This is a genomic window from Mycobacterium sp. NGS54 (assembly GCF_059812465.1).
Map to the genome: position 1 here is coordinate 845949 of NZ_JCALCS010000001.1, position 53163 is coordinate 899111.

General features: G+C 68.6%; 65 protein-coding genes (2 of these 65 running past the window's edge). 13 read left to right on the forward strand and 52 right to left on the reverse strand.

The window, feature by feature from the left end:
* Both AC5Y5E_RS04170 and AC5Y5E_RS04175 read right to left on the reverse strand, forming a co-directional pair.
* Nucleotides 1–308 carry the start of a zinc-dependent alcohol dehydrogenase gene (locus AC5Y5E_RS04170; RefSeq protein ID WP_499901683.1) on the reverse strand. Its footprint begins 907 nt before the window's first position, so 308 of the gene's 1215 nt are visible here — the first part of the coding sequence; the start codon lies at nt 306–308; the stop codon falls past the left edge of the window.
* Nucleotides 305–1081 carry an SDR family NAD(P)-dependent oxidoreductase gene (locus AC5Y5E_RS04175; protein WP_499901684.1) on the reverse strand — a complete coding sequence of 259 codons (777 nt, stop codon included), beginning with the start codon at nt 1079–1081 and terminating at the stop codon, nt 305–307. The genes AC5Y5E_RS04170 and AC5Y5E_RS04175 overlap by 4 nt, the downstream gene beginning before the upstream one ends.
* A gap of 97 nt (nt 1082–1178) precedes the next feature.
* Here AC5Y5E_RS04175 and AC5Y5E_RS04180 point away from each other — a divergent pair, with 97 nt between their 5' ends.
* From AC5Y5E_RS04180 to AC5Y5E_RS04190, 3 genes are read left to right on the forward strand one after another with little or no spacing between them, the layout of a single operon-like run.
* Complete coding sequence (locus AC5Y5E_RS04180) at nt 1179–2123, forward strand: class I SAM-dependent methyltransferase (RefSeq protein ID WP_499901685.1); 945 nt, start codon at nt 1179–1181, stop codon at nt 2121–2123.
* Entirely contained in the window at nt 2116–3024 is a 909-nt protein-coding gene (locus AC5Y5E_RS04185) for a class I SAM-dependent methyltransferase (RefSeq protein ID WP_499901686.1), read from the forward strand. Before AC5Y5E_RS04180 ends, AC5Y5E_RS04185 begins: the two co-directional genes overlap by 8 nt.
* 10 nt (nt 3025–3034) lie before the next feature.
* The gene (locus AC5Y5E_RS04190) at nt 3035–3949 is read left to right on the forward strand and encodes a class I SAM-dependent methyltransferase (protein ID WP_499901687.1); all 915 of its coding nucleotides are present in this window, start codon (nt 3035–3037) and stop codon (nt 3947–3949) included.
* Here AC5Y5E_RS04190 and sppA read toward each other — a convergent pair.
* Entirely contained in the window at nt 3946–5709 is a 1764-nt protein-coding gene (gene sppA / locus AC5Y5E_RS04195; RefSeq protein ID WP_499901688.1) for a signal peptide peptidase SppA, read from the reverse strand. The genes AC5Y5E_RS04190 and sppA overlap by 4 nt on opposite strands.
* 38 nt (nt 5710–5747) lie before the next feature.
* Here sppA and AC5Y5E_RS04200 point away from each other — a divergent pair, with 38 nt between their 5' ends.
* Nucleotides 5748–6677, forward strand: coding sequence for an LLM class flavin-dependent oxidoreductase (locus AC5Y5E_RS04200; protein WP_499901689.1), 930 nt, complete (start codon nt 5748–5750; stop codon nt 6675–6677).
* On the opposite strand, the gene rplO is transcribed toward AC5Y5E_RS04200, so the two are convergent.
* The 10 genes from rplO to rplN are packed head-to-tail and all read right to left on the reverse strand — an operon-like array spanning nt 6678 to nt 10835.
* Complete coding sequence (gene rplO / locus AC5Y5E_RS04205) at nt 6678–7118, reverse strand: 50S ribosomal protein L15 (RefSeq protein WP_067006245.1); 441 nt, start codon at nt 7116–7118, stop codon at nt 6678–6680.
* Nucleotides 7115–7297, reverse strand: coding sequence for a 50S ribosomal protein L30 (gene rpmD / locus AC5Y5E_RS04210; RefSeq protein WP_067006248.1), 183 nt, complete (start codon nt 7295–7297; stop codon nt 7115–7117). Before rpmD ends, rplO begins: the two co-directional genes overlap by 4 nt.
* Nucleotides 7294–7992 (reverse strand): 30S ribosomal protein S5, encoded by a 699-nt coding sequence (gene rpsE / locus AC5Y5E_RS04215; RefSeq protein WP_499901690.1) that lies wholly within the window; start codon nt 7990–7992, stop codon nt 7294–7296. Before rpsE ends, rpmD begins: the two co-directional genes overlap by 4 nt.
* Nucleotides 7993–8014: 22 nt before the next feature.
* A complete protein-coding gene (gene rplR / locus AC5Y5E_RS04220; RefSeq protein ID WP_499901876.1) occupies nt 8015–8383 on the reverse strand; it encodes a 50S ribosomal protein L18 in 369 nt (122 codons plus the stop codon).
* A gap of 41 nt (nt 8384–8424) precedes the next feature.
* Entirely contained in the window at nt 8425–8964 is a 540-nt protein-coding gene (gene rplF, locus AC5Y5E_RS04225; RefSeq protein ID WP_499901691.1) for a 50S ribosomal protein L6, read from the reverse strand.
* Nucleotides 8965–8975: 11 nt separating this feature from the next.
* Complete coding sequence (rpsH, locus tag AC5Y5E_RS04230; RefSeq protein WP_499901692.1) at nt 8976–9374, reverse strand: 30S ribosomal protein S8; 399 nt, start codon at nt 9372–9374, stop codon at nt 8976–8978.
* Nucleotides 9375–9393: 19 nt separating this feature from the next.
* A complete protein-coding gene (locus tag AC5Y5E_RS04235) occupies nt 9394–9579 on the reverse strand; it encodes a type Z 30S ribosomal protein S14 (protein ID WP_003873499.1) in 186 nt (61 codons plus the stop codon).
* Between the two features lie 4 nt (nt 9580–9583).
* Nucleotides 9584–10147, reverse strand: a complete 564-nt coding sequence (gene rplE / locus AC5Y5E_RS04240) for a 50S ribosomal protein L5 (RefSeq protein ID WP_499901693.1) — start codon at nt 10145–10147, stop codon at nt 9584–9586.
* Nucleotide 10148: 1 nt separating this feature from the next.
* The gene (rplX, locus tag AC5Y5E_RS04245) at nt 10149–10466 is read right to left on the reverse strand and encodes a 50S ribosomal protein L24 (RefSeq protein WP_085097010.1); all 318 of its coding nucleotides are present in this window, start codon (nt 10464–10466) and stop codon (nt 10149–10151) included.
* Nucleotides 10467–10835, reverse strand: coding sequence for a 50S ribosomal protein L14 (gene rplN / locus AC5Y5E_RS04250; protein ID WP_003403649.1), 369 nt, complete (start codon nt 10833–10835; stop codon nt 10467–10469).
* Between the two features lie 173 nt (nt 10836–11008).
* Here rplN and AC5Y5E_RS04255 point away from each other — a divergent pair, with 173 nt between their 5' ends.
* Nucleotides 11009–11284 carry a hypothetical protein gene (locus AC5Y5E_RS04255; protein WP_499901694.1) on the forward strand — a complete coding sequence of 92 codons (276 nt, stop codon included), beginning with the start codon at nt 11009–11011 and terminating at the stop codon, nt 11282–11284.
* Here AC5Y5E_RS04255 and AC5Y5E_RS04260 read toward each other — a convergent pair.
* The 6 genes from AC5Y5E_RS04260 to AC5Y5E_RS04285 form a co-directional block, all read right to left on the reverse strand.
* Nucleotides 11281–12792 carry an HNH endonuclease signature motif containing protein gene (locus AC5Y5E_RS04260; RefSeq protein ID WP_499901695.1) on the reverse strand — a complete coding sequence of 504 codons (1512 nt, stop codon included), beginning with the start codon at nt 12790–12792 and terminating at the stop codon, nt 11281–11283. The genes AC5Y5E_RS04255 and AC5Y5E_RS04260 overlap by 4 nt on opposite strands.
* Nucleotides 12793–12847: 55 nt before the next feature.
* A complete protein-coding gene (locus tag AC5Y5E_RS04265) occupies nt 12848–13324 on the reverse strand; it encodes an Rv1419 family lectin (protein ID WP_499901696.1) in 477 nt (158 codons plus the stop codon).
* Nucleotides 13325–13439: 115 nt separating this feature from the next.
* On the reverse strand, nt 13440–14270 hold the full coding sequence (locus AC5Y5E_RS04270) for a DUF4436 domain-containing protein (RefSeq protein WP_499901877.1): 831 nt from the start codon (nt 14268–14270) through the stop codon (nt 13440–13442).
* A 243-nt stretch (nt 14271–14513) separates the two neighbouring features.
* A complete protein-coding gene (locus tag AC5Y5E_RS04275; protein ID WP_499901878.1) occupies nt 14514–15473 on the reverse strand; it encodes a DUF4436 domain-containing protein in 960 nt (319 codons plus the stop codon).
* A 194-nt stretch (nt 15474–15667) separates the two neighbouring features.
* Nucleotides 15668–16558 (reverse strand): formylglycine-generating enzyme family protein, encoded by an 891-nt coding sequence (locus AC5Y5E_RS04280; protein WP_499901697.1) that lies wholly within the window; start codon nt 16556–16558, stop codon nt 15668–15670.
* A 21-nt stretch (nt 16559–16579) separates the two neighbouring features.
* Nucleotides 16580–17521: a DUF4436 domain-containing protein gene (locus tag AC5Y5E_RS04285; protein WP_499901698.1), complete on the reverse strand. Its 942-nt coding sequence runs from the start codon at nt 17519–17521 to the stop codon at nt 16580–16582.
* Between the two features lie 258 nt (nt 17522–17779).
* On the opposite strand from AC5Y5E_RS04285, the gene pstS reads away from it, so the two are divergent.
* The gene (pstS, locus tag AC5Y5E_RS04290; RefSeq protein ID WP_499901879.1) at nt 17780–18907 is read left to right on the forward strand and encodes a phosphate ABC transporter substrate-binding protein PstS; all 1128 of its coding nucleotides are present in this window, start codon (nt 17780–17782) and stop codon (nt 18905–18907) included.
* Between the two features lie 4 nt (nt 18908–18911).
* Here the strand turns inward: pstS and AC5Y5E_RS04295 are convergent, their stop codons facing one another.
* The 4 genes from AC5Y5E_RS04295 to AC5Y5E_RS04310 are packed head-to-tail and all read right to left on the reverse strand — an operon-like array spanning nt 18912 to nt 23596.
* On the reverse strand, nt 18912–19838 hold the full coding sequence (locus tag AC5Y5E_RS04295) for a DUF4436 domain-containing protein (protein ID WP_499901699.1): 927 nt from the start codon (nt 19836–19838) through the stop codon (nt 18912–18914).
* A 54-nt stretch (nt 19839–19892) separates the two neighbouring features.
* Nucleotides 19893–20546, reverse strand: coding sequence for a hypothetical protein (locus AC5Y5E_RS04300; protein ID WP_499901700.1), 654 nt, complete (start codon nt 20544–20546; stop codon nt 19893–19895).
* Nucleotides 20527–22878, reverse strand: a complete 2352-nt coding sequence (locus tag AC5Y5E_RS04305; protein WP_499901701.1) for an arylsulfatase — start codon at nt 22876–22878, stop codon at nt 20527–20529. Before AC5Y5E_RS04305 ends, AC5Y5E_RS04300 begins: the two co-directional genes overlap by 20 nt.
* 49 nt (nt 22879–22927) lie before the next feature.
* Nucleotides 22928–23596 carry a DUF2306 domain-containing protein gene (locus tag AC5Y5E_RS04310; RefSeq protein ID WP_499901702.1) on the reverse strand — a complete coding sequence of 223 codons (669 nt, stop codon included), beginning with the start codon at nt 23594–23596 and terminating at the stop codon, nt 22928–22930.
* A gap of 48 nt (nt 23597–23644) precedes the next feature.
* On the opposite strand from AC5Y5E_RS04310, the gene AC5Y5E_RS04315 reads away from it, so the two are divergent.
* Nucleotides 23645–24343: a TetR/AcrR family transcriptional regulator gene (locus AC5Y5E_RS04315; RefSeq protein WP_499901703.1), complete on the forward strand. Its 699-nt coding sequence runs from the start codon at nt 23645–23647 to the stop codon at nt 24341–24343.
* Between the two features lie 17 nt (nt 24344–24360).
* Here AC5Y5E_RS04315 and rpsQ read toward each other — a convergent pair whose 3' ends face one another.
* The 12 genes from rpsQ to AC5Y5E_RS04375 form a co-directional block, all read right to left on the reverse strand.
* The gene (gene rpsQ, locus AC5Y5E_RS04320) at nt 24361–24726 is read right to left on the reverse strand and encodes a 30S ribosomal protein S17 (protein ID WP_499901704.1); all 366 of its coding nucleotides are present in this window, start codon (nt 24724–24726) and stop codon (nt 24361–24363) included.
* Nucleotides 24726–24971, reverse strand: a complete 246-nt coding sequence (gene rpmC, locus AC5Y5E_RS04325) for a 50S ribosomal protein L29 (protein ID WP_499901705.1) — start codon at nt 24969–24971, stop codon at nt 24726–24728. The genes rpsQ and rpmC overlap by 1 nt, the downstream gene beginning before the upstream one ends.
* A complete protein-coding gene (gene rplP / locus AC5Y5E_RS04330; RefSeq protein WP_499901706.1) occupies nt 24971–25387 on the reverse strand; it encodes a 50S ribosomal protein L16 in 417 nt (138 codons plus the stop codon). Before rplP ends, rpmC begins: the two co-directional genes overlap by 1 nt.
* 3 nt (nt 25388–25390) lie before the next feature.
* On the reverse strand, nt 25391–26224 hold the full coding sequence (gene rpsC / locus AC5Y5E_RS04335) for a 30S ribosomal protein S3 (protein ID WP_499879145.1): 834 nt from the start codon (nt 26222–26224) through the stop codon (nt 25391–25393).
* A complete protein-coding gene (rplV, locus tag AC5Y5E_RS04340) occupies nt 26224–26757 on the reverse strand; it encodes a 50S ribosomal protein L22 (RefSeq protein ID WP_499901707.1) in 534 nt (177 codons plus the stop codon). Before rplV ends, rpsC begins: the two co-directional genes overlap by 1 nt.
* On the reverse strand, nt 26754–27035 hold the full coding sequence (gene rpsS / locus AC5Y5E_RS04345) for a 30S ribosomal protein S19 (RefSeq protein ID WP_025738376.1): 282 nt from the start codon (nt 27033–27035) through the stop codon (nt 26754–26756). Before rpsS ends, rplV begins: the two co-directional genes overlap by 4 nt.
* A gap of 12 nt (nt 27036–27047) precedes the next feature.
* Nucleotides 27048–27890 (reverse strand): 50S ribosomal protein L2, encoded by an 843-nt coding sequence (rplB, locus tag AC5Y5E_RS04350; protein ID WP_085190746.1) that lies wholly within the window; start codon nt 27888–27890, stop codon nt 27048–27050.
* Nucleotides 27891–27919: 29 nt separating this feature from the next.
* The gene (gene rplW / locus AC5Y5E_RS04355) at nt 27920–28222 is read right to left on the reverse strand and encodes a 50S ribosomal protein L23 (protein WP_067012931.1); all 303 of its coding nucleotides are present in this window, start codon (nt 28220–28222) and stop codon (nt 27920–27922) included.
* The gene (gene rplD / locus AC5Y5E_RS04360; RefSeq protein ID WP_499901708.1) at nt 28222–28875 is read right to left on the reverse strand and encodes a 50S ribosomal protein L4; all 654 of its coding nucleotides are present in this window, start codon (nt 28873–28875) and stop codon (nt 28222–28224) included. The genes rplW and rplD overlap by 1 nt, the downstream gene beginning before the upstream one ends.
* Nucleotides 28875–29528: a 50S ribosomal protein L3 gene (rplC, locus tag AC5Y5E_RS04365; RefSeq protein WP_067012928.1), complete on the reverse strand. Its 654-nt coding sequence runs from the start codon at nt 29526–29528 to the stop codon at nt 28875–28877. Before rplC ends, rplD begins: the two co-directional genes overlap by 1 nt.
* A gap of 14 nt (nt 29529–29542) precedes the next feature.
* Nucleotides 29543–29848 carry a 30S ribosomal protein S10 gene (gene rpsJ, locus AC5Y5E_RS04370; RefSeq protein ID WP_003873519.1) on the reverse strand — a complete coding sequence of 102 codons (306 nt, stop codon included), beginning with the start codon at nt 29846–29848 and terminating at the stop codon, nt 29543–29545.
* A gap of 332 nt (nt 29849–30180) precedes the next feature.
* Nucleotides 30181–30744, reverse strand: a complete 564-nt coding sequence (locus AC5Y5E_RS04375; protein ID WP_499901709.1) for a TetR/AcrR family transcriptional regulator — start codon at nt 30742–30744, stop codon at nt 30181–30183.
* 195 nt (nt 30745–30939) lie between these two features.
* On the opposite strand from AC5Y5E_RS04375, the gene AC5Y5E_RS04380 reads away from it, so the two are divergent.
* The 3 genes from AC5Y5E_RS04380 (at nt 30940) to AC5Y5E_RS04390 (ending at nt 34549) form a co-directional block, all read left to right on the forward strand.
* Nucleotides 30940–32646 carry an MFS transporter gene (locus tag AC5Y5E_RS04380; protein WP_499901710.1) on the forward strand — a complete coding sequence of 569 codons (1707 nt, stop codon included), beginning with the start codon at nt 30940–30942 and terminating at the stop codon, nt 32644–32646.
* Nucleotides 32634–33488, forward strand: a complete 855-nt coding sequence (locus AC5Y5E_RS04385; protein ID WP_499901711.1) for a PE family protein — start codon at nt 32634–32636, stop codon at nt 33486–33488. The genes AC5Y5E_RS04380 and AC5Y5E_RS04385 overlap by 13 nt, the downstream gene beginning before the upstream one ends.
* 107 nt (nt 33489–33595) lie before the next feature.
* Entirely contained in the window at nt 33596–34549 is a 954-nt protein-coding gene (locus AC5Y5E_RS04390; protein ID WP_499901712.1) for a PE family protein, read from the forward strand.
* Between the two features lie 7 nt (nt 34550–34556).
* Here AC5Y5E_RS04390 and mftG read toward each other — a convergent pair whose 3' ends face one another.
* From mftG to mftA, 7 genes are all read right to left on the reverse strand, one after another.
* Entirely contained in the window at nt 34557–35978 is a 1422-nt protein-coding gene (mftG, locus tag AC5Y5E_RS04395) for a mycofactocin dehydrogenase MftG (RefSeq protein WP_499901713.1), read from the reverse strand.
* 5 nt (nt 35979–35983) lie between these two features.
* Nucleotides 35984–37396 carry a mycofactocin biosynthesis glycosyltransferase MftF gene (gene mftF / locus AC5Y5E_RS04400; protein WP_499901714.1) on the reverse strand — a complete coding sequence of 471 codons (1413 nt, stop codon included), beginning with the start codon at nt 37394–37396 and terminating at the stop codon, nt 35984–35986.
* Nucleotides 37393–38124: a mycofactocin biosynthesis peptidyl-dipeptidase MftE gene (gene mftE / locus AC5Y5E_RS04405; RefSeq protein WP_499901715.1), complete on the reverse strand. Its 732-nt coding sequence runs from the start codon at nt 38122–38124 to the stop codon at nt 37393–37395. Before mftE ends, mftF begins: the two co-directional genes overlap by 4 nt.
* A gap of 205 nt (nt 38125–38329) precedes the next feature.
* Nucleotides 38330–39511: a pre-mycofactocin synthase MftD gene (gene mftD, locus AC5Y5E_RS04410; protein WP_499901716.1), complete on the reverse strand. Its 1182-nt coding sequence runs from the start codon at nt 39509–39511 to the stop codon at nt 38330–38332.
* A 2-nt stretch (nt 39512–39513) separates the two neighbouring features.
* Nucleotides 39514–40680, reverse strand: coding sequence for a mycofactocin radical SAM maturase (gene mftC / locus AC5Y5E_RS04415; RefSeq protein WP_499901717.1), 1167 nt, complete (start codon nt 40678–40680; stop codon nt 39514–39516).
* Nucleotides 40677–40949, reverse strand: coding sequence for a mycofactocin biosynthesis chaperone MftB (gene mftB, locus AC5Y5E_RS04420; RefSeq protein ID WP_499879134.1), 273 nt, complete (start codon nt 40947–40949; stop codon nt 40677–40679). The genes mftC and mftB overlap by 4 nt, the downstream gene beginning before the upstream one ends.
* A gap of 5 nt (nt 40950–40954) precedes the next feature.
* Nucleotides 40955–41044, reverse strand: coding sequence for a mycofactocin precursor MftA (gene mftA / locus AC5Y5E_RS04425; protein WP_499901718.1), 90 nt, complete (start codon nt 41042–41044; stop codon nt 40955–40957).
* 91 nt (nt 41045–41135) lie between these two features.
* Between mftA and mftR the strand changes: the two genes are divergently transcribed.
* Both mftR and AC5Y5E_RS04435 read left to right on the forward strand, forming a co-directional pair.
* The gene (gene mftR, locus AC5Y5E_RS04430; protein ID WP_499901719.1) at nt 41136–41729 is read left to right on the forward strand and encodes a mycofactocin system transcriptional regulator MftR; all 594 of its coding nucleotides are present in this window, start codon (nt 41136–41138) and stop codon (nt 41727–41729) included.
* A complete protein-coding gene (locus AC5Y5E_RS04435; RefSeq protein ID WP_499901720.1) occupies nt 41726–42793 on the forward strand; it encodes a DUF2332 domain-containing protein in 1068 nt (355 codons plus the stop codon). The genes mftR and AC5Y5E_RS04435 overlap by 4 nt, the downstream gene beginning before the upstream one ends.
* On the opposite strand, the gene AC5Y5E_RS04440 is transcribed toward AC5Y5E_RS04435, so the two are convergent.
* The 10 genes from AC5Y5E_RS04440 to AC5Y5E_RS04485 all read right to left on the reverse strand — a co-directional run bounded on the left by AC5Y5E_RS04440 (nt 42790) and on the right by AC5Y5E_RS04485 (nt 52991).
* Entirely contained in the window at nt 42790–43773 is a 984-nt protein-coding gene (locus AC5Y5E_RS04440) for a D-2-hydroxyacid dehydrogenase family protein (protein ID WP_499901721.1), read from the reverse strand. The two genes, AC5Y5E_RS04435 and AC5Y5E_RS04440, sit on opposite strands and share 4 nt — an antisense overlap.
* A gap of 20 nt (nt 43774–43793) precedes the next feature.
* Complete coding sequence (locus AC5Y5E_RS04445) at nt 43794–44966, reverse strand: NAD(P)/FAD-dependent oxidoreductase (RefSeq protein WP_499901722.1); 1173 nt, start codon at nt 44964–44966, stop codon at nt 43794–43796.
* A gap of 25 nt (nt 44967–44991) precedes the next feature.
* Complete coding sequence (locus AC5Y5E_RS04450) at nt 44992–45819, reverse strand: mycofactocin-coupled SDR family oxidoreductase (RefSeq protein WP_499901723.1); 828 nt, start codon at nt 45817–45819, stop codon at nt 44992–44994.
* 49 nt (nt 45820–45868) lie between these two features.
* Complete coding sequence (locus AC5Y5E_RS04455; protein ID WP_499901724.1) at nt 45869–46699, reverse strand: SHOCT domain-containing protein; 831 nt, start codon at nt 46697–46699, stop codon at nt 45869–45871.
* Nucleotides 46700–46778: 79 nt separating this feature from the next.
* Nucleotides 46779–47576 carry a PE family protein gene (locus AC5Y5E_RS04460; RefSeq protein ID WP_499901725.1) on the reverse strand — a complete coding sequence of 266 codons (798 nt, stop codon included), beginning with the start codon at nt 47574–47576 and terminating at the stop codon, nt 46779–46781.
* A 182-nt stretch (nt 47577–47758) separates the two neighbouring features.
* Nucleotides 47759–48949 carry an elongation factor Tu gene (gene tuf / locus AC5Y5E_RS04465; protein WP_499879125.1) on the reverse strand — a complete coding sequence of 397 codons (1191 nt, stop codon included), beginning with the start codon at nt 48947–48949 and terminating at the stop codon, nt 47759–47761.
* Between the two features lie 114 nt (nt 48950–49063).
* Nucleotides 49064–51169 (reverse strand): elongation factor G, encoded by a 2106-nt coding sequence (gene fusA / locus AC5Y5E_RS04470; RefSeq protein ID WP_499901726.1) that lies wholly within the window; start codon nt 51167–51169, stop codon nt 49064–49066.
* A gap of 71 nt (nt 51170–51240) precedes the next feature.
* Nucleotides 51241–51711 (reverse strand): 30S ribosomal protein S7, encoded by a 471-nt coding sequence (gene rpsG, locus AC5Y5E_RS04475; protein WP_067012878.1) that lies wholly within the window; start codon nt 51709–51711, stop codon nt 51241–51243.
* Entirely contained in the window at nt 51711–52085 is a 375-nt protein-coding gene (gene rpsL / locus AC5Y5E_RS04480) for a 30S ribosomal protein S12 (protein WP_003879423.1), read from the reverse strand. Before rpsL ends, rpsG begins: the two co-directional genes overlap by 1 nt.
* 252 nt (nt 52086–52337) lie before the next feature.
* Nucleotides 52338–52991, reverse strand: a complete 654-nt coding sequence (locus tag AC5Y5E_RS04485) for a TetR/AcrR family transcriptional regulator (protein WP_499901727.1) — start codon at nt 52989–52991, stop codon at nt 52338–52340.
* Between the two features lie 116 nt (nt 52992–53107).
* Between AC5Y5E_RS04485 and AC5Y5E_RS04490 the strand changes: the two genes are divergently transcribed.
* Nucleotides 53108–53163 carry the 5' end (the start) of a DUF3060 domain-containing protein gene (locus tag AC5Y5E_RS04490; RefSeq protein ID WP_499901728.1) on the forward strand. Its footprint extends 319 nt past the window's final position, so only the first 56 of its 375 coding nucleotides appear in the window; it begins with the start codon at nt 53108–53110; its stop codon lies off the right edge, out of view.

Here is a 53163-nt window from a genome sequence, read left to right on the forward strand (position 1 = left end):
TTGCCGACCTCCAGCCCGCGCGCCGCGGGTCCCATCGCCACCACGTCGGCGACCACCTCGTGCCCCATGACTTGCGGAAAGGAACAGAACGCGGACATCGCGTTGTCGGCGTCGGCTTCGCCGAAGTCCATCAGGATCTGCTTGGAGTCCGACCCGCAGATGCCGGTCAGCCGCGGCCGGGTCAACACCCAATCCTCGTGCGGGAGTTGCGGATCCGCGACTTCCCGCAGTGCGACCGGGCTGTGGGTCAGTGCGTCGTCGGGTCCCGGCGAAGGCTCCGGCGGCACGCCGTACACCAGCGCCCTCATCGCGGCGCCATCCCGGCCGAGCCGGCGATGAACGCGTCGAGGTCGGCGTTCTTGGCGTCCACGACCGCTTTCATGTCCGGAACGTAGTGCTCGAACGCGTCGCCGCCCAGCGCCTCGACGATGCCCGCGGCCACCTCGTCGGCGGGCACCTTTGGCCCCTGATAGAGGGGTTCCTCGCTGCCCGGATGGTCCCAGATCTCGGTGTCGACCGGTCCCGGCTCGATCAGCTTCACGGCGACCCCGCTGCCGTGCAGGTCGACGGCCATCGCCTCGCTCCAGCCGCAGAGCGCGAACTTGCTTGCACAGTAAGCTGTTTCATGGATGATGCCGAGGCGGCCGCCGACGCTGGACACGTTGACGATCAGACCGGAGCCGCGTTCCAGCATCCGCGGCAGCAGGGCCAGCGTGAGGCGCATCGGCGCGAAGAAGTTGATCCGCATGACGTCCTCGACCTCGTCGGGCTCAAGGGCCGCGACCGGGCGGCGTTTCGGGATCGCGGCGTTGTTGATGAGCACGTCGACGCCGCCGAGCGCGTCCCACGCCCGCGCCGCCAGCTCCCGCAGCGCCGCGGTGTCCGCCAGGTCGGCCACCCACATCGCCGATCCCGGCGAGGTCTGCCGGCAGTCCGCCAGCACCTCAGCCAGGCGATCCCGGCGCCGGGCGACCAGCCCCACCACCGCCCCTCGTCCCGCCAATTGCCGGGCCAGAGCCGCCCCCAGGCCCGACGAGGCACCCGTGATCAGCACCCGTTTTCCCGCGGCGGCGTACGTCATCCGTCAAGGTTGCCGCGAATTGCGGGAAGCGTACAGTGGTTGAAGCTTGTTATATCGGCTAAATATTAGCTTTACTACTTCCGAATAGGGGCTGTACATGACTTCCACCAGGTATGAGGGCGACACCTGGGACCTGGCCTCCAGCGTGGGGATGACCGCGACGATGGTCGCGGCCGCCCGCGCCGTGGCGAGCCGCGCCGATCGTCCGCTGATCGACGACCCGTTCGCCGAGCCGCTGGTCCGGGCCGTCGGCGTGGACCTGCTCACCCGGCTGGCGACCGGCGAACTGAACCCGAGCGACCTGAACGACGTACACGACGGCACCGACGGGTCCGCTGGGGCGATGTCGCGGATGGCCGACAACATGGCCGTCCGCACCAAGTTCTTCGACGAGTTCTTCCTGGGCGCGACGCAGGCCGGCGTCAAGCAGGTGGTGATCCTGGCCTCGGGGCTGGACTCCCGCGCTTACCGGTTGGACTGGCCCGCCGGGACCGTGGTCTACGAGGTCGACCAGCCGCAGGTCATCGAGTTCAAGTCCCGCACGCTGGCCGAGCTCGGCGCCGCCCCGACGGCCTATCGGCGGGTGGTGGCCGTGGACCTGCGCGACGACTGGCCCGCCGCCTTGCGCGCCGCCGGATTCGACCCGACCCGGCCGACCGCGTGGAGCGCCGAGGGCCTGCTCGGCTACCTGCCCCCGGACGCGCAGGACCGCCTGCTGGACACCATCACCGAACTCAGCGCGCCGGGCAGCCGGCTGGCGACCGAAAGCGCGCCGAACCGCGAGCCCGGGGACGAGGACAAGCTGAGGGAACGCATGCAGCGCATCTCCGAACGCTGGCGCGCGCACGGTTTCGAGCTGGACATGGCCGGGCTGGTCTACTTCGGCGAGCGCAACGAGGCGGCCGCCTACCTGAGGGAGCGTGGTTGGGCGCTGGAAGGCATCAGCATCCGAGACCTATTCGCGGCCAACGACCTTCCGCCCCTAGAGGGTGACGACACGCGCATGGGCGACGTGCTCTACGTGAGCGGCACCCATGAGTGAGGGCCGCACCGAGGGCGACAGCTGGGGGCCGGCGTCCAGTGTGGGGGCGACGGCCACCATGGTCGCGGCGTCTCGCGCCGTGGCATCGCAGGGACCCGATCCGCTGCTCGACGACCCGTTCGCCGATCCCCTGGTCCGCGCCGTCGGGCTGGACCCCTTCATCCGCATCATCGATGGTGAGCTCGATTTCGACGACGACGCGCTGTTCAACCGGAAGGCCCGGCGCGAACAGATCACGGTGCGCACCAGGTTCTTCGACGATTTCTTCACCGGCGCCACCGCCGATGGAGTGCGGCAGGCGGTGATCCTGGCCTCCGGACTGGACACCAGGGCCTACCGGTTGCCCTGGCCGGCCGGGACGGTGGTCTACGAGATCGACCAGCCCCAGGTCATCGCGTTCAAGACGGGCACGCTGGCCGGCGTCGGCGCGGCCCCCACCGCCGAGCACCGCACGATCGCGATCGACCTGCGCGACGACTGGCCGGCCGCGTTGCGCCAGGGCGGCTTTGACGTCACGGCGCCGACGGCGTGGAGCGCCGAGGGCCTGCTGCCCTACCTGCCGCCCGACGCCCAGGATCGGCTGTTCGACCACATCACGGCGCTGTCCGCGCCGGGCAGCCGGCTGGCCACCGAACACGTCCCCAACCCGAACGCGTTTACCGACGAGCGCCTGCAGCACATCTCCGAGCGCTGGCGGCGCCTCGGTCTCAACCTCGACCCGGCCGACCTGTTCTACCGGGGCGAGCGCAACGTCGTCGTCGACTACCTGACCACCCACGGCTGGGACGTGACCGCACATCCCGCCCGGGACCTCTACGCCCGCAACGGATTTGAGTTCCCCGAGGACGAGATGACGGCCGCCTTCGGTGAGCTCAGCTACGTGGCCGCGACCCTAAAGTAGGGTTTCGCCCATGCCACGCGCTCATGACGACAACTGGGACCTGGCCTCCAGCGTGGGAGTGACCGCGACGATGGTCGCGGCGGGCCGCGCCATGGCGACCAGGGACCCCCGAGGCCTGATCAACGACCCGTTCGCCGAGCCGCTGGTGCGCGCGGTCGGGGTGGACCTGTTCACCAAGATGCTGGACGGCGAGCTCGACCTCGACGCGTTCGAGAACGCATCGCCGGCGCGCATGCAGGCGATGGCCGACGGAATGGCGGTGCGCACCAAGTATTTCGATGATTACTTCATCGACGCCGTCGGCGCCGGCGTGCGCCAGGCGGTCATCTTGGCATCCGGCCTGGACTCGCGCGCCTACCGGCTGCCGTGGCCGGACGGCACGGTGGTCTACGAACTCGACCAGCCGCAGGTGATCGAGTTCAAGACGACCACGCTGGCCGGCATCGGCGCCGAACCCACCGCCACCCGGCGCACCATCGCCGTCGACCTGCGGCAGGACTGGCCGGCCGCGCTGCGCGCCGCCGGACTGGACACGACGGCGCCGACCGCGTGGCTGGCCGAGGGACTGCTGATCTACCTGCCGCCGGAGGCCCAGGACCTGCTGTTCGACAACATCACCGCGCTCAGCGCGCCCGGCAGCACCGTCGCGACCGAATTCGTGCCCGGCATCATCGATTTCGACCCCAGCCGCGTCCAGGACATGGCCGGCGTATTCCGGGAGCACGGCGTGGACATCGACATGGCGTCGCTGGTCTACACCGGGGAACGCAATCACGTCGTCGACTACCTGCGGTCCAAGGGGTGGGACGCCGAGGGCGTGCCGCGAACGGAACTGTTCCGGCGCAACGACATCGAGGTGCCGCCCCCGGAGCAGGACGATCCGCTCGGCGAGATCATCTTCATCAGCGGCAGGCTGGCCGGCTAGAGTCGCGACTTGCCCAGCCACAGCGCGCTGGCCCCGCCCAGGGTCTGCTCGACATTGTCGAGAATCCCGGCGATCGAGCGACCCAACAGGGCCCCCAGCGACGCGGCGGCCGGTTGCGACGAGGCCCGCGGGCGCACCAGGTCCATCAGCGACGACCCCGGATAGCTGACGAGGCGCACCTCGGCGTCCTCGTCCAGGCCCGCCAGAACCTTGGCCCGGCGCAGCGCGGCCCGGAAGCCGCCCAGCTCGTCGACCAGGCCGCGTTCCAGCGCGTCGGCGCCGGTCCAGACCCGGCCCCGCGCAACGGCTTCCACGGCTTCGGCGCTCAAGTCGCGGCCCCCGGCGACCCGTTCGACGAAGTCGCGGTAGAGGAGCTCGGCCTCGGCCTCACGATGCCGGCGCTGTTCCGGCGTGAACGGCGCGTCGACCGACCAGGCGTCCGCATTCGCGTTGGTGCGCACCGTGTCCGACGCAACCCCCAGGCGATCCTTGAGATCGCGCACCACCAGCTTGCCGGTGATCACGCCGATCGAGCCGGTGATCGTGCCCGGGCTGGCCAGGATCGCGTCGGCGCCCATCGCGACGTAGTAGCCGCCGGACGCCGCGACCGCACCCATCGACGCCACCACCGGCTTGCCGCGCTCGCGCGCCCGTGCCACCTCGCGCCAGATCGTTTCCGACGCGATGACCGCACCCCCCGGGCTGTCCACCCGCAGCACGATCGCGGACACCGAATCGTCGGCGGCGGCCTCGCGCAGCGCCGCCGCGATGGTGTCGGCGCCGGAGGTCGACGTGCCCAGCGGCAGGAACTGCGGGCCACCGCGTCCGGTGACGATCGTGCCGTCGACGGTGACCACGGCCAGCGTCGGCTTGGGCCGGCGGCCAGGGACGGACGGCACGGGCGGGCTCAGTCGTGGCCGGGAAGCGCCGGCGTAGCGCGCCAGGTAGAGCCGGGGCGGCGTGTTCTCATCCGAAACATCCTGCACACCAACCAGTTCCGCGATCCGCGCGTAGGCTTCGTCGCGGAATCCGATCCGGTCGACGAGGCCCGAGGCCACCGCGTCGTCGCGCAGGAGCGGGCCGCGGTCGGCCAGCTCGTCGAGCGCCGCCGGCTCGACCTTGCGGGACTCCGCGACCGCCCGCCACACCTGTTCCTGCAGGCTCTGCAGCATCCGCGTGACGGCCTCGCGGTGGGCCTCGGTGAAGCCGCCCTCGGTCAAAAGGTTTGCCGCCGACTTGTATTCGCCCGTCGCGATGATCTGGGCCTCGATCCCCGCCTTGTCGAGCGCGTCGCGCAGGAACATGGCGTTGCTCGCGAATCCGATCAGGCCGACGCTTCCCGAGGACTGCATCCACACCTCGCTGAACGCCGAAGCGAGGTAGTAGGACAGCGTGCCCGGGTAGGTCTCGGCCCAGGCCAGCGACGGCTTGACGGCGCTGAAAGCCGCGATCGCCTCCCGCAGTTCCTGGACCGCGGCCGGCGGCGCCGCCGCGAGCTGCACGCGCGCGATGAGCCCGGCAACCCGCGGGTCCTCGGCCGCGCGGTGGATCGCCGCGACGGTGTCGCGCAGCGACAGCGCTCGGCCGCCCCCGGTGATCATCGCCACCGGATCGAAGCCGGTGGTCTCCGGCGGCGCCGAGCGCAGGTCGAATTCGAGCACGCAGCCGTCGGGCACGCCGTGGTGGCGCGCCGTGTCGACGCGGCCGGCCAGGGCGCGCACGTCATCGAGACCCGGGACAGAAGGCAGAAAACCGAACATATTCGCAGCCTACCGATCGGCCGCCGTACGGTGGTCGGGTGAGGTTTTCCATCGCGATCCCCCAGTTCGACTATGACGGCTTCGACGCCTCAGGCCTTCGCACCTACCTCGCCCGCGCCGAGGAGCTCGGGTTCGAGGCCGGCTGGGTGCTCGAGCAGATCATCGGCGAGGCGCCGCTGCTGGCGCCGTTGGAGCTGCTGGCGTATTGCGCCGCGTGCACCGAGCGGCTGCGCCTCGGGGTCGCCGTCCTGGTGACGTCCCTGCACGACCCGCTGCAGCTGGCCTCGTCGACCACCGCGGTCGACCGGCTGAGCCACGGGCGGCTGGACCTCGGCGTCGGGGCCGGCGGCGGCTTTCGCCGATTCGACGCCTTCGGGGTCGAAAAGGCAACGTATATCTCGTATTTCACCGAGGGCCTGGAGCTGATGAAGGCAGCCTGGTCCGACGAGCCCCGGGTGACGTTTCACGGCCGGTTCCGCGAGGTCGACGACGTGCCGATCCAGCCCAAGCCGCTGCAGCGCCCGCATCCGCCGATCTGGTTCGGCGGGCTGGCCCCCAAGGCGCTGGCCAGGGCGGTGCGCCACGGTGATTCGTTTCTGGGCGCGGGTTCGTCGACCACCGAGGCGTTCGCCGGGGCCGTCACCGTGGTGCGCCGCGAGCTCGCCGAACAGCGGAAAGACCCCGCGCACTTCACGATTGGCAAACGGGTCTACCTGACGGTCGACGACGACGCGGGGCGGGCGCGCGAACGCGTCCTCGAAGGGCTTCACCGCATCTACGGCGATTCCATTCCCGGCGGCGAAAACGTGCCGGTGTCGGGCACGCCCGACGACGTGGCGCGCGGGCTGCGCGAGGTGATCGACGCGGGGGCCGAATACCTGCTGCTCAACCCCGTCGGCGCCGACGTCGGCGAGAACCGCGAACAGATGGAACGCCTTGCCGCGGGGGTCATTCCGCAGCTGAGCTGACTACAGCTCGGTGACCGAGCCGCCCGCCGCGGTGATCTTCTCGCGCGCGCTGCCGCTGAACTTGTGCGCGGACAGGTCGACCTTGACGGTCAGCTTGCCGTCGCCGAGGACCTTGACCAGCGAGTTGCGGCGAACCGCGCCCTTGGCCACCAGCTCGTCTACGCCGACGGAACCGCCCTGCGGGAACAGCCGGTTGATGTCGCCGACGTTGACGATCTCGTACTCGGTGCGGAACCGGTTCCGGAATCCCTTGAGCTTGGGCAGCCGCATGTGAATCGGCATCTGGCCACCCTCGAAGGTCGCCGGCACGTTCTTGCGGGCCTTGGTGCCCTTGGTGCCTCGGCCGGCCGACTTGCCCTTGGAGCCCTCGCCGCGACCGACCCGGGTGCGCGCTTTCTTCGACCCGGGTGCGGGTTTCAGGTCGTGCAGTTTGATGGTCACTTGGCCTCCTCCACCTGCACCAGGTGGCGCACCACCGCGATCAGGCCGCGGGTCTGTGCGTTGTCCTCACGGACCACCGAATGGCGGATCCGACGCAGGCCCAGGGTCCGCAGGCTCTCGCGCTGCTTCCAGCGGGCACCGATGGTGCTGCGCACCTGGGTGATCTTGAGCTGACTCATGGTTGCGCTCCCGAAATCTGAGCCTCACGCGCCGCCGCCGCACTGGCCAGTGCGTCGCTTTCCCGGCGCGCCTTCAACATCCCGGCCGGGGCGACGTCCTCGATCGGCAGTCCGCGGCGAGCGGCCACCTCCTCGGGACGCTGCAGGAGCTTGAGCGCGGCGACGGTTGCGTGCACCACGTTGATCGCGTTGTCGCTGCCCAGCGACTTGGCCAGGATGTCGTGCACCCCAGCGCATTCCAGCACCGCGCGGGCGGCACCGCCGGCGATGACACCGGTACCCGGGCTGGCGGGACGCAGCAGCACGACGCCCGCGGCGGCCTCACCCTGCACCGGGTGCGTGATGGTGCCGCCGATCAGCGGCACCCGGAAGAAGCCCTTGCGTGCCTCCTCCACGCCCTTGGCGATCGCGGCCGGCACCTCCTTGGCCTTGCCGTAGCCGACGCCGACCATGCCGTTGCCGTCACCGACGATGACCAAAGCGGTGAAGCTGAATCGCCGTCCACCCTTGACCACCTTGGAGACGCGGTTGATGGCGACGACCCGCTCCAGGTAGTTGCTCTTCTCGCCGTCGCGATCACGACCGCCCCGGCCGCCGCCGTCGCGCCGGCCGCGGCCGTCGCGGCCGTCACCGCGCGAGTCGCGGCTGTCGCGGCTGTCTGGGCCGCTGTGCCCGCCGGCCGACTGTTCCGCCATTATGCGGTCCTTCCAGTTGTCATCAGAAACTCAATCCGTTCTCGCGTGCGGCATCCGCCAGCGCCGCGATCCGTCCGCCGTAGGTGTAGCCGCCGCGGTCGAAGACCACGGTGTCGATGCCGGCCGCCTTGGCGCGCTCGGCGATCAACTGACCCACCCGCACACTGCGCGCCTTCTTGTCGCCGTCCAGGCCGCGCACGTCGGACTCGATCGACGACGCCGCGGCCAGCGTGGTGCCGTTCTCGTCGTTGACCAGTTGCACGTGAATGTGCCGGGCGGAGCGGTGCACCACCAGCCGCGGACGCTGTGGGGTGCCCGCCAGCTTCTTGCGCAGCCGCGCGTGCCTGCGCAGCCGGGAGACCCGCCTGGTCGCGGATACGTTCTGCCCCACCGGCTTTCCGGCGGTGGCGGCGGTCTTTGCTTGCGCCATGACTACTTACCTGTCTTTCCGACCTTGCGGCGGATCTGCTCGCCCTCGTAGCGCACGCCCTTGCCCTTGTAGGGGTCGGGACGGCGCAGGCGGCGGATGTTGGCCGAGATCTGACCGACCTTCTGCTTGTCGATCCCGGTGACCGTGAACTTCGTCGGTGACTGGACCGCGAACGTGATGCCCTCGGGAGCCTCGATCACCACCGGATGGCTGTAGCCCAGCGCGAACTCGAGGTTGGAGCCCTTGAGCTGCACGCGGTAGCCGACCCCGAAGATCTCCATCTTCACGGTGTAGCCCTCCGTCACGCCGGTGACCAGATTGGACACCAACGTGCGCGACAGCCCGTGCAGCGAGCGGTTGCGCCGCTCGTCGTTGGGCCGGGTGACCAGGATCGCGCCGTCGTCGTTGCGCGCCACCATGATCGGTTCGGCCACCGTCAGATTCAGGGTGCCCTTGGGGCCCTTCACCGAGACGTTCTGGCCCTCGATCGTTACGTCGACTCCGGTGGGGACCGGAACCGGCTGCTTACCAATGCGCGACATGTCTTAACCCCTCACCACACGTACGCGAGGACTTCGCCGCCCACGCCCTGTCTGGCCGCCTGGCGGTCGGTGAGCAGACCCGACGAGGTCGAGATGATCGCCACGCCCAGTCCGCCGAGCACGCGCGGCAGGTTGGTGGATTTCGCGTACACGCGCAAGCCCGGCTTAGACACGCGGCGCAAACCGGCGATGCTGCGCTCCCGGCTCGGCCCGTACTTGAGCTGGACGACCAGCGACTTTCCGACCCGAGCGTCTTCGGTATGGAAGTCGTTGATGTAGCCCTCGCTCTTGAGGATCTGGGCGATGTTGGCCTTGATCTTGGAGTGCGGCAACGTCACCTCGTCGTGATACGCCGAATTGGCGTTACGCAGACGCGTCAGGAAGTCTGCGATCGGGTCCGTCATCGTCATAGTTCAGTCCTATGTCCCGTCACCAGCTGCTCTTCTGCACGCCGGGCAGCTCACCCGCGTGCGCCATCTCTCGCAGGCAGATCCTGCATAGCCCGAACTTGCGGAACACCGCGCGCGGGCGTCCGCACTTGTTGCAGCGGGTGTAGCCGCGCACCGCGAACTTCGGCTTGCGCGCGGCCTTGTTAACCAGTGCCTTCTTAGCCATCTAGTCAGTTCTCCTTGAACGGAAAGCCGAGGGCCCGCAACAGCGCTCGTCCTTCGTCGTCGGTCGTCGCCGAGGTGACGACGTTGATGTCCATGCCGCGGACCCGGTCGATCTTGTCCACGTCGATCTCGTGGAACACCGACTGCTCGGCCAGTCCGAACGTGTAGTTGCCGACGCCGTCGAACTGCTTGGGCGAAAGCCCGCGGAAGTCACGGATACGCGGCAGCGCGATCGAGGTGAGCCGGTCGAGGAACTCCCACATGCGGTCCCCGCGCAGCGTCACCCGCGCGCCGATCGGCATGCCCTCGCGCAACTTGAACTGCGCGATGGACTTTCGCGCCTTGCGGATCTCCGGCTTCTGGCCGGTGATCAGCGCCAGGTCGTTCACCGCACCGTTGATCAGCTTGGCGTCACGTGCCGCCTCGCCGACCCCCATGTTGACGACGACCTTGGTGATGGTCGGGATCTGCATGACGTTGCCGTAGCCGAACTGCTTGTGCAACGCATCCCGAATCTCGTTGCGGTAGCGCTCTTTGAGGCGCGGCTGAACCTTCTCTGCAGTGGTCATGCTAGATGTCCTTGCCGTTGCGCTTGGAAATGCGGACGCGCTTGCCGGTTTCCTCGTCGACCCGGTAGCCGATTCGGGTGGGCTTGCCGTCCGAGTCGACCACCATCACGTTGGACACGTGGATGGGGGCCTCCTGCGTGACGATGCCGCCGGAGCGGGCGCCGCGCTGGTTGGTGGAAACCGCGGTGTGCTTCTTGATCCGGTTGACGCCCTCGACCAGCACGCGGTTGCGTTCCGGGTACGCCTGCAACACCTTGCCCTTGGCACCCTTGTCCTTGCCCGCGATGACGAGGACGGTGTCGCCCTTGTGGACCTTCATCTACAACACCTCCGGGGCCAGCGAGATGATCTTCATGAATCGCTTCTCGCGCAGTTCGCGGCCGACCGGCCCGAAGATGCGCGTCCCGCGCGGGTCGTTGTCGGGCTTGATGATCACCGCGGCGTTCTCGTCGAACTTGATGTAGCTGCCGTCGGGACGCCGGCGCTCCTTGACCGTGCGCACCACGACGGCCTTGACGACGTCCCCGCGCTTGACGTTGCCGCCGGGGATGGCGTCCTTGACCGTGGCGACGATGACGTCACCGATGCCGGCGTAGCGTCGCGACGATCCGCCGAGCACCCGGATGCACAAGATCTCCTTGGCGCCGGTGTTGTCGGCAACCTTCAGCCGCGATTCCTGCTGAATCACTCGATCTCCTGACCTGGTTACGTTTGCACAGCAGGAAATCACCTGACATGCGCGGTCTTTGTCACCGAAGGGCACGCGGGGCCGATTCGCACCGGCCGAGGTCTGCCCAAGGCAACCCCTAGAGTCTAGGGGACGACCAGCTCAGAGCCAAATCTGCGGATGTCGGCGAGGTGATGGACGCCTTCGTGCATCGCCTGGCGGACCAGCCAGCGCGCGGTGCGCCGTTCGCCCGGCAACCGGGAGCCAACCCGATCCCAGTCTTCTGTGCGCCTGACCTCGTCGCGGAAGCCGGCGGTGCCGGCCACCAGCTCGTCGAGCGTGGCCTCGATGTCGCAGTCGTTGTACCGGAAGCGGCGGGCCGCACCCGCCGGACCTCGGGCGCGATTGCGCCGACCGCGTCGGCGGCAAGCGGCGGTAGCGACGCGGGCATGGGGAAATCCTGCACCTAGAACGGCGGGGGCTGGTCGTCGGCCTCGGTCGGGGGCGGCAGGGCGAAGTAGTCTCGGCGCAACGGTTTTCGGGCGAGTCGGGCTTGGCGGTTGTGGCGGCGTTCGCTGGCGATGCGGGCGGCCCGCTCTTGGGCGCGGGTGCGGCGACGCTTGGGCATCTTCGCGGTGCGTTCCCCGCAGCCTGGGGTGTTGGGAATATCGGGGACCGACAAGTCGGCGGTTGGCGCACACAAGGTGGGGAAGAGCAGGGCGCTGCCGGGGGTCGTGATGTAGGTGTGCCCGTCGGGGAGCCGCCAGATCACCGTGCCATCGGCGAGTTGTTGATCGCGCCAGCCGCAGAAGGTTTTGAGTAAATGATGAAGCCGGCACAGACATTTCAGGTTCGACGCGTGGGTGGCGCCGCCTTCGGCGTGGGGGACGGTGTGGTCGAGGTCGCAGCCGATCGCGGGCCGGTCACACCCCGGGGCGCGGCAGGTGAGGTCCCGGCACCGCACAAAGTCGGCCAGCGCGGCGGACGGCACGTAGCCGTTCTCCGGTGGCGCGTCGGCGGGGTGGACCAGCGGCTGCAGTTTGGCCGAGGCCGCCAACTCTTGAAGGAGTTCGGGGGTGATGAGCCCGTCGGCGGCCAGCTCGGAGCCCGGGGTGTTGCCGGTGCCGTCGAGGGTGGCCCGCTCGGCGATCACATGAATCACCACCGGGGCAGCGGCGGGGCGCTTCCCGGCCGCGCAGTCGGTGCGCGCGCAGCGGCACCCGAGCCGGTCGGCCCCGGCGGCCAGCGCCCCAAGGGCATCGGCGCGGCGCTGCTCGCGGCTACGCGGGTCGTGGAGGCACACCGTGGCGGCCAGCGCGTCTAAGCGCTGATCTAATGCGTGGGCATCGGGACCTAGCAGGCTGCCGCTCAACTCGGCCAGCCCGTCGAAGACCTCGCCGATCCAGACGCTCCGATCGGTCTGGCGTTCCTTGCGCCGGCGCACCGCATCGGCATCGGCGCGCGCGACGATCTTGTCCACCTGGGCGGCCAGCCGGCCCCGCGTCATCGACGGCCAGCGACCCACGTTGGCCGCCAGCTGGGCATCCACCGCCGCCAGGATGTCGGGATCGGCGATCAAATCGGTGCGAAACACGATGGTCTGAAACAGGCGGAAGTCCAGGTGGCCGGCCAAAAACACCTCGCCCACCCGCGGCAGGCGCTCGCCCAGCGCCCGCGCATAGCGCAGCCGGCTGGCCGCCAGGCCCTGGCTGATCCGCAACGCCGCGGCGACCTCGGCCGTGACGGCCTCCATGGTGTCGATGGCCCAGTCCTCGCTCTCCGAGCACCGGGACAATCGATACCTGAACAACTCATGGATGGCCATCAGCTGCGCGGCCGCCTCCCGGTTCTCGGCCCGCGAGGCGGCGCAGATCCGATCGACCATCACCGCGGACTCCGCCGTTGTCGACGGATAGCGCCGCTCGATCATCTCGTCGAACCGGGCAATCACCTCGGCGCGAGCCGCTTCATCGAACATGTGTTCGAGTATGCCACTGGCCTACGACAAGAGCCTCAGCGCAAATAGGAATTTGTCACGAGATGACGTCCCACGCCTGGCCTGGATCGCCGTTGCAGTATCGGGTGGAGACCCAAGTCCCAGGGCCCGGTCCGCCGAGGACACTGAGGCATAACCACCCCGGATCAGTCGTGACCGGGCCATTGGGGTCGAGATTCCAATTTTGGTTCCACATACCGATACAGGGCCCGAGGTGCGCGAACGCACTGTCGCCCGCCGGATTTACCAGGCACCCTCCGGGAAAAGCCACGTTCTGCAGCTGCCGGCCATTGAGGTACCAGCGCTGGGAGTCCGAACCGTTGCAAGGGTTGATCACCACCGCGGCGTAGTAGTTCCCGGTCGGGGCGTCCAGACAAAAATCGCCTAGCCGGCTTCTCAACCGGACCGGGCCGTCGGCGGCCGCCGCGCCGGCGAACAGCACCGCGACGCACAGCAGTGCACTGACCACGCCGAGGGCTCGGCCGACACCGCCCATCAACCGCGACTCACGCATCGTCAGCTCGCCTTCCCGGTCTCGTTAACCCCCGCCACCCATACCACCATGGAGGCCCCTCGGGTTCACCGGAAATGACCGCCGTCGCGTCGGCGTGTTGCTCGTCGCGCGAGCCTCAGCTCGAATGTCGATACCAGGCGATGATGTACAGCACCAGCGCAGTGGCCAGCGCGATCAGCACCCAGATCACCACGGCCTGGTCGATCCACGAACCCGCGGGCGGCGTCCCGGGCAGGATGTTGCGCAGCGGCACGACGGCGAACAGCATCGCCGCATACCAGGTGGAAAACGGCGGCAGGAATTGCCTGCGGCCGGTCAGCATCTGAATGGCCACGAACAGCGCCAGCGTCGGCAGCGTGATGAGGACCAGGCAGATGCCGAGGTCGAACACCAGCGGTCCCTTGGCCCTGCGCAGCGTGATGACGACGTTGTCCGGGCGATCGGGGTCTTTCGGGTTGCGCACGACCCGGCTGGCCGCGATGTCCCAGCCGTCCAGCTTTCCGGTCACCTCCACCCGACCGGGTTTCAATACGCGGTTTTCGCCGGACCCGATGAGGACGTCGGACTGGACGGTGTCGGTCCTGTACGAGTCGAACGGCCAGTCGCTGGGGTCACCGTGTGCCTCGATGGTGGTGGCGACCTGCGCCGGCAGCTTCCCCACCGGGTACTGCAGGTCTCCCAGGTCGTTCTGCGGAAAGATGCGCACGGAAGTGTCGGTGTTCAAGACGTTCAGGCGCTTGTTGATCATCGAATCATCCGGCATCACAAGCACCTTCACGTCGAGCCGGTTCGCCACGGTGTGCAGCTGCTCGAAACGCATCAAGACCACCGTGCCGTCGGCGGTGTTCAGCTCCGGGGCGGGAAGCGGGCCCGGTGCGGTGGCCAGCCAGTGATACCCGAGCAGCGACAGGATGTAGACGACGACAACGCCCAGGATGATCGAGATGTCGAGGACGAGGTGCCGTCGTCGCGGCTTACGCGCGGGCGGGCCGGCGGGTGAGGATGGTGCCGCCGGGGCCGCGCCGTGGCCACTCGTGGGCAGCGCTACGACCACGTCCCGTTCAACCGACACGGACGCACACTAGCAACGGCGCCGTTTGCTGGCACCTTGAAGCGAGCGCCGCTACGGGTTCTTAACACAGGGCGCTACCAGCTTTAACACGACGCCGTTAAACGGCGCTGCCGAACGTCAGTCCCCTTGCCGCACCCACGCGAAAATGTACAGGCTCATCGCCGTCACGAGCGCGATCAGCACCCACTGGACGATGGCCTGGTCGATCCAGGAACCGGGCGGGGGGGCGCCGGGGAGGATGTTGCGCAACGGGACGATGGCGAACAGGTTCGCGGCGTACCAGGTTGCGAACGGCGGCAAGAACTTACGCCTGCCCAGCGCCATCGGGATGGCCACCAACAGCGCCAGGGTGGGCAGGCTGATGAGCACCAGGCAGATGCCGAGGTCGAAGATCAGCGGCCCCTTGGCCCGCTTCAGGGTGACGACGACGTTCCCGTTGTCGGAACCGCGTTGGGTCGGCAACGCGGCGGGGTCGTGCACCCGGTGGACGCTGACGTCCCACCCGTCCAGCTCCCCGGTCACCTCGACGCGGGCGGGCACCTTCTTTACGTTGTCGCCGGAGCCGACGAACGCATCGGCCGAGATCGGCTCGGTGCTGTAGGAATCGAAGGGCCAGTTACCTGGATCGCCATGGGCCTCGATGGTCGTGCTGAGTTGGGCGGGGGCTTTTCCTCTCGGGTAATGCAGGTCCCCCAGGTCGCTCGTCGGATACAGGCGCACGCCGACGTCGGTGCCGAGCACGTCGAGGCGGTTGTCGTAGGCCGAAATCGCGGGGTAGACAAGCACATTCACCGTTAGGCGATTCGCGGTGGTCTTGAGCTCCTCGAGGCGCAACTGCACGATGGTCGCGTCGCCGCCCCCCTGGCTCAGGTCCAGTGGGGGAAGCGGGGCCTCCGCCTCCTGCAACTGGTGGACGCCGAACAGCGACAGGGCGTAGGCCGAAACGACGACCACGAGGATGGCGATGCCGATCGCGATGCGCGGCTTCGACCGTTGTTTGCGTGGCGGTGGCGGCGGCGCGGGCGGCGCATCCGAGGGCGGTGGCGGGGCGGGTGTCGTCGGGGCCTCCGCGGTCACCGCCAGCCCACTGATGACATCTGGCTCGTCGACGGCCGACACGTGGCGATGCTAGCGAATCCGCGCCGACCGCGCGCCATGACGAAAGGTCCGTCACTTACCGTCCATCCGGCGGTAACCCGCTGGTTGTTTTTGCCGCCTGAGGTGCGGCGCTGAGGGAGGCTCGGTTTGCTGACCGGTCGGCGCGAAGCAGCCTATCCCGACGGCGCGTCCGCCACGCAGCGAAACCCGATGTGGGTCGTCGCGGTGTCCTGCGACTGGGGCGACCGCGCGGCCGGCCGGTAGCGGTGGCAGTACTCCGGCGCGCACAGATGCGATCCGCCCTTCAATGTCTGGCTGACGCTCGGATCCGGGGGTCCCGACGGTGCGCAGCAGGCTTTCGCCGGCTCATCGAGCCGGTGGTGCGCGGAAAACTCGGTGGCGGTCCACTCCCACACATTGCCGATCATGTCGAGCAGCCCAAATTCGTTGGGCGGGAACGCCCCGACCGGGGAGGTGCCCACCCAGCCGAGCGCTCCGTCGTTGCGGTACGGAAATTTTCCCTGCCACGTGTTGGCCATCAGCCGACCATCGGGGTTCGCTTCCTGGCCCCAGGCGTACGTCCACGAATTTCCGCCGCGGGCCGCGTACTCCCACTCGGCCTCGGTGGGCAGCCGCCGGCCGGCCCACCGCGCGTACGCCGCGGCGTCGGGATACGCCACCTGCACCACCGGATGGTCCGCCCGGTCCGCGAGATCGCTGTGCGGCCCGAACGGATTTCGCCAGCTGGCGCCCGGCACCCAGGCCCACCACTGGCGCCAGTCACGCAGGTCGACCGGCCCCGCCGTCGGGCGGAAGACCATGGCGCCCGGAACCAGGTCTGCAGGATCCGCGCCCGGGTAAAGCGCCGGGTCGATCGGTCGCTCGGCCACGGTGACATAGCCTGTGGCGAAGACGAATTCGGCAAATTGCGCGTTGGTCACCGGGTGCCGCTCCATCGCGAACGGCCCCACCGTCACGGTGTGGATCGGCGCCTCTTCGGGGTAGAAGCTCGTCGAGCCCATGCGGAACGATCCGCCCGGCAGGTCGACCAACTCGGTAAGCACCCCTTCAGGGTAGGACGGGCCTCAGTCCGATTGTCGGTACCAGGTCAACATGTACAGGGCCATCGCGGCGACCAGCGCCATCAGCACCCAGATCACCAAGACCTGGTCGATCCAGGCACCCGGCGGCGGAGACCCCGGCAGGAAATTGCGTATCGGGATCACGGCGAACAGCATGGCGGCGAACCAGGTCACGAAGGGTGGCACGAATTTCCTTCTGCCCAGCGCGATTTGGATGGCCACGGCAAAAGCCAGGGTGGGCAGGGCGAACAGCACCAGGCAGATGCCCAGGTCGAAGATCAGCGGCCCCTTGGCCCGGTGCAACGTGATGATCACGTTGTCGGGGCGGTCAGCCTCCTGGCTTGCCTCACCCACCCGCTGGACGCTGACGTCCCAACCGTCCAGCGCCCCGGTCACTTCCACCCGGGCCGGTATGTACTGGCGGGCGTCGCCCTGCCCGACGAGCACCTCCGCCGACAGGGTGTCGGTGCTGTAGGAGTCGAACGGCCAGTTGTTGGGATCGCCGTGCGCCTCGATCGTGGTGGCGACCTGCGCCGGCGACTTCCCCGCCGGGTATTGCAGGTCGCCCAGGTCGTTCGCGGGGTCCATCCGCACGGCGGTGTCGGTCTTCAGCACATCGAGGCGCTTGTCGAACATGGAGTCCTCGGGAATCACGAGCACCTTCACCGTGAGGCGATTCGCGACGGTTTCCAGCTTCTCCAGCCGCACCAACACGACGGTGTCGTTGGTCGCATTCAAATCCGGCGGCTTGATCGGTGCCGCCGATTTGGCCAGCAAATGGACCCCGAACAGCGACAGGCCGTAGACGACGAGGAACGCCACCAGGATGCCGATCACCAACAGCGAGCGCCGGCGGCCTCGAGCGGGGGGCGCCTTGGGCGGTGCGGCGGCCGGTTGCTCCGGTGGTGTTGGAGGCGGCGGAGCCGGTGGGGCTTGATGGGTCATCGGTCGACACCTCCGTTGGATTGCGGCAACTCGGCGGGCCATGCGCGGATTGATCGTAGCGAACCGGTCGTGTCAGCGCGACGGGTCGAAATTTACTTCATCAATCAGGTAATTTGCGTCAACCCGCCGAACCGTTGTTCGCCACCCAGCGAAACCCGGCGGCCCCCCAATTGATTACCCGTTCATCCGTTGTTGGTTTGCCTGTTAATTCGGTGGCTGTAGAAGTCTGAGGTGTATCCCCGCCTGGAGGCAATCACCGTGAAGCACAAGCGCTCAGCCAGCGCCATCAGCTTGCTGGCGGCGGCCGCGATGGTGAGCTCGGCGTGTACCAACTCCCACGCGACCCTGGCGTATGCCGCGGGCGCCAAGGTCGACTGCGGCGGCAAACAGACCCTGATCGCCAGCGGCTCCACCGCGCAGGCGAATGCGATGACGAAGTTCGTCGAGGCGTACCACCGGGCCTGCCCGGGACAGAACCTCAACTACACCGCCAACGGGTCGGGCGCCGGAATCAGCGAATTCCTTTCGGGCAAGACCGATTTCGGCGGATCCGACACACCGCTTGCCGACGATCAATACGCCGCCGCCAAACAGCGGTGCGGCGGAGCCGACGCCTGGAACCTGCCGGTGGTGTTCGGCCCGCTGGCCATCACCTACAACCTCGGCGCCGTCGACTCCCTGGTGCTCGACGCGCCCACCCTGGCCAAGATCTTCAACGGCACCATCACGCGCTGGGACGACCCGGCGCTTACCGCGTTCAACGCATCAATGCCGGCGGAGGACATCAAAGTCATCTACCGCAACGACGCGTCCGGCACGACCGACAACTTCCAGGACTACCTGCAGTCCGCGTCCGGCGGGGCGTGGAAACAGGGCACCGGCAAGACGTTCAACGGTGGGGTCGGCATCGGCGCCGCCGGCAACAAGGGCACCTCGGAGCTCGTGAAAACCACCGAGGGCGCGATCGGCTACAACGAGTTGTCGTTTGCGCTGCAGCAGGGTCTTTTCGCCGCCGAGATCAAAACCCCGGCGAGCCGCCGGTCCCTGCGTCCGGTGCGGATCGGCACCGACACGGTCGGCAAGACGATCATGGGCGCCAAAATCACGGGCGCCGGCAACAACCTCGTGCTCGACATTTCGTCGTTCTACAACCCCGCCCAACCCGACGTCTACCCGATCGTCCTGGCCACCTACGAGATCGTCTGCTCGAGGTACCCCAACGCCGACGACGCCAGGGCGGTCAAGGCGTTCCTGCAGGCGGCGATCGGGCCGGGCCAGGTGGAGCTGGCCCGCAACGGCTACATCCCGCTGCCGCCCGACTTCCAGTCGCGGGTCTCCGGCGCCGTCGACGCCATCAGCTCGGCGGGCGCGGCGGTCGCGGAGTAGGCGGTCAGCCCTTCTTCGGCGATCTTCGATCGCGTTGCTGCCACCAGCCGGAGAGGAACAGGGCCATCGCGGTGACCAGTCCGATCAGGACCCAGAGCACGACGGCCTGGTCGATCCACGAACCGTACGGCGGGCTGCCCGGCAGGATATTGCGCAGCGGGACGATGGCGAACAGCATCGCGCCGTACCACGTCACCATCGGCGGCAGGAACGAGGTTCTGCCCAACGCCACCGGGATGGCCACCCACAACGCCAGCACGGGCAGGGCGATGAGGACGAGGCAGATTCCGATGTCGAAGATCAGCGGGCCCTTGGCGCGCTTCAGGGTGATGATCACGTCGTCCTGGACGTCCGGGTTGGAGTCCGAGGGGTCATGGACGCGGGTGACGGTGGCGTCCCAGCCGTCGAGCTTTCCGGTCGCCTCGAGGCGCGCGGGTGACTTATCGCGGTTCTGCCCGGAGCCGGTGAACACGTCGGCCGCGATGACCTCCGTCCTGTAGGTGTCGAAGGGCCAGTTGCCGGGATCGCCGTGGGCCTCGATGGTGGTGCTGACCTGCGCAGGCGCCTTCCCGACCGGGTACTGCAAGTCGCCGAGGTCGTTCTCCGGGTACAGGCGCACGGCCGCGTCGGTGGTGAGCACCCCGAAGTTCTTGTCGTACAGCGAATCCTTCGGATAGACAAGGACGTTCACCGTCAAGCGGTTGGCGACGGTATCCAGTTTCTCGAGACGGACCTGCACGACGCTGTCGTCGGCCTCGACCTTGCTCAGGTCCACCGAGGGCAGCGGGGGCGCCGATTTCGCCAGCAGGTGCACGGCGATCAGCGACAGGACGTAGATGACGATCAGGGCGACGATGATCCCGAACGCGATCGCAAGGCGCGGTCCTCGCGCCTCGGGTGGCGCCGGCGGCGGCGGTGCTTCGGTGGTCATTGGGGCATCACTGGGCCAGATGCTACCGGCCGCCGGTCCTGAAACCGCTCTTTTTCAGGGGATGACGACGGCAAATTGCTGCATCACCGTGGATTTCACCGCGTCGAAACCGGGCGCGCCCGCCGGCCCGTCCAGCTGGACGGCCACCAGGTAGGCCTTGGTGTTGGTCCAGATGTGGGTGATGCGGTCGGCGAAGTCGACCCCGCCCGGAACGGTGCCGGACAGCACCTGGCTGCTGTAACCGCAGAACTGCGCGGCCGTCACGGTGAGGGTGCCGCCGGGTTTCTTGGTGCGCAGGTCGGCGGTGTAGCGCAGGAACGCCCCGCCGGGATCGAGGTCCGTCGGCGCGATCGTCACCCGCAAAGACATGCCGTCGGGACCGGTCGACGTCAGCGCCACGTCCCCGGCGCCGCGGGTCGAGTCCCAGCCGTCGGGCAGGGGCAGGAGGATCACCGGCGCCACCGGATCCGGCACCCAGGCCCTGGCCAGGGTCCCGCTGGCGGACGGCGACGGAAAGCACGCCACGGCGTTGGGCGGGATGTGGTCGGGCACCGTGACTTGGACGCCGGGCACCGGCTCGGCCGGGTCGGACAGCCTGGGCGCACTGGGTCGGATGGCGGTGCCGCCCGTGGTCTTCTCGCAACCGACGACGACGCCCGTTGCCAGACAGAGCAGGCCGACCGCCAGCTCAGTCGCGCGAAAACGCAAGCGCGAGTTCCCGTTCCACATCCTCGTACGGCCTGCCCGAGAAGTCGACGGTGACCTCGGCGATGGTGCCGCCAGTGAACGTGAACGGCGCTTTGTAGCGGCTGGAGACCCTCGAGCCGCCGTTGCGCCCGACGGTGATGCCGGCCCCCGCCAGCCCGAAGGTCCCGGGGTGGGTTGTCACGTCCGGCAGCGTGCCCACAACGTCGTCGTCGACGAACAGTGTCAGGTCACCGAGCGGGGTGTGGCTGTTCTCAACCGTTCCGGTCCGCTCGTAGCGGACCCCAAACAGGTGCCGGCCCAGCGGCACCGGGCCGGCGGAGGAAACCAGCTGTTGACGCTCGCCGAGGAAGTTGTAGACGTAGTGCAACCGCCCGTCCTGGACGAACAGCACGTGCCCGCCGTGGGCGCCACCCTGCTTGAACAGCACGCCCTCGGCGCCGGTGGTGTCAACGGTCACGTCGGCCAGCAGGGCGAACGAGCGCCCCCGGATCTCGGCGGCGGCCCCGATGCCGACGTCGGCGCAGTCGGGATAGTAGGTGTAGCTGGACCGTTCGCCGACCAGGTAGGGCCGCGAGCGCATCATCGTCTCGATGATGTTCAGGTCCGACAAGGGCAGCCCGTTGTACTTGGCGGCCTCGGAATACCACAGCGCCTTGAGCTCTTCGAGCTTCTCGGGTTGCTCGGCGGCGAGGTCGTGGCATTGGCTGCGGTCCGCCTCGATGTGGAACAGTTCCCAGCGATCGGCGTCGAAGTGCGACCAGCCCGCCGGGGTGGCGGCATGGACGGTGTTGGCGAACCAGCCATCGTGCCAGATCCCGCGGGTGCCGAGCATGGTGTAGAACTGGGTCCGTTTGCCGGTGTCGGCCTTCGGATCGGCAAGGGCCGCTTTGAAACTCACGCCGTCCAGGGGTTTCTGGCGGATGCCCTTGACCGTGTCCGGCGGCGTCATCCCGAGCAGGTCGTAGATGGTCGGGGTGATGTCGCAGACATTGACGTAGGTGTCGCGGACCTCGCCGTGCGCGGCAATGCCGTTGGGCCACGAGACGATCGCCGTGTCGGCGATGCCGCCCTCGTGCGAGGCGTAGCGCTTGTACAGCTTGTATGGCGTGTTGAACGCCATCGCCCACCCGATCGGGTAGTGGTTGTACGTCTCGGGCCCGCCCAGGTGGTCGAAGAGCTTCATGCTCTCCTCGACGGTGTCGATGTAGCCGTTGAAGAACTTGCCCTCGTTGACCGACCCGTTGGGTCCCCCCTCACCGCTGGCGCCGTTGTCGGAGATCACCACGATGATGGTGTTGTCCAGCTGCCCGGACTCCTCGAGATAGTCGAGGATGCGGCCGATCTGGGCGTCGGTGTAGCTCAGGAAACCGGCGAACACCTCGGCCATCCGGCTGAACAGCTTCTTTTCTTCGTCTCCCAGCGAGTCCCACGGCCGCACGGTGTCCTGGATGGGCCAGGGTTCGCCGCTGGGTCCCTTCACGTCGGCGTACGGGTTCACCGGGGACAGTTCGGTGTCGCGTGGCACGATTCCGATCGCCTTCTGGTTTTCCAGGACGATCTCGCGGTAGCGCTCGTAGCCCATGTCGAACTTGCCGGCATAGCGGTCCGCCCATTCCTTGAAGACGTGGTGCGGGGCGTGGCCCGCGCCGGGGCACACATAGCTGAACCACGGCTTGTCCGGCGCGATCACCTTGGCATCGCGGATGAACTCGATGGTCCTGTCCGCGATGTCCTTGGAGAGGTGGTAGCCGTCTTCCGGGGTGCCCGGCGGGTTGACCGGGTGGTTGTCGTACACCAGGTCGGGGTACCACTGGTCGGTCTCGCCGCCCATGAACCCGTAGAACCGCTCGAATCCGCGCGAGGTGGGCCAATGTCGTTTCGTCGCCGCCAGATTCGACTCTTCCAACGGCGTCAGGTGCCACTTGCCGACGCAGTAGGTGTTGTAGCCGTGTTCGGCGAGCACCTCGGAGATCAGCCCGGTGTCGGCGGGGATCCGTCCGTTGCAGTTGGGGAAGCCGTCGGTGAACTCCTCGATGGTGGCCATGCCGACCGTGGTCGCGTTGCGCCCGGTCAGCAGGGACGCTCGCGTCGGCGAGCACAACGCGGTGGTGTGAAACTGTGACAACCGCACGCCGCGGTCGGCGATGCGCGTCATGGCGGGCATCTCGACCAGGCCGCCGAAGCAGTCCCACGTCGCGATCCCGGTGTCGTCCCAGACGAGATAAAGGATGTTCGGCGAGTTCTCCGGCGCCGTCGGCGCCGCGTAGGGGCCCCAGTCCGGCTCGGAATCGCGGATATCGAGCTCGATCTTGCCGTTGAATTCCGTTGTCATGCCAGCCTCGCCCCGGGGTGGATAGCGCTCGATTCAGGTCGCCCGGAGATTACACCCGCGATGTGTGCGTTGGCTGAGAAATCGGCGACGGCGCTACCGGTTTGCGACGCAGCCACCATCGCACGGTCAAGAACGGAACCGTCCACCCCAGCCACGCGCCGAGACCGGCGACGAACCACAGGTAATGCTCCGCATTGCCGCTAAAGACGCTGTCGCGCAACGGCTGCAGCGAGACGAAGAGGATCGGCGTCCAGATCCGGTTGGTGATGATCGACAGCGCAAGCGTCGCGCTGGTGATCATGTGGTGACGGTGTTCGGCGAACCGGCGCTGCCGCGCCGTGAGGTAGCCGTTGATCGTGAACCACAGCCACAGTGACGCCAGGAAGATGTTGCTGACCGCCAAGAGCGGGCCGAACGGCGTCGCCGCCCCGATGGCCATCGCGCATACGGCGGCCGCGGTGGCGGCCCCGAAATAGATCCGTCCCACGCGTCGGTGCAGCGCGGGTCGTCGGGTCCGCAGCCCGGGCCAGAGCTGCAGCACGGCGGCGACCATCGCGACGCTCGCGAACATCACGTGGCCCACCAGCAGCGGGTAGTGCAGCGCGAACGTGGGCGGCACCCGCGTCCGCCCGGTGAAGTACGGCGGCAGGGAGTAGGCGAGGAATGCGACGACCACCAAGGCCAGAGCGGGAGCCAATTTTGCGTATGTCATACGCATAGCGTATGTCATACGCGTTGGTCGGTCTACTCGATTAGGCTTGAGGTGATGTCCGACGAGGATCTGCCCCGCGCCCTGGAGGTGCTCTGGCGCGAGCCCGCCCGCGGCCGTCGGACGCGGGGTCTGAATCGGGAGCGCATCGTCGCCGCGGCCGTGGACCTGGCTGACGCCGACGGGCTGGGCGCCCTGTCGATGGCCCGGCTGGCCGAGCGGCTGGGCTGCGGCACCATGTCGCTGTACCGCCATGTGGCCAACAAGGACGAATTGGTCACGTTCATGCTGTCGACGGCACCGGGGCCGCCCCCCGCGCCGTCGGACCCAGCGGATTGGCGTGGTGCTCTTGCCGATTGGGCCACGGGGCTATGGGACGTGTATCACCGGCATCCGTGGGTGTTGCAGGCGGCGTCGGCCGGGCCTCCCGCCGATCCGGGCCAGTTGGCGTGGCTGGACGCCGGGCTCGCGACGCTGGGTGATACGGCGTTGGCCGAGCGCGACAAGCTGGCCGCGGTCATGGCGGTGCTGCATTTCGTTCGCGGCGCCGCGGCGCTGGCGATCGAGGCCGCGCCGGTCGACGGTCCCCACTACCCCGCCCTGCTGCGTCGGGTGATCGATGCAGACCGATTCCCGGCGTTGTCGGCGGCGCTCAACGCGGGGGCTTTCGATGGCGCGGACGCCGACCACCGCGCCGAGTTCCGCTCCGGGTTGGGACAGCTGCTCGACGGCATCGCGGTGAGGACCGCGGGTTAGGGCCGGTTGGGTCCGGGCTACTTGGCCTTCTCGAGGATCTCGACGAGCCGCCAGCGCTTCGTGGCCGACGTCGGGCGCGTCTCCATCAACGAGACGCGGTCGCCGATGCCGGCGGTGCTGTTCTCGTCGTGCGCCTTGACCTTCTTGGTGGTCCGAATGATCTTGCCGTACAACGGGTGCCGCATGCGGTCTTCCAGCTCGACCACGATGGTCTTCTGCATCTTGTCGCTCACGACATAGCCGATGCGCACCTTGCGCCGCCCGCGGGTCTTCGGGTTGGCCGGAGTGTGCTTGGGGCCCTTGTCTTTCGACGCGGCGTCGGTGCTCTTGGGAGCGGTCTTCTTGGGCGCGGTCTTTTCGGGCGCCTTCTTAGCTTCTGCCATCACGAATCCTTAGTTCCGTCGGTTCCGTCGGGTCCGCTAGCGAGGCCCAGTTCTCGTTCGCGCAGCACGGTGTAAACGCGCGCGATTTCGTGACGCACCGTGCGGAGCCGGCGGTTGTTGGTGAGCTGCCCGGTCGCCATCTGGAAGCGCAGGTTGAACAGCTCCTCCTTGGATTCGCGCAGGCGGTCGGCGAGCTCGTCGTCGGTGAGCTCGCGCAGTTCGCCCGGCGAAATGCCCAGTGCCATCAGAACTGATCCTCTCGGGTCACGATGCGTGCCTTGATCGGCAGCTTGTGGATTGCGCGGGTGAGCGCCGCCCGGGCGGTCTGCTCGTTGGGGTAGCTGAGCTCGAACAGCACCCGGCCCGGCTTGACGTTGACCACCCACCACTCGGGGGAGCCCTTACCCGAACCCATCCGGGTTTCGGCGGGCTTCTTGGTCAGCGGGCGGTCGGGGAAGACGTTGATCCACACCTTGCCGCCACGCTTGATGTGCCGGTTGATCGCGATACGAGCCGCCTCGATCTGCCGGTTGGTCACGTAGGCGTGCTCGAGCGCCTGGATGCCGTAGTCACCGAAGTTCACCTGCGTCCCGCCGCTGGCGATGCCGCGCTGGCGCGGGTGGTGCTGCTTGCGGTGCTTGACCTTGCGGGGAATCAACATGGTTCAGCTCTCCGTACTCTGCGGTTCGGGGGCCGGCGCGGCCTCGGCCGGAGGCGCTGCTTGGTCCTCCGCACCCGCGGCGCGGCCGGCCTCGGTGCTGGTCGCCGTGGTGCCCGACGCCCCGCTGCGCCGCGGACGCGTGCCCGACGGCCGCTCGCGGCGCGGACGGTCGGCACCCGCCGGGGCGGCGGCGGTCAATTCGCGCTTGCCGCCGACGATGTCGCCCTTGTAGATCCACACCTTCACGCCGATGCGGCCGAAGGTGGTCTTGGCCTCGTACAGGCCATAGTCGATGTCGGCGCGCAGCGTGTGCAGCGGCACCCGGCCCTCGCGGTAGAACTCCGAGCGGCTCATCTCCGCGCCGCCGAGGCGGCCGGAGCACTGCACCCGGATGCCCTTGACGTTGGGCTGCCGCATCGCCGACTGAATGGCCTTGCGCATGGCGCGGCGGAACGCCACGCGGTTGCTCAACTGCTCGGCGACGCCCTGCGCCACCAATTGTGCTTGCGATTCGGGGTTTTTGACCTCGAGGATGTTGAGCTGGACCTGCTTGCCGGTCAGCTTCTCCAGGTCGGCCCGGATCCGGTCGGCCTCGGTGCCGCGGCGGCCGATGACGATCCCGGGACGCGCGGTGTGGATATCAACGCGAACCCTGTCCCGGGTCCTTTCGATCTCCACGTCGGCGATGCCGGCGCGCTCCAGGCCGGTGGACAGCAGCCGCCGGATCGCGACGTCTTCCTTGACGTAGTCGGCGTACTGCTTGTCGGCGTACCAACGGGACTTCCAGTCCGTGGTGATGCCGAGCCGGAAGCCGTGCGGATTGATCTTCTGGCCCACTAGTCTGAGCCTCCCTTCGCTTCAGAAGCCTCAGAAGCCTTGGCCGGGGCCTTTTTTGCCGGGGCCTTCTTGGCGGCCGGCGCCTTCTTGGCCGGTGCCTTCTTGGCCGGCGCCTTCGCCGCCGCCTTGCTGGCCTCGGCGCGACGCGCCCGCGTGGACTTCGCCGACCGCTCGCCGGAGGCGGGCCGGCTTTCCACCACGACCGTGATGTGGCTGGTGCGCCGGCGAATCCGGAACGCGCGGCCCTGGGCGCGCGGACGGATGCGCTTGGCCGTCGGTCCCTCGTCGGCGTACACGGTCGCGACCACCAGCGTCGCCGGGTCCAGGCCGTTGTTGTTCTGCGCGTTGGCCGCGGCGCTGGCGATCACCTTGGCCACCGGCTCGCTGGCGGCCTGCGGCGCCCAGCGCAGGATGTCGAGCGCGTCTTCCACCGACTTGCCGCGCACCAGGTCGATCACCCGGCGCGCCTTGGTCGGCGACACCCGCACGAACCGCGCCTTGGCGACCGCGGACGGAAACTCAGTTGTGGTCATCGCCGCTTGGCCTTCCGATCATCCTTGATGTGCCCCTTGAAGGTCCGCGTCGGGGCGAACTCGCCTAGCTTGTGGCCCACCATCGCCTCGGTGACGAATACCGGGACGTGCTTGCGCCCGTCGTGCACGGCGAAGGTGTGGCCGATGAAGTCCGGAATGATCGTCGACCGGCGAGACCAGGTCTTGATGACCTGCTTGCTGTTCTTCTCGTTCTGCACGTCCACCTTCTTGAGCAGGTGGTCGTCGACGAACGGTCCCTTTTTCAGGCTGCGTGGCATAGGTTGCTACTCCTACCGCGAGTGCTTCTTGCCGGTGCGCCGGCGTCGGACGATGAGCTTGTTGCTCTGCTTGTTCGGGTGGCGGGTGCGGCCCTCCGGCTTGCCCCACGGGCTGACCGGGTGGCGACCACCGGAGGTCTTACCCTCACCACCGCCGTGCGGGTGGTCGACCGGGTTCATCACGACACCACGGACGGACGGGCGCTTGCCCTTCCACCGCATGCGACCGGCCTTGCCCCAGTTGATGTTTGCCTGCTCGGCGTTGCCCACCTCGCCGACCGTGGCGCGGCAGCGCACGTCGACGCGGCGGATCTCGCCGCTGGGCATCCGCAGCGACGCGTAGCTGCCCTCCTTGCCGAGCAGCTGGATGCTCGACCCGGCCGAGCGTGCGAGCTTGGCGCCGCCACCCGGGCGCAGCTCCACGGCGTGCACCAAGGTACCGGCCGGAATGTTGCGCAGCGGCAGGTTGTTGCCCGGCTTGATGTCGGCGTTGGGGCCCGACTCCACCACATCGCCCTGCGAGAGCCCAAGCGGGGCAATGATGTAGCGCTTCTCGCCGTCCAGGAAATGCAGCAGCGCGATGTTGGCGGTGCGGTTCGGGTCGTACTCGATGTGCGCGACCTTCGCGTTGACGCCGTCCTTGTCGTTACGACGGAAGTCGATCACCCGGTAGGCGCGCTTGTGGCCGCCACCCTTGTGCCGGGTGGTGATCCGGCCGTGGGCGTTGCGTCCACCGTGCCCGTGCAGCGGGCGAACCAGGGACTTCTCCGGCTCCGAACGGGTGATCTCGGCGAAGTCGGACACGCTGGCGCCGCGGCGACCCGGAGTCGTCGGCTTGTACTTACGAATTGCCATGTCTAATCAGGTCTTTCTCTCGCGCTCGGCTAGCTCGGTGCGCCGAAGAGGTCGATCGGCTTGCTGCCCGGGGCCAGGGTGACGATGGCGCGCTTGGTGCCCTTGCGCTTGCCGTATCCGGTCCGGGTGCGCTTGCGCTTGCCCTGCCGGTTCGCGGTGTTCACTGACGCGACCTTGACGGAGAAGATCTTCTCGATGGCGATCTTGATCTGCGTCTTGTTCGAGTCGGGGTGCACCACGAACGTGTACACGTTGTCGTCCAACAGTGAGTAGGACTTCTCGGAGATGACCGGCGCCAGGATGATGTCGCGGGGGTCAGCGATGGTCGCCATCAGGCCGAAACCTCCTCGGCGGAACTGGTGTTGGCGGAGATGTAGGCGTTGAGGGCCTCGACGCTGAACACCACGTCATCGGAGCGCAGCACGTCGTAGGTGTTCAGCTGGTCGGGCGCCAGGACGTGCACGCCGGGCAGGTTGCGCACGCTCTTCGCACCGGTTTCATCGGCGCGGCCGATGACCAGCAGCACCTGCTTGCGATCGGTCAGCGTGGCCAGAAATGCCTTGGCGCTCTTGGTCGACGGGGTCTGGCCCGCGACCAACTCGGTGACCGCGTGGATGCGCCCGTTGCGCGCCCGGTCCGAGAGGGCGCCGCGCAGCGCCGCGGCGATCATCTTCTTGGGCGTGCGCTGGCTGTAGTCCCGTGGTTTCGGGCCGTGCACGGTGCCACCACCGGTGAACTGCGGCGCCCGGGTCGAACCCTGGCGGGCGCGTCCCGTGCCCTTCTGCCGGTAGGGCTTGCGACCGCCGCCGCTGACGTCGCCGCGCGTCTTGGTCGAGTGCGTGCCCTGCCGGGCGGCCGCCCGTTGCGCGGTGACCACCTGGTGCATCAACGCGATATTGGCCGGGGCGTCGAACAATTCGGCGGGCAGCTCGACGGAGCCGTCGACCTTGCCGTCCGGCGTCTTGACTTCGATCTTGAGAGCCATCAGTTCTCACCTCGTTTGATCGCGCTGCGAACCATCACGAGTCCGCCGGTGCGGCCGGGGACCGCACCCTTGATCAACAGCACGCCGTTCTCGGTATCGACCTTGTGCACCAACAGGTTCTGCACGGTCACCCGGTCGTTGCCCATCCGGCCGGCCATCCGGGTGCCCTTGAAGACCCGCGCCGGGGTGGCGCAGCCTCCGATGGAACCCGGCCGGCGGTGCACCGCCTGGGCACCGTGGCTGGCGCCCTGGCCGCGGAAGCCATGCCGCTTCATGGTGCCGGCGAAGCCCTTCCCCTTGGAGGTGCCGGTCACGTCGACATACGCGCCGTCGGCGAAGATCTCCGCCGTCAGCTCCTGGCCGACCTCGTATTCGGCGGCGGCGTCGGGGTTGTCCAGCCGCAGCTCGGCCAGGAAGCGGCGCGGGTTGACGCCCGCCGCCGTGTACTGACCGGTCACCGGCTTGTTCACCTTGCGCGGGCTGATCTCGCCGTACGCCAACTGAACGGCGCTGTAGCCGTCGCGCTCCGGCGTGCGGATGCGGGTCACCACGTTGGGGCCGGCCTTGACCACCGTCACCGGCACAACCCGGTTGTTCTCGTCGAACACCTGCGTCATGCCCAGCTTGGTACCCAGAATGCCTTTTCTTGCCATGAGTTCTGGATCTCCTACTGGATGTTGACGTCGACACTGGCCGGAAGGTCGATGCGCATCAGCGCGTCGACGGTCTTCGGCGTCGGATCGAGGATGTCAATCAACCGCTTGTGCGTACGCATCTCGAAGTGCTCCCGCGAGTCCTTGTACTTGTGCGGGGAGCGGATGACGCAGTACACGTTCTTCTCGGTCGGCAGCGGCACCGGACCTACGACGCTGGCACCCGTGCGGACGACGGTCTCGACGATCTTGCGCGCCGATGCGTCGATGGCCTCATGGTCGTAGGCCTTAAGCCTGATGCGGATCTTCTGTCCCGCCACGCTTTCTCCTACCCTCACTCCTGTTAAAGCCCGTATTCGGGCCTGGTGCCCCGGCGCGCCAATCGGCGGCCCAATCTCGGGCCGGTCGAGCGTCGCGCCGGTATTGCGCCGCTGTTTACCTGTCGTGGTCCACCGGCCCCCGCGGTCGGGCGTGTCACCCTCACGCAGCCTCGTTCGCGGCCAAAATTAAGTCGCGCTCCGAGGATGAGACCGGACGCGCCCGGTTGGGCGCTGGTCGTATGCCCGGCCAGGCAGAACCCGGCGCAAGGCAACCCGAACAGTATGCCTCAGATCATGGGTTTGGCCAAATCCCGGGCAAACGTCGCCGGGACTCAGGCGCCGGCCGATTCCGTGGCCGCCGCGTCGGCCCTCTGCTGGGCCCGCTGCACGTGCAGGAAACCGTCGACGGAGGCCCGGGCGCACTCCCGATAGTCGAAGTCGGGCAGGGTCGACAGCCGCCCCAGTACCAGCGGGCCGATCAACATCGCGATGGCGCGCGACCGGTCGACCTCGCCCAGTTCGGCGGCGGCCTCGGGGCTGTCGAAAACCGCGTCGAACGGCGCGGCGTACTGCTGGGCGATGCGCTCTCGCAGGGTGCTGATCGCGCCGCCATCGCCCATGCCGAGGTGCTGAGGTTCGGGCAACACATCCAGGTCGCGGCCCAGGGACAGCCACGACATGGCCGTCAGGAGGGCCGGCGCCTGCGCCACGGTCTCGGCCTGGGCCAGCACCAGCCCGATAAGGCGATCGCGCAGTGAACCGTCGGCGGGCGGCATCGGCGGCGGCGGTATCAGGCTGTTGAATGCCGCTGCCAGCAAATCATTTCCGCTCGGGAAATGGCGATACAGGGTCGCCCTCGCTACATTGGCGCTACGAGTGACCGCATCGACGGTCACCGCGCTGGGACCCCCCGATCGCAGCAGCGCGGCGGCGGCCTCGAGCAAACGGGCCCTGGACCGCGCTGGACGGGGATCGGTACTTGCGCCGGTAATTGTGAGCTACCTCCCGGTTTGGAACCGAGACTATCGGTCTACCTACAAGACCAATAGTCTCGAAAGTATGTCTACGCCCCCGTTAGGAGGCGCATTTATATGGTCGAAGCGCTGGTACGGCCTGATCAGCGTACTGATGTAGCGCGCCTCGGGGGTAGTCCCCGGGCCCGAACTTGGACCCTGACCGTCGCCTGCATGGGCGTCGGGCTGGTGGTCGCGTCGATGACGGCGCTGAACACCGCGCTGGGGGATCTCGCCGTCACCACCTCGGCGACCCAGTCGCAGCTGACCTGGATCGTCGACGGTTACACGGTGGCGCTGGCCTGCTTGCTGCTGCCCGCCGGGGCGATCGGCGACCGCTACGGCAGGCGGGGCGCGTTGCTCATCGGTTTGGTCATCTTCGCCTTCGGGTCGGCCGCGCCGGCGCTGTTGCACAGCCCGCTGCAGATCATCGCGGGCCGGGCGGTCGCCGGCGTCGGCGCGGCCTTCGTGATGCCCGCGACGCTGTCGCTGCTGACGGTGGCCTATCCGAAGGAGGACCGGATCAAGGCCGTCGGGATCTGGGCCGGCACCGCCGGTTCCGGCGGGGTGCTGGGCATGCTCGGATCCGGCCTGCTGCTTCGCTTTTGGGACTGGCATGCGATCTTCTGGTCGTTGGGCGTCGCCGGGCTGGCGATCTTCGCGCTGGCGTGCACCGTCGCGTCGTCGCGCGAGCACGACGCGCCACGGATCGATTCGCTGGGCGCGGTCCTGATCGGCGCGGCCGTCGCGATCGCGGTTGCCGCGATCCTGGAAGCGCCCGACCGCGGCTGGAGCGATCCCCTGATCTGGGGCGGGCTCGTCGCCGGGGCGGCCATCGCGGCGGTGTTCTGCGTCGTCGAACTACGGACGCGCCACCCGCTTCTGGATGTCCGACTCTTCGGCGATCCCAGTTTCGCCGCCGGGGTGGCGACGATCGTCATCCTGTTCGGCGGCACGTTCGGTTTCTTCTACCTGGGCATGCAGTACGTGCAGCAGATCATGGGCTACTCCCCGCTGATGACGGCGGTGGCGTTCGGCCCCTTCATGGTCCCGCTCGGCATTTTCTCGGCGCTGTCGTTTTGGTATGTGCCGAAGTTCGGCCTGCGGCTGGTGCTGTTCGTGGGCACGTTGACGATGGCGATCGGCTTCCTGTGCATGTGCACGCTCGACCTCCATTCGAGTTTCCTCGAGTTGGCGTGGCCCACGCTGATCCTGAGCACCGGCATCGGATTCTGCACCGCACCAACGACTTCGGCGATCATGGGTGCGGTCCCCGACGAAAAGCAGGGCGTCGCGTCCGCGGTCAACGACACGTCGCGAGAGATGGGCGGGGCCCTGGGGATCGCCGTGGCCGGCTCGATACTGGCCGGGCGCTACTCGCACGAGCTCGCACCCAGGTTGGCGGGGTTCCCCGACCCGGTGCGCGGCCCCGCGACCGATTCGCTGGCCAAGGCCGTCGAGGTGGCCGGGAAGTTGGGGCCGCAGGGTGGCCAGCTGGCCGAGGCCAGCAAAGCCGCGTTCATGACGGCGATGCACGCCTCGACGACGGTCCTGGCCGTGATCGTCGCCGTCGCCGCGATCCTGATCGGGCTGTGGGCTCCGGGCCGCGACGGGCGGCAGATGAGTCTGGTGCGCCGGCTCGTGGGTTACCGGCGAATGCATGCTGAAGATCCGCTGAAAACGCCTCGGGCGACCCCGGATGGGCGATACTCTGCGCGAAGCGGTGTCCGTGATGGGGAGGCGGACGACGTCGAGACAGCCGGGGGAGCCGAATGTCGTATGTGATCGCAGCGCCCGAATATGTGGCTAACGCCGCATTGGACTTGGCGAACATCGGATCCGCGATCAGCGACGCAAACTCCGCCGCTTTGGGCCCGGTATCCAGCGTGGCACCCGCGGGCGCCGACGAGGTGTCCGCCGGCATCGCGAGCCTGTTCGACGCGCACGCCCAGGTCTATCAGGCGCTAAGCGCCGCCGCGCAGGCCTTCCACAGCCAGTTCGTCCAGCTGATGAGCGCCGGCGCCGAGCAATACGCCCTCACCGAGGCGGCGAACGCCTCTCCCCTGCAAACCGTCCAGAACATGGTGGCGGGCAATGTCCCCGGGCAGGCGCTCTCGACCGCGCAACCGCTGGCCGGCACCGCGGCCTCGGCGGGCTCCGCGGCGGCGGGAGTGCCCGCGGCGGCGGGACCCGCCGGTGGCGCGGCGCCGGCCGCACCGGCGACGCCCCTGGCGGCGGCGGTCACTCCGGCTCCGGCGGCACCGGTCGCGCTGGCGCCGACCGGCACGCCGCTCGCGGCGGCGCCGGCGGTGGCGCCGGCGGTCGCGCCGCTTGCACCGGCAAGCACGCCGGCCGCCGCGGTGCCGGCTGAAGTCGCCACACCCGCACCCGTTGGCGCGCCGGTGGCGGCGGCGCCGGTGGAGGCGCCGATCGAAACCCCGGCAATCTCTCCGGTGACGGCCGCGCAGGCGATGCCGGTCACCACGCCGCTCACCGCGGCGCCGGCGGCAACCCCGAACTATTCCCCGGCGACACCGCCCTACTCCCCGACGGCCGCGGCCGCTTCCCATGAGGAGCAACCGGCGGCGACCGGCGCGCCGATCGAGATGCACCCCTACTCGGCCTGATTCGCGGGCTCCCGCTCGGAGCCGCAAGCCATCCGGCGAAATCGGCATTGCGCTGTTGCGGCGGGTCTAGCATTAGCTCCAGCAAACTCAAGTTGGGAGCGCGTGAAATGACCTTTCTGATCGCGGCACCGGACGTGATGCAAACAGCCGCAGGGGATTTGGCCGGAATCGGCGCCGCGCTGCGGCAGGCCAACGGCGCGGCGGCGGGCACGACCACCGAGATCGTCGCGGCGGGCACCGATGAGGTGTCCACCGCCATCGCGTCGGTGTTCGGGGCGCATGCCCAGCAGTACCAGGCACTGAGCACCCAGTTGGAATCGTTCCACCAACAGTTCGTGCAGCTGATGGGTGGCAGCGCGTCGCAATATTCGCTCGCCGAGGCGGCCAACGCCACCCCGCTGCAGACCATCGAGCAGGACATCCTCAACGTGATCAACACGCCCAGCGTGTTGTTGACGGGGCGCCCGCTGATCGGTAACGGCGCCAACGGGAAGCCCAACACGGGAGCCAACGGTGCCGACGGCGGCTGGTTGTGGGGTAGCGGTGGGAACGGCGGGTACGGCGCCACCGGCGCAAAGGGCGGTAACGGCGGGGCCGGCGGCTTTTTCGGCGGTGTCGGCGGGACCGGTGGGGCGGGCGGCGCGGGCGGAGGTGCGGGGGGCAGCGGCGGCGCCGGTGGGTTGTTCGGTGGCGTGGGCGGCGCCGGCGGTGTCGGGGGGAGCAACCCCGCCGGCCTCGGTGGCGTGGGCGGGCAAGGCGGGACGGGCGGACTGTTCGGCACGGGCGGGGCCGGCGGTTCCGGCGGTACCGGGGTTACCGGCGGCAGCGGCGGCGGGGGCGGCAACGCCGCCCCGATCGGCAACGGCGGCGCGGGCGGTAACGGCGGTTTCGGCACGGCCCAAGACGGCGCCGGCGGCAACGGCGGCAACGCCCAGCTGATCGGGTTAGGCGGCAACGGGGGAAACGGCTTCACCGCCGGCACGAACCCGCCCGGCGTCGGCGGCCAGGGCGGCTTGCTCATCGGCGTACCCGGCGCGGACGGTGTGGTCTTCTCCCCGTAGCCTCAACTCATTCGATGAATTCCGCCGCGCGGTGGCCGACCATCACTATGGTCGCGTGCGGACCGCGACTCGTGATCGCGGGCAGGATGGAACCGTCTATCACCCAAAGGTTTTCGATGCCCAACACCCGGCAGCGCGGGTCGACGACGGCGCCCATCGGCGCGGTGCCGCACAGGTGTTGCGACGTCGACCACACCGGCGACCCGACAGACGTTGCGACACCGGCCAACTCGCGGGCCAGTTCACTGCCCCGGCGCAGCGCGGCGACGTCGTCGGGCTCGCTGTCGTAACGATGCTCGATGTGCGGCGGCACGTCTGGGTCCGGTGAGACGAGCGTGATGCGGCCGCGCGCCCGCGGCCGCATGAGCGCCACCCCGATGTGCGGCCAGTCGGGGTGGCCCGCGGTGCCGTCGCCGGTCATCCCCACGAATCCGCCGGTGTACGGCCGGATCTCGATCCCGTCGGCGGTGCTGAGCACGACCTCCACCACGGGCCGGCCCGGGGCCACGGCCCAGTTCGTCGGCAACACCCACTCCGGGTGGTCGCTGAACGACGTCGCGACCGGCAGCGGCGCCACCACCGGAACGCCCACGGCGCGCAGCATCGCTTCGTCGCCGATGCCGGACAGCATCAGCAGGTGGGCCGACTCAATGGCGCCGGCGCACAACACGATTCGGTCGGCGGACAGCGTCGCCCGGCCCTGCGGGCCGACCACGTCGACGCCCACCGCGGCGGCGCCCGCGAAACGCAGCCGCACCGCGTGGGTCCGCTCCAGCAATGTCAGGTTGGGCCGCCCAAGCGCCGGTAGCAGGTACGCGGCCCCGGAGCCGGTGCGCACCCCGTCGACGATGTTCAGCGGGACCGCGCCCAGGCCCGAAACCAGTTCCGGCCCGGCGTCATTGAGATCCTCGATCCACGGGAATCCGGCGCGCTCGGCCGCCGCAATGAATGTTTCCGTGGTACCGGTCATTTCGCGTGTCCGGCGCACCGCGATGGGCCCGGACTGACCGTGTGCGGGCCCGTCGAAATCGAGGTCGGTCTCGATGGCGCGGAAGTGCTCGAGCACATCCGGCCACGCCCAGCCGGGAGCCGCGGCGCGACCGAAGTCGCGCGGCAAGCCGCGACAGAAGTAGCCGCCGTTGATCGCGCCCGACCCGCCGACGGTGGCCCCGCGCACGATCGGCAGCTTGAGGGCGTGCCGATCGGTCAGCGTGGTCAGGTAGCGCCGGGCCAGGGGGCTGCCGACCCCGATCGGCAGCTGCAACCCGTTGGCGGTCAGGGCCAGCAACTCCGGGTCGGCGAGCGCGGGCCCGGCCTCCAGGACGGTGACGGTGCGGGTGGGGTCGGCGGAAAGGCGTTCGGCAACAACGGATCCAGCGCTGCCGGCGCCGACGATCAGCACATCGCTGTGCGGGGCGGCCACGGTCAAAGCGGTTAGGTGCGAATCTGCGGCTTGAGCGCGCGCACGTTGCGTTCGCGCACCACACCCCACCACAGCCCGAGGCCGTAGGCCAGGTCATCGACCCGCTTGAGCAGCACGTAGGTGAGCAGCCCGATGGGTTCGGCGTCGTCGCCGGTGGCGTCCCGGCGGCGCAGCCAGTCCACCACGCCGTCCATGACGGCGGCCACCAGCACGACCCGTCTGCAGTGGCGCGACAGGATGGCCGCGACCAAGGCCAGCGGCCAGTAGTGCCGGCACAGGGCCGACGCCAGCTGCAGCGCCGCCGACCACAGTCCGCGGGTCGCGATCGTGAGGACGTCCACCAGCGAGGTGTCGGCGCCGCGCATCGCCTTGGCGATCCGCCGTCCCGTGAGCAGCGCGACGACGATCGAGGCGAGCTGGCTGAGGCTCGTCCCCAACGCGACGAGGATCCAGGCCATCAGCGCCCAGCCGGAGATCACCACCGGGGCCGTCTTGTCCGGGTGGCGAACGGACAGCGGGGCCGCCGAACCGCCGTAAAAGGCCTTGCGCGCGAGCCAATCCCGTAGCTCGGTGCGGTGATCGTGGGCCACCTGCGCGATCGGCTCGTAACGCAGCCGCGCGCCCGCTTCGATGAGCCGCCAGCACAGGTCGACGTCCTCGCCGGACTGCATCGTCTCGTCGAACCCGCCGACGCCGCGGATGGCCGAGCGGCGGCAGATGATCGCCGCGCTGGGAACGTAGGACACCGTGCTGTGGGGCAGGACCGGGGCTTCGCGCTCCCCCAGGTCCAGGGACGAGTGCACCGCCTCGTAGCGCGCCACCACGTTCTCGCTGTGCGACAGACCCACGATGCGCGGCGCGACCAGGGCGACGGTCGGATCGCAGAAGTGACCGAGCAGGGCCTCCAGCCAGCCGCGGCGCGGCGTGACATCGGAGTCCAGAAACGCCACGAAGTCGGTGGTGCAGGCGGCCAGCCCGGTGTTGCGCGCCGCCGCCGGACCCTTGCTGTGGGCGTGGCGCAGCACCTCGACGTCGCAGTGCGCGCCGATGAAGTCCTCCGGCTCGATCGGGGGGACCGAACCGTCGTCGACCACGATGACGCGCAACCCTCGCAGACAGCTGACCAGGCGGCGCACCCCGGAGACGTTGTCCCGCACCGGGATAACCACCGTGACGTCGCGGTGCGACGGGCCGCCCGCCGGCCGGGGATGCGCCACGGTGGCGTCCAGCAGGGTGCGGGCCAGCTGGGCGCTGACGTCGTCGCGAACCTTCAGCCGGCCGTCGGAGAGCATGCTCTGCGCGGCGGGAGCCAACTTCAGCAGGCGCGTCGGGGAGCCGCCCAGCAGGGCGGAGCCGTCGCCGAGCACCCGCACGCGGCGATCGACCTGGACGGCGAACCCGTCCGGCAACCGGGTAGCGGTCATGTGATCATCCCGTCGGGCCCGGGCGACCACCGGGCGACTCGACGGACACAGTCGTCGACCATCTCGGCGAAGATGCGCTTGCCCTCGGCGGCCGTCGCGGTGGTCGGGTCCCCCAACACCCCGACCCGGCTGACCGCCGCGACGCCCCCGCGGCGCATCGAGGGGAGCAGGTCTCCCAACGGCGCCCGGTTGCCGGTGAGCCACCGGTCGGTCAGCACGTCGGCCGGCGAGATGTGGAGCAATACCGATGTTTCGGTATGGCCGGCGTGGGCGTCGCCGCCGGGGGCGACGCAGGGGCACCATGCGGCGTCGCGGCCCTCGGCGCGCAGCGTGCTCACCGCGCCGCGCAACGCGCCGACGTTGCCGCCGTGGCCGTTGACGAAGACGAGCCGCGGGGCCCAGCAGGCCGCTGACCTGCCGTACTCCACCAGCAGCGCGGTCAGCGCTTCGGTGCCGATCGAGATCGTTCCGGCGAAGTCCTGGTGCTCGCCGCTGGCGCCGTAGGCGATGGCCGGCGCCACCAACCAGTCCTGCTGCAGGCGGGCCCTGGCCCCGCGCGCGACCGCCGCCGCAATCCGGGTATCGGTGTCCACCGGGAGGTGCGGACCGTGTTGTTCGGTCGACCCCAGCGGGACCATTAACGACGGCGAGGTGCCGAATAGCTGGCTCGACGCCATCGTCGCTAATTCGCCGAGTACGGGCACTGGCTGATGGTAGGACGAATTCACCTGGCGTGCACCAATTGTTGACCCTACAAAATTATTTTTTTCTGGGTTGTTCACCGAGCGGTCGAATTTGATGGCTCGTTCGTCACGGTTGCCTCGCAAGCACCACAATTTTCGCCGCCGTCGATTCACGCTAGAGGACCATTTCGCGCTGCTGGTGAAAACGGCTCATGCTCAATCTTGGGAAAAAGGCCCGACGTGCCCAGGTTTAGGCGGGCGGCACCCCGAGCGCCCGGGTGAAGCCGGCCGGCACCAAGAGGTCGTCCGGGCTGAGGTCGTGCACCGAGGAGCGCCCCAGACCCATCAGCGCCGAGTCGATCCCGCCGCGCAAGATGTCGAGGACGTTCTCCACGCCGGCCTGGCCGCCGGCCGCGAGGCCCCACAGGTACGCCCGGCCGATCATCACCGCGCGCGCCCCGAGCGCTACCGCCTTGACGACATCGCTGCCGCGGCGGATGCCGCCGTCGAGCAGCACCTCGACGTGGTCCCCGACCGCTGCGGCGACGGCGGGCAGGGCGCGGATCGACGCCGGCGTGCCGTCCAGGTTGTTGCCGCCGTGATTCGACACGGAAATCGCCGAAACACCGGCGTCCACAGCCCTTTTGGCGTCGTCGACGCGCATCACGCCCTTGAGCATGAACGGTCCGCCCCACAGCTCGCGCAGCCAGGCGATGTCGTCCCAGGTCGGCGGCGGGGTGCCCATCCACTCCCCGTATGCGGCGAAGAACGGCGGACCGGGCTCGCCGCGGCGCGCCTGGTTCGGCACCCGCAGGTCCGGCGGGCGCAGCGTCTTGCCGTACTTCCACAGCCAACGGGGCTTGAAGACCGCCTCCGGAGACTGCCGCAGGATGGTCCGCAGGTTCATCTCTTCGGGGATCTTCGGACTGCCCCAGTCGCGCCCGTGCGAGAACGACCAGTCGGTGGTGACGATCAAACCAACCGCGCCGGCCTGGCGCGCGCGTTCCACGCGCTCGGCGATGGCGTCGCGCCCGCCGAGCCAGTACACCTGGAAGAAGAGTTTGGGGTTGGCGGCGATGACCTCTTCGATCGGCTTGCTGGCGAACGAGGACAGCCCCATCGCCGTTCCTCGCGCCGCGGCCGCCCGCGCGACGGCCACCTCGCCGTCCGGATCGACGGCTTGGACGCCGGTCGGCGAAATGACCACCGGAAACGAAATATCCTGTCCCATAACGGTAGTCGATTGGTCGCGTTTTTCCGGCGCGCCGACGACGTGGGGCGCGAATCCGAGTTCGCTAAACGCTTCGACGTTGCCCGCGACGGTGATTCCCTTTTCGCTGCCCGCAAGCAGCGCCGAATAAACGGATTTCGGCAGCCGCCGCTTCGCGCGCTGCTGAGCGATGGCGACCGTTTCGAACCATTGGTCGGCCATGGCTATACGGGGCTTTCGTTGCAGAGGCGCGCCGGCGGTCGCGACAGTGTCAGAAGTACTGGCCCGCTGGTCTTCCGGGAATGGTCGCCGCGGGGCCGCGGTGTGCTGCGGTCGCGCGACAGCGCCTGCTCGCTGTGGCCTTGGACGCATTCGGGGTCGGGCCCGTCCATCGGCAGGCCGGTGAAGAACTTGGCCGCCATGCAGCCGCCCCGGCAGCTGTCGTAGTGCCCACAGCTGCCGCAGGCCCCCGCCGACTGCGGTTCGCGGAGTTCACGAAACAGCGGCGCGTTCTTCCAGACGTTGTCAAATCCCCCGTCGGACAGGATGTTTCCGGCCAGGAAGCGGTCGTGGATGGCGAACGGGCAGGCGTAGACGTCGCCCACGGGGTCGATCAGGCACACCACCCGGCCGGCGCCGCACATGTTCAAACCGGCCAGGGCGCCGGAGGAGCCGAGCGGCGCGAGGTGGAAGAAGGAGTCACCGGTGAGCACCCGCTCCCCCTTGGCGACCAGCCAGTCGTAGAGCTGGACCTGCTGGGCGGCGGTGGGGTGCAGCTCTTCCCACACGTCGGCGCCCCGGCCCGAGGGCCGGAGCCGGGTGATCCTCAGGGTGGCGCCGTAACGGCTTGCCAGCGCGGCGAATTCGTCGAGCTGGTCGACGTTGTGCCGGGTCACGACGACCGAGATCTTCGCATCCTTGAAGCCGGCGGCCGCGAGATTCTCCAGCGCCCGCACCGCCATCGCGAACGAGCCGGCGCCGCGGACGGCGTCGTTGACCTCCGCGGTGGCGCCGTCGAGCGAGATCTGGACGTCGACGTAGTCACTGGCCGCCAGGCGCGCCGCGACCTGCGGGGTGATCCGGACGCCGTTGGTGGAGAACTTCACGCCGACGTGGTGCGCGGTCGCGTAGTCGACGAGCTCCCAGAAGTCGGGCCGCACGGTGGGTTCGCCGCCGCCGATGTTGACGTAGAACACCTGCATGCGTTCCAGCTCGTCGATGATGTCCATGCACTGGCGGGTGGACAGCTCGCGCGGGTCGCGCTTGCCCGATGACGAGAGGCAGTGCACGCAGGCCAGGTTGCACGCGTAGGTCAGCTCCCAGGTCAGGCAGATCGGGGCGTCCAGCCCGCGCTCGAACTGCTCGATCAGCCGCGGAACCGTGACGGTCATTGAGCCTCCTGAAGTACCAACATCTTTGAATCCGCCAACACACCCAGCGCGTGCAGGTAAGGCTCCTGCCCCGGGTCGTCCACGCCCGCGGCGCGACAGGCCGACCGGACGTCGGGATGGTCGGCCAGCGACCGCACCACCGTGAGGATGGTGCGGTTCTTCAGGAAGGACAGCTTGCGGGTGCCGAAGTGATACAGCAGCGCGCCGAACGGCTCCGGCCGCACCGCCACCTGCGGATGCAGCCGCCAGCCGCGATCGGGGTCGAACACGCGGATCAGTAGACCCCGCACATCCCGTCGATGGACACCTCTTCCACGAGGGTCTCGGTGACGAGCTCGGTCTCGGTCTGGTTTTCGTGCTCCATGAAACTTTTCCTCCCGTTGGGACTCGACAAGGATGGATCGTTCTGGACACAATATGGCATCGAGTGCCGCAATGGAAGGGCGGGTCTGAACATGCCGCAGCCGCGGGTGGGCCGACGCCGTTCGACGACACCGGGGCACATCACCGACGTCGCCCTCGACCTGTTCGCCGCCCGGGGGTTCGCCGAGGTGAGCGTCGACGACGTCGCGCACGCGGCCGGCATCGCCCGCCGCACGCTGTTCCGCTATTACGCGTCCAAGAACGCGATCCTGTGGGGCGACTTCGACGCCCACCTCGCGCACCTGCGGGAGCTGCTCGACAACGTCGATTCGCGGGTGCCCCTCGACGAGGCGCTGCGCGGGGCGCTGTTGGCGTTCAACACCTTCGACGAATGCGAGACGGTCCGCCACCGCCAGCGCATGCGGGTCATCCTGGAAACCGCGGAGCTGCAGGCCTATTCGATGACCATGTATGCCGGCTGGCGCGAGGTGATGGCGGGATTCGTGGCCCACCGGTTGGGGGTCAAGACGACCGACCCGCTGCCGCAGACCGTCGCCTGGACGATGCTCGGGGTGGCGTTGAGCGCCTACGAGCACTGGCTCTCCGACGAATCCGTCCCGCTGCCGGCCGCGCTCGGCGACGCGTTCGACGTCGTCGGAGCCGGGCTGGAAAGGCTGGACCGATGAGCGGGGGCACCGAGCACCTGCTGCACATGCTGCGCTCGCAGGGCCGGTTCTGCGCGGGCTCCGGCTCCCCGATGTATGGGGAGCTCTTCGAGCTGGTGGCCGGCGACGTCGAGGCGGGCGGCGTCTTCGCGACCATCCTGTCCGGGCACGAGGACGCACCGTCGCGCCACGCGGTGCCGCTTCGGCTGCTCGGCGGGCTGCACCGGTTGGTGCTCGACGGCCGGGCGCCGCAGTTGCGGCGCTGGTATCCCAGCACCGGCGGCGTCTGGGACGCGGCGAGCGCGTGGCCCGAAATCCTGCGCACCGTGGCGGAGCATGCCGACCCGTTGCGCGCCGCGCTCCATCAGCCGCCGCAGACCAACGAGGTAGGCCGATCCGCCGCGCTGATCGGTGGCCTGCTGCTGCTCAACCACGGATTGGGTTTGCCGATAAGGCTTTTCGAGATCGGATCGAGCGCGGGGCTGAACATGCGCGCCGACCATTACCACTACCGCCACCAGGCCGGCCGGTGGGGGCCGCCCGACTCGCCGGTCACTATCGACGACGCGTGGCGCGGCGCCCTGCCGCCCGACGGCCGCGTGCGCGTCGTCGAGCGAAACGGCTACGACAACGCGCCCATCGACGTCACCGGCGCCGACGGGGAGGTGACCGTGTTGAGCTACGTCTGGCCCGACCAGGACGACCGGTTGCGCCGGCTGCGCGGTGCCATCGCCGTCGCCCGGAACGTCCCGGCGCGACTCGAGCGCCGCACGGCGGCCGAGGCCGTCGCCGGCCTGACCCTCGCCGCCGGCGCGCTGACCGTGCTGTGGCATTCGATCACCTGGCAGTACCTGTCCGACGACGAGCGCGCCGCGGTCCGCGACGGGATCGAGGCGCTCGGCGGGCAGGCCGACGCCCGGTCCCCGTTCGCGCACCTGACGCTGGAGCCAACGCGGGACGGGCCCGGCGCGCCGATCCGGTTTTTGGTGCGGGCCCGCAGCTGGCCGGGTGGCGAGTTCGCGGTCCTCGCCGAGTGCCATCCACACGGCCCGCCGGTGAACTGGCTGCAGGTTTCGCTGGGTTAGTTCTGAGCCTCGGGGTTCGCGATCCGGACGGGCGCCCCGTCCAGCCAGGCGACGACGGCCTCGACGGTGTCTTCGTAGAAGGCGCTGAGCATTTCGCGGGTGACGTAGCCGAGGTGGGGAGACAGCGTCACGTTCGCGAGCGCCCGCAACGGATGGTCGGGCGGCGGCGGCTCGGTGTCGTAGACGTCGAGCCCGGCGCCGGCGATGCGACCGGTCTGCAGCGCGTCGATCAGCGCGGCCTCGTCCACGATGGGGCCGCGCGAGGTGTTGATCAGGTAGGCATGCGGCTTCATCAGGGCCAGCTCGGGCCGGCCGACCAGCCCGCGGGTGCGCTCGGCGAGCACCAGGTGGATCGAGACCACGTCGGACTCGGCGAACAGGGCGGCCTTCTCGACCCGGCGGGCGCCGGACGCTGCGGCGGCCTCGTCGCTGAGATTCTGGCTCCACGCAATCACTTGCATGCCAAAGACTTTCGCGTACTCGGCCATGCGCTTGCCGGTCCGGCCCAACCCGAGCAGCCCAAGCGTCTTGCCGGCCAAGGTCATACCGGTGGTCGACTGCCATCCCCCGTCGCGCATCCGCCGATGTTCCTCGGCCAGATTGCGCACCGTCGCGATCAACAGGCCCCAGGCCAGTTCCGGGGTCGCGTCGCGAACCGAGGAGAATCGCGGGTTGGCGAAATCCGAGTGGGCGACCAGCACCCCGCGCTCGGTGGCCGCGGCCATGTCCAGGTTGGGCAGGCTCCGGCCGACGATGGTGATCAGCTTGAGGTTAGGCAGCCGCTCGATGAGCGTGCGCGGCAGCGCCATCCGCTCGCGCAGGGTGCAGATCACGTCGAAGGGCCGCAACGCGTCGGCGGCCTCGGCCTCGGACAGGTGGCGGTCGAAAACCGTTAGTTCACAACGGGTCCGAACCGGTGTCCAGTCGGCGAGGTCAAGGGCCACACCGGCGTAGTCGTCGAGCATCGCGACTTTCGCCATCCGGGCGCGCTCGCCGGGCGTCAGCCCAGCACCTCGGAGATGGGCGCGGCGGCGGCGATCTTGGCGCGGACCTTCATGACCTTGCCCGGCATCCCGCCGCCCACCACGCCGACCAGCACCCCATCCCGCTCGTAATAGGCCAGGAACTTGCGGCCGTCGTCCTCGACGAGGTGGACGGTGTCGGTGGCCTCGGGCTCCCCCAGGCATTGGATCTTGACGTCGTACTGGTCGCTCCAGAAATACGGCACCACCACGGCCGACGGCACGTCCTGTCCGAGCATCGCGGGCACCACCACGCGGGCCTGGTCGGCAACGTTGCTCCAATGTTCCACGCGCGCTTGGTGTCCCGTCGTGTCGCGCCAGGAGGCGACGTCGCCCAGGGCCCACACGTTCGGTGCGCTGGTGCGCCCGGCCTCGTCGCAGATGACTCCGTTGTCGACGTCGACGCCGCTGCCCTCGAGCCACTCGGTCGCCGGCCGCGATCCGATGCCGACCACGACCAGGTCGGCGGCGAGCTCCGTCCCGTCGGTCAGCACCACGGTGTCGACGTGGCCCTCGCCGCGAACCTCCGCCACCCCGAGCCCGAGGCGCACGTCGACGCCCTCGTCGCGATGCAGCCGCGCCACCAGCTGCCCGATCTGCTCGCCGAGGATCGCCGCCAGCGGCGTCGGCTGAGGTTCGACCAGCACCACGTCCACGCCCAGGCTGCGCAGGCTGGCCGCCACCTCGCAGCCGATGAAGCCGGCGCCGACGACGACGGCGCGCTGCGCGGCGGACGCGTGCTCGCGCAACGCCATGCTCTCGTCGAACGAGCGCAGCACCCGAATGCCGTCCAGATCGGGGAACGCCGGAATGCGCCGGGGCACCAGCCCGGTGGCGATGACGAGTTCGTCGTAGCCGAGCGCGGTTCCGTCGGACAGCGTCACCGTCTGCTTTGCCGTGTCCAGCGCGGTGGCCGCTTCACCAAGGCGCAGAGTGATGTCTTTCTCGTCGTACCACTCGCGCGGTTTGAGGGCCACGTCGTCGACCTCTTTGCGCAGCACCTCCTTGGACAGCGGCGGGCGGTCGTAGGGCAGGTGCACCTCGTCGCTGACGATCGTGATGCGGCCGGCGTATTCGGACCGGCGCAGTTGCTCGGCGGTCCGGGCGGCGGCCAATCCGCCGCCGACGATCACGATGCCCTTTTCAGTCACGTGGAGTTCATACCACGGTGGCCGGTCAGTACTTCAACGCGCCCTTGTCGACGGGGACCTGCGTGCCCGACAGTGTGCCCGAGCCGGCACCGGCCAACCAGACGACGACGTCAGACACCTCGTCCGGCGTCATGAATCCCTTGTACTGCATCGGCATTGGCGGGAAGCTGTGCACGTAGCGGGGGTGCTTGGCAAAGATTTCCATCATCGCCTCGGGCTCGATCATCGGGGTTTCGACCGAGTAGGGGTGGATGGAGTTGACCCGGATGCCGTATTCGCCGAGTTCGATCGCCAGGGTGTTGGTCAGGCCGGTGAGCCCGAATTTGCTGGCGGCGTAATGGCCGTTGCCGGGCGTCGCCTTCAGGCCGGCCGCCGAGCTGACGACGACGATGGAACCGCCGTTGCCGGCCTCGATCATCGCGGGAATCGCGGCGCGCAGGGTGCGCCAGGTGCCGGTCAGGTTGATCCCGATCACGGTGTCCCACTGCTCGTCGGTGAGTTCCCAGACCCGGCCCCAGCCGAGCACCCCGGCGTTGGCGACCAGGACGTCGAGCCGCCCGAATTGTTCGACACCATCGGCCACCAGTTGACGCACCGCGGCGTCGTCCCGGATGTCGACCTCGCGGGCCAGCACCTTGCGGCCCTCGGCTTCGACCAGGCGGACGGTCTCGCTGAGATCCTCCGGCGTCGCCGGCGTGTAGGTCAGGGTGTCCGAAGCCCGCGCGCAGATGTCGAGCGCGATGATGTCCGCGCCCTCCCGGGCGAGCCGCACCGCGTGCGACCGGCCCTGCGCCCGCGCGGCGCCGGTAACGAATGCCACCCGTCCTTGCAGTGATCCAACCTGTGCAGCCACGAAGACAGGCTAGCAGCGGAACTGAAACGTGTTCTAATGCGGCCCGGATTCAGATTTCGGAGATGATCTGGGCCCGCCGGCTGTTGTACTCCTGGTCGGTCAGCGCGCCGCTGGCACGCAGCGTCTCCAGCTCTTGGAGCCGCTGCGCGATCGACGGTTGCTGGGGCGTGGCGCCGGGTGCGGGACCGCCGGCCGCGGCGGGCTGGGGGGCCGGGGCCTGTTGCTCGGCCGCCCGGCGCACCACGGCCGAGATCTGCTGACGCAGGACCGGATTGGACCGCAGGTCGCCCGCCTGGTTGAGCGGGACGTTGTTGGCCTTGAGGATCTGCAGGATCTCCATCAGCGGGCCGGCCTGCCCGCTGAGGTCGTAGGTCCGGTTGTCCTCGCTCAGGGTGAACTGCGCGGGCACCAGCCCGTTGACCAGGGCGCTGCGCTCCCAGTCGATGCGGTATTCCTGCGTGGTGGGGTTGACCAGGACCACCACCTTGCGGGCGTTGAGGTTGCCGAGCCGGGTGAGGTGGGCGATGACGCGGTCCTCGCTGTCGAACGGCAGGAACCCCGGCCCGGAGATGTGCAGGTGCACCTTGACCACTTGCTGGTTGTTGATCCACGTCCCCGTCTCGGTCAGCCCGGTGATCTGGGCGAGCGCCAGCACGCCGGTCTGCTCGAGCTCCGCGTTCTTGGCGGACGACTTCGCCCCGAAGTTGGCCAGCGCGATGGCGATCACCACGTCGGCGACGGTGATCAGCAGGCCGACGTAGAGCATCCACGACAGCAGGTCACCGAAGCCCATGGTGAAGTAGACGACCAAAAAGATCGGCCCGACCAGGCCGCCGCACAGCAAAACGATCAACTGTGCCTTCAGGTAGCGCGCCAACACGTGTCTCTCCTCGCCTCGCTGGGAAGTCCGTGTCAGATTAACGCTGCCGCCAGCGCCACGCTCGCAAAGCGAGCGCCCGTCACTCCTCGGCGGGCTCGGACGCCCCGGCCGGTGCGGGAGAGTAGGCCGGCGTGCCGGGTCGTACCGCCGCGGCAGGGGCGGCGGATGCCGTCGTGGGCAGCCCCGCCAGCGGGGTGATCGGCGAAGCGGCCGCGGCCGCCTCCCCGATACCGAGGTCTTCGGCGCCGGCGGCCTCCACGGCGGCGCCGGACTCGGCCAGCGCACCGCTTCCACCGGCCGCGGGGACGCCGCCGAAGTTTTGGCCCGCGACCAGGCTGCCCGTGAGGCCGGCCCCGCCGGGACTGAACGATCCCGCGGTGCCGACGGGCGCGGCGGCGGGGTCGGCGCCGACGCTGCTGATCAGCTGGCCGGCCACGCCGCTACCGCCCGCGCCGAAGGCTCCGGGCGCGACGCTGGCGGCGGCGGTCGGGGCCCCGGCGGCGCCGGTGCCCGCCTGGACGGCCATCGCCGCGGCCTGGGCGGGGGCGCTGACCACGCTCATCGCGCCTTGCTCCACGGTCTGCAGCGGCGACGCGTTCGTGGCCTCGGCGAGCGCGTACTGCACCCCGCCGCTGCTCATCAGGTTGACAAACTCCTGGTGGAACAGCGCCGCCTGGGCGCTGAGCGCCTGATAGACCTGCGAATGGGCGTCGAACAGCGCGGCGATGCCCGCCGAGACCTCGTCGGCGCCGGCGGCCAGGACCCCCGAAGTGGGGCCCAACGCGGCCGCGTTGGCGGAGCTGATGGTGGACCCGATGTTCGCCAGGTCGGATGCCGCTCCAGCCAGGTACTCGGGCGTCGCGAAAACGAACGACATCCGAACCTCCTGGGCACGTCAGCGACGAAAGCAATAATCGCCCGGCCATTTGACACGGACGCAATAAGCTGAACCTATATTAACCCGCGCGGCCCGCCTCCAGTTTGGCCAATTGCGCGGCCCAAAAACGCACGAAGCCCGGGCTGCCCTTATCGGCGGCCCGGGCCTCGTGTGACAGCGATTTACTTGATGATCTTGACGACCCGGCCGGCGCCGACGGTGCGGCCACCCTCGCGGATCGCGAACCGCAGGCCCTCGTCCATGGCGACGGGCTGGATCAGCTTGACCGTGATGTTGGTGTTGTCACCGGGCATCACCATCTCGGTGCCCTCCGGCAGCGTCACCACACCGGTCACGTCCGTCGTGCGGAAGTAGAACTGCGGGCGGTAGTTGTTGAAGAACGGCGTGTGCCGGCCGCCCTCGTCCTTGGACAGGATGTAGACCTGGCCCTCGAACTCGGTGTGCGGCGTGGTGGTGCCGGGCTTGGTCACGACCTGGCCGCGCTCGACGTCCTCGCGCTTGATACCACGCAGCAGCAGACCGACGTTGTCGCCGGCCTGACCCTGGTCGAGCAGCTTGCGGAACATCTCCACACCGGTGACGGTGGTCTTGGTGGTGGTCGGGCGGATGCCGACGATCTCGACTTCCTCGTTCACGTTGACCACGCCGCGCTCCACACGACCGGTGACCACGGTGCCGCGGCCGGTGATGGTGAAGACGTCCTCGACGGGCATCAGGAACGGCTTGTCGGTCTCGCGGACCGGGTCCGGGATCGACTCGTCGACGGCGTTCATCAGCTCCTCGACGGACTCGACCCACTTGGCGTCGCCCTCGAGCGCCTTGAGCGCTGATACCCGCACCACCGGGGCGTCCTCGTCGAACTCCTGGGCGGCCAGCAGCTCGCGGACCTCCAGCTCGACGAGCTCGAGCAGCTCCTCGTCGTCGACGGCGTCGGCCTTGTTCAGCGCGACCAGGATGTAGGGCACGCCGACCTGGCGGGCCAACAGCACGTGCTCGCGGGTCTGCGGCATCGGGCCGTCGGTCGCGGCGACCACCAGGATCGCGCCGTCCATCTGGGCGGCGCCGGTGATCATGTTCTTGATGTAGTCGGCGTGGCCCGGGGCGTCGACGTGCGCGTAGTGGCGCTTCTCGGTCTGGTATTCGACGTGCGCGATGTTGATCGTGATACCGCGCTGACGCTCCTCGGGCGCGTTGTCGATCTGGTCGAACGCCTTCGACTCGTTCAGGTCCGGATACTTGTCGTGCAGGACCTTGGTGATAGCCGCGGTCAGGGTGGTCTTGCCGTGGTCAACGTGACCAATGGTCCCGATGTTGACGTGGGGCTTGGTCCGCTGGAACTTCGCCTTCGCCACTGTTATGTCCTCCGACTTGTTGGTGCTTTGTTAAGCAGTGTTGATTTTCTGGGTTTCGGCCGCGGTGTTAACCGGGCCAGCTTACTCGCAAGCGCTAAAGCTGATTGCTCGGCCTCACTGGCCCGTCGCCTTCGCGATGATCTCCTTCGACACGTTCGCCGGAACCTCGGCGTACGAGTCGAACACCATGGAGTAGTTCGCCCGGCCTTGAGTCTTGGACCGCAGGTCGCCGACGTAGCCGAACATCTCCGACAGCGGCACGTGCGCCTTCACGACGCGCGCACCCGCCCGCTCCTCCATGGCCTGGATCTGGCCACGGCGGGAGTTCAGGTCGCCGATCACGTCGCCCATGTAGTCCTCGGGCGTGGTGACCTCGACGGCCATGATCGGTTCCAGAATCACCGGCTGCGCTTGCGCCGCAGCCTTTTTCAGCACCTGCGAGCCGGCGATCTTGAACGCCATCTCCGACGAGTCGACCTCGTGGAAGGCGCCGTCGAGCAGGGTGACCTTGAGGTTCACCAGCGGGTAGCCGGCCAGCACGCCGTACTGCATGGCGTCCTGCGCGCCGGCGTCGACCGACGGAATGTATTCGCGCGGGATGCGCCCACCGGTGACCTTGTTCTCGAACTCGTAGGTCGCGCCGTCCTCGCCGTGGAACGGCTCGATGCTGATCAGCACCTTCGCGAACTGGCCGGAGCCACCGGTCTGCTTCTTGTGGGTGTACTCGACCTTGTCCACCACCCGGCGGATGGTCTCCTTGTACGCCACCTGCGGCTTGCCGACGTTGGCCTCGACCTTGAATTCGCGGCGCATGCGGTCCACGAGGATGTCCAGGTGCAGCTCGCCCATGCCGCCGATCACGGTCTGGCCGGTCTCGACGTCCTGGTGCACCTTGAAGGTCGGGTCCTCCTCGGCGAGCTTCTGGATCGACAGGGACAGCTTCTCCTGGTCGCTCTTGGTCTTGGGCTCGATGGCCACCTCGATCACCGGGTCGGGGAACGTCATCGACTCCAGCACGATCTGGTGGTTCGGGTCGCTCAGGGTGTCGCCGGTGGTGGTGTCCTTCAGCCCGATCACCGCGTAGATGTGCCCGGCCGAGGCGGTCTCCACCGGGTTCTCCTTGTTGGAGTGCATCTGGAACAGCTTGCCCAGCCGCTCCTTCTTGCCCTTGGTGGCGTTGATAACCTGGCTGCCGGAATCGACCTTGCCCGAGTACACCCGGACGTAGGTGAGCTTGCCGAAGAAGGGGTGCGTGGCGACCTTGAACGCCAGCGCCGAGAAGGGTTCGTCGGTCGACGGGTTGCGCACGACCTCCTCGTCCTCCTTGCCCGGCGCGTGCCCGACGGCCGGCGGCACGTCCAGCGGCGAGGGCAGGTAGTCGATCACGGCGTCGAGCATGGGCTGCACGCCCTTGTTCTTGAACGCGCTGCCGCACAGCACCAGGTAGGCCTCGGAGCTGATGGTGAGCTTGCGCAGCGCACCCTTGATCTCCGCGACCGACAGCTCCTCGCCGCCGAGGTACTTCTCCAGCAGCGCCTCGTCGGTCTCGGCGACGGCCTCGAGCAGCTTGGTGCGGTACTCGTCGGCCTTCTCCGCCAGCTCGGCCGGGATGTCGATGGTGTCGTAGGTCTCGCCGAGCTTGGTCTCGCCGCGCCACACCTTGGCCTTCATCTCGACCAGGTCGACGACGCCCTCGAAGTCACCCTCCGAGCCGACAGGCAGCTGGATCGGGATGACGTTGGCGCCGAGGCGCTCCTCCATGGTGCGCACGGAGAAGTAGAAGTCGGCGCCGATCTTGTCCATCTTGTTGACGAAGCAGATGCGGGGCACGTCGTACTTGTCGGCCTGCCGCCAGACCTGCTCGGACTGCGGCTCGACGCCCTCCTTGCCGTCGAAGACGGCTACGGCGCCGTCGAGCACGCGCAGGCTGCGCTCCACCTCGACGGTGAAGTCGACGTGGCCGGGCGTATCGATGATGTTGATCTGGTTGCCGTTCCAGAAGCAGGTGGTGGCCGCGGAGGTGATGGTGATCCCGCGCTCCTGCTCCTGCTCCATCCAGTCCATGGTCGCGGCGCCGTCGTGCACCTCACCGATCTTGTAGCTGATACCGGTGTAGTAGAGGATGCGCTCCGTCGTCGTCGTCTTGCCGGCGTCGATGTGCGCCATGATGCCGATGTTGCGGACCTTGGTGAGGTCGGTCAGCACGTCCTTCTGTGCCACAGAAGTCTTCCCACTCTTTCGATTGCTTGGTTGCTGTCTAGTTGCGCCCGGCCACTATGCCGGTGGCGCTTCTACCAGCGATAATGCGCGAAGGCGCGGTTTGCCTCGGCCATCTTGTGGGTGTCCTCACGCCGCTTGACGGAGGCCCCGAGGCCGTTGCTGGCATCCAGGAGTTCGTTTGCCAGCCGCTCGATCATGGTCTTCTCACGGCGCTGCCGCGAGAAGCTGACAAGCCAGCGCAGAGCCAGCGTGGTGGACCGGTCCGGGCGCACCTCGACGGGCACCTGGTAGGTGGCGCCACCGACGCGGCGACTGCGCACCTCGAGGGCGGGCTTGACGTTGTCCAGTGCGCGCTTGAGAGTGATCACGGGATCCGTGCCGGTCTTTTCGCGGGCTTGTTCGAGCGCTCCATAAACAATGCGCTCGGCGAGCGATTTCTTCCCCTTCAGCAGAACTTTGTTCACCAACTGGGTGACCAGCTGCGACCCGTAGACCGGATCGTTGACCAGCGGACGCTTGGGTGCGGGCCCCTTGCGCGGCATCAGCTCTTCTCCTTCTTGGCGCCGTAGCGGCTACGAGCCTGCTTGCGGTTCTTGACGCCCTGGGTGTCGAGCGAACCGCGGATTATCTTGTACCGGACACCCGGCAGGTCCTTAACCCGGCCACCACGCACCAGCACCATCGAGTGCTCCTGCAGGTTGTGACCCTCGCCGGGGATGTACGCCGTGACCTCGACCTGACTCGTCAGCTTGACGCGCGCGACCTTCCGAAGTGCCGAGTTCGGCTTCTTCGGGGTGGTGGTGTACACGCGGGTGCATACGCCACGGCGCTGCGGGCTGCCCTTCAGAGCCGCGGTCTTGACCTTTCCGATCTTGTCCCGACGACCCTTGCGGACCAGCTGCTGAATGGTTGGCATCTACGAGGCTTTCTGTGTTGAAGTGTGCGTTCTGGCTCGGCTATTAAGTCTGTGTACTGCAGTTTTCCCCCGCCCCGGACTAACTCGTGTACCCCGCGGCCGGGTGTGTCGCAAGCGCTCAGCACGGAGTTCGATCCGATGCGTCGTGGACATGCGAATTAGCCCGGCATCCGCTTCCTTACGTCAGGCGCCGCAAGCCGCCAGGCACGAGCTACCACAATACCCGCCGCCGGTCTCGCAGGTCAAAGCGGCTTAATCCGGTGCGGCCCGCTGGTGCGCGGAGCGCCTTTCCAGCCCCTCCAAACCGCGGGCCAGCCGCAACACCATGTCGGAGAACAGCGCGTCGGTGTCGATGTCGTCCATGACGCCGGTCATCTCCAGCAACACGAAGCCGTGCATCGCGGACCAGAACTCCAGCGCGGCGTGGAAGGCCTCGACGCCGTCCAGACCGTAGGACCTCAGCACGGCGATCACCGGGGCGGCGGCGCCCCGGGTGGCGGCCGCGTACTCGGGGTCGTCGCCGCCCAGCGGCATCCGCGTGAAGGCCGAGTACCGACCGGGGTGGTGATGCGCGTAGCTGCGGTAGGCGGCGGCCATCACGAGCACGGCGTCGTCGCGGGCGCGCCCCTCGCCGACGCGGTTCAGCATGGTGATGATGTCGTCGATGACCCGGATCCGCACCGCGCGACGCAGGTCCTCCAGGCTGTCCACGTGGTTGTACAGCGACGGCCCCTTGGTGCCCAGCTGCGTGGCCAGCGCGTTGATGGTCAGCGAGTCCCAGCCCTCCCGGTCCAGAAAGGTCAGCGCGCCGTCGACGATGCCGTCGCGGCTCAGTTTGGCCGGGCGGGAGCCCGACTTCGCGGCGCGCTGGCGCCCAGCCGCCGGCGGCGGTTCCGGAGCTGCCATGGCGATCGCCCTTCGATTGATCCCGGGTGGGTTGACTAATGACTCTAGTTGACGGCGGCCGGGAAACTCGTAGGCTCATTCGAGCGGATTCACCCGTCTTTAAAAGGGGGCGTGCAGTGAACTGGTTAACCGTCGCGGGGCCGCTGGTCACCTGTGCCGTCGTCGCAGCCGC

Excerpts from the sequence above, each read along its gene's own strand:
- AC5Y5E_RS04190 (WP_499901687.1), top strand. The coding sequence starts at position 3,035 with ATGCCACGCGCTCATGACGACAACTGGGACCTGGCCTCCAGCGTGGGA.
- AC5Y5E_RS04175 (WP_499901684.1), bottom strand. The coding sequence starts at position 1,081 with ATGACGTACGCCGCCGCGGGAAAACGGGTGCTGATCACGGGTGCCTCG.
- AC5Y5E_RS04435 (WP_499901720.1), top strand. The coding sequence starts at position 41,726 with ATGAGCGGGGGCACCGAGCACCTGCTGCACATGCTGCGCTCGCAGGGC.
- AC5Y5E_RS04295 (WP_499901699.1), bottom strand. The coding sequence starts at position 19,838 with ATGACCACCGAAGCACCGCCGCCGCCGGCGCCACCCGAGGCGCGAGGA.
- mftR (WP_499901719.1), top strand. The coding sequence starts at position 41,136 with ATGCCGCAGCCGCGGGTGGGCCGACGCCGTTCGACGACACCGGGGCAC.
- AC5Y5E_RS04310 (WP_499901702.1), bottom strand. The coding sequence starts at position 23,596 with ATGCGTATGACATACGCAAAATTGGCTCCCGCTCTGGCCTTGGTGGTC.
- mftD (WP_499901716.1), bottom strand. The coding sequence starts at position 39,511 with ATGGCCGACCAATGGTTCGAAACGGTCGCCATCGCTCAGCAGCGCGCG.
- rplX (WP_085097010.1), bottom strand. The coding sequence starts at position 10,466 with ATGAAGGTCCACAAGGGCGACACCGTCCTCGTCATCGCGGGCAAGGAC.
- sppA (WP_499901688.1), bottom strand. The coding sequence starts at position 5,709 with ATGTTCGGTTTTCTGCCTTCTGTCCCGGGTCTCGATGACGTGCGCGCC.
- AC5Y5E_RS04185 (WP_499901686.1), top strand. The coding sequence starts at position 2,116 with ATGAGTGAGGGCCGCACCGAGGGCGACAGCTGGGGGCCGGCGTCCAGT.
- mftA (WP_499901718.1), bottom strand. The coding sequence starts at position 41,044 with ATGGAGCACGAAAACCAGACCGAGACCGAGCTCGTCACCGAGACCCTC.
- mftC (WP_499901717.1), bottom strand. The coding sequence starts at position 40,680 with ATGACCGTCACGGTTCCGCGGCTGATCGAGCAGTTCGAGCGCGGGCTG.
- rpmD (WP_067006248.1), bottom strand. The coding sequence starts at position 7,297 with ATGAGTCAGCTCAAGATCACCCAGGTGCGCAGCACCATCGGTGCCCGC.
- AC5Y5E_RS04255 (WP_499901694.1), top strand. The coding sequence starts at position 11,009 with ATGGACGCCTTCGTGCATCGCCTGGCGGACCAGCCAGCGCGCGGTGCG.
- AC5Y5E_RS04180 (WP_499901685.1), top strand. The coding sequence starts at position 1,179 with ATGACTTCCACCAGGTATGAGGGCGACACCTGGGACCTGGCCTCCAGC.
- rpsE (WP_499901690.1), bottom strand. The coding sequence starts at position 7,992 with ATGGCGGAACAGTCGGCCGGCGGGCACAGCGGCCCAGACAGCCGCGAC.
- rplC (WP_067012928.1), bottom strand. The coding sequence starts at position 29,528 with ATGGCAAGAAAAGGCATTCTGGGTACCAAGCTGGGCATGACGCAGGTG.
- rplB (WP_085190746.1), bottom strand. The coding sequence starts at position 27,890 with ATGGCAATTCGTAAGTACAAGCCGACGACTCCGGGTCGCCGCGGCGCC.
- rplP (WP_499901706.1), bottom strand. The coding sequence starts at position 25,387 with ATGTTGATTCCCCGCAAGGTCAAGCACCGCAAGCAGCACCACCCGCGC.
- AC5Y5E_RS04440 (WP_499901721.1), bottom strand. The coding sequence starts at position 43,773 with ATGGCGAAAGTCGCGATGCTCGACGACTACGCCGGTGTGGCCCTTGAC.
- rpsQ (WP_499901704.1), bottom strand. The coding sequence starts at position 24,726 with ATGGCAGAAGCTAAGAAGGCGCCCGAAAAGACCGCGCCCAAGAAGACC.
- rpmC (WP_499901705.1), bottom strand. The coding sequence starts at position 24,971 with ATGGCACTGGGCATTTCGCCGGGCGAACTGCGCGAGCTCACCGACGAC.
- mftF (WP_499901714.1), bottom strand. The coding sequence starts at position 37,396 with ATGACCGCTACCCGGTTGCCGGACGGGTTCGCCGTCCAGGTCGATCGC.
- AC5Y5E_RS04485 (WP_499901727.1), bottom strand. The coding sequence starts at position 52,991 with ATGGCAGCTCCGGAACCGCCGCCGGCGGCTGGGCGCCAGCGCGCCGCG.
- rplD (WP_499901708.1), bottom strand. The coding sequence starts at position 28,875 with ATGGCTCTCAAGATCGAAGTCAAGACGCCGGACGGCAAGGTCGACGGC.
- rpsG (WP_067012878.1), bottom strand. The coding sequence starts at position 51,711 with ATGCCGCGCAAGGGGCCCGCACCCAAGCGTCCGCTGGTCAACGATCCG.
- rpsH (WP_499901692.1), bottom strand. The coding sequence starts at position 9,374 with ATGACGATGACGGACCCGATCGCAGACTTCCTGACGCGTCTGCGTAAC.
- AC5Y5E_RS04315 (WP_499901703.1), top strand. The coding sequence starts at position 23,645 with ATGTCCGACGAGGATCTGCCCCGCGCCCTGGAGGTGCTCTGGCGCGAG.
- AC5Y5E_RS04390 (WP_499901712.1), top strand. The coding sequence starts at position 33,596 with ATGACCTTTCTGATCGCGGCACCGGACGTGATGCAAACAGCCGCAGGG.
- rplF (WP_499901691.1), bottom strand. The coding sequence starts at position 8,964 with ATGTCGCGCATTGGTAAGCAGCCGGTTCCGGTCCCCACCGGAGTCGAC.
- AC5Y5E_RS04460 (WP_499901725.1), bottom strand. The coding sequence starts at position 47,576 with ATGTCGTTCGTTTTCGCGACGCCCGAGTACCTGGCTGGAGCGGCATCC.
- AC5Y5E_RS04260 (WP_499901695.1), bottom strand. The coding sequence starts at position 12,792 with ATGTTCGATGAAGCGGCTCGCGCCGAGGTGATTGCCCGGTTCGACGAG.
- AC5Y5E_RS04265 (WP_499901696.1), bottom strand. The coding sequence starts at position 13,324 with ATGCGTGAGTCGCGGTTGATGGGCGGTGTCGGCCGAGCCCTCGGCGTG.
- AC5Y5E_RS04305 (WP_499901701.1), bottom strand. The coding sequence starts at position 22,878 with ATGACAACGGAATTCAACGGCAAGATCGAGCTCGATATCCGCGATTCC.
- AC5Y5E_RS04235 (WP_003873499.1), bottom strand. The coding sequence starts at position 9,579 with ATGGCTAAGAAGGCACTGGTTAACAAGGCCGCGCGCAAGCCGAAGTTC.
- rplV (WP_499901707.1), bottom strand. The coding sequence starts at position 26,757 with ATGACCACAACTGAGTTTCCGTCCGCGGTCGCCAAGGCGCGGTTCGTG.
- rpsL (WP_003879423.1), bottom strand. The coding sequence starts at position 52,085 with ATGCCAACCATTCAGCAGCTGGTCCGCAAGGGTCGTCGGGACAAGATC.
- rplW (WP_067012931.1), bottom strand. The coding sequence starts at position 28,222 with ATGGCGACCATCGCTGACCCCCGCGACATCATCCTGGCGCCGGTCATC.
- rpsS (WP_025738376.1), bottom strand. The coding sequence starts at position 27,035 with ATGCCACGCAGCCTGAAAAAGGGACCGTTCGTCGACGACCACCTGCTC.
- rplE (WP_499901693.1), bottom strand. The coding sequence starts at position 10,147 with ATGACCACTGCAGAGAAGGTTCAGCCGCGCCTCAAAGAGCGCTACCGC.
- AC5Y5E_RS04380 (WP_499901710.1), top strand. The coding sequence starts at position 30,940 with ATGGTCGAAGCGCTGGTACGGCCTGATCAGCGTACTGATGTAGCGCGC.
- AC5Y5E_RS04385 (WP_499901711.1), top strand. The coding sequence starts at position 32,634 with ATGTCGTATGTGATCGCAGCGCCCGAATATGTGGCTAACGCCGCATTG.
- AC5Y5E_RS04285 (WP_499901698.1), bottom strand. The coding sequence starts at position 17,521 with ATGACCCATCAAGCCCCACCGGCTCCGCCGCCTCCAACACCACCGGAG.